Here is a 55104-nt window from a genome sequence, read left to right as displayed (position 1 = left end):
TGGCAGCTGACCGGCACACCGCCACCGACCTCGGGGTTGTTCTGAATTGGGCAGCGTGCAGGCGCCTTTGCTGAGCCTCAGCACCTGGCAATCACGGCGAGTACCGATAATCATCGGCTGTGCGCTGCTGATGGAGCTGATCGACTCCACCGTGGTGATGACCGCCTTGCCGCAGATGGCCAGCGAATTCGGCGCGCCGAGCGTGCGCATGAACCTGGTGGTGTCGCTGTACCTGCTCGCCGCCGCCTTGGCCGTGCCGGTCAGCGGCTGGGCGGCGGACCGCTATGGGCCACGGCGGCTGTTCGTCCTGGCCATCGTTCTGTTCACCCTGTCGTCGCTGGCCTGCGCCCTGGCCGGTTCGTTGCTGCAGCTATGCCTGGCACGCCTGTGCCAGGGCGCGGCGGGGGCGATGATGGTGCCGGTGGGGTTGATGATCCTGCTGCGCTGGTCGCCGCGCGAGCAACTGCTGGGCAATATGTCCTACCTGACCATCCCACCGCTGGTGGGGCCGATGCTCGGGCCGCCCCTGGGCGGTTTGCTGGTGACCCTGCTGTCGTGGCAATGGATCTTTCTGGTCAACCTGCCCATCGGCGTGCTCGGGGTTTACCTGGTGCTGCGGCATATTCCCGATTACCCCGGCGACAGCCGGCAACGCCTGGACCTGCGTGGCTTGCTGCTGGCCAGTGTGGCCCTGGCGTCACTGGTGTTCGGCTTCGAAGCCTTGGGCCATGGCTTGCTGGCGCGGCATTGGGTGCTGCTGCTGTTGCTGCTCGGGCTGTTGGCGGCGCTGCTGTATGTGCGCCATGCGCGCCACTGCGCCCAGCCGCTGCTGGACTTTGCGCCGTTGCGCGTGCGCAGCTTTGCCTTGAGTTTCTGGGGCGGCAACCTGTTTCGCCTGGGCACGGCGGCGCAGCCGTTCTTGATGGTGCTGTTGTTCCAGCTGTGTTTTGGCCTGAGCCCCTTGCATGCCGGCTTGCTGACCTTTACCGGTGGCGTCGGCGCCTTTGTGGTCAAGCTGCTGGCGGTGCGCATCGTGCGCCGCTTTGGCTTTCGCCGTACCTTGAGCGTCAATGCGTTGTTTACCGGCGTGAGCCTGGGCGCCTGCGCCAGTTTCAACCTCGACACGCCGTACTGGCTGGTGGTCTTGATCCTGTTCGCCAGCGGCCTGATCCGCTCCTTGCAGTTCAGCGCCATGGGCGGCTTGACCTATGCCGATGTCCCTGCCGAGCTGCACAGCCGGGCCAGCAGTTTGTCGGCGGCGACGGTGCAGTTGGCCATGAGCGTGTCGGTAGGCGTGGCGGCCTCGCTGCTGAGCGTGCTGATGAGCGTGAAGGGCGAGCAGTAGGTGGCGGTGGCGGATATTGCCCTGGTGATTGGCGTGTGTGCGCTGGCGTGCATGGCCTCGGCGCTGGTGTTTCGCAAACTGGCGCCGGATGCGGGAAGTGAGATCTACCGCTGACCTTTTTTCGCCTGGACTGCGACCGCTGCGCGCTCGATCGCCGGCAAGCCCGGCTCCCACAGGATTGGCTGTGGTCATGAAATAGGTGCAGTACCTGTGGGAGCTGGCTTGCCAGCGATGGGGCCAGTCCAGCCAGCACATCATGCGGCGTCTGGATTACGACCGCTGCGCGCTCGATCGCCGGCAAGCCCGGCTCCCACAGGATTGGCTGTGGTCATGAAATAGGTGCAGTACCTGTGGGAGCTGGCTTGCCAGCGATGGGGCCAGTCCAGCCAATACATCAGGTGGTGTCTGGATTGCGAGCGCTTCGCACTCGATCGCGGGTCGAGCCCGCTCCCACAGGATTGGTGCAGGACCCGCGATGAGGCCATTAGATGGACAGGTTCAGTACCCGCTCGCCCTGGGTACTCCCCGCAGGCTGCCTGCGGTTCACCGCCAGCTCGCCCATCTTGATCAGGCGCGTGCGGGTGACATTGCGGCTCAAACCCAACAAGTTCGCCGTATGCACCTGGTTGTAATGACTGAACCGATACGCCGCGCGCAACAGCGCATCCTCGACCTTCTCGTGCAAGGCACCCGCGGGCTGCTCGAACAGCTTCTGGAACGCCCGCTGCAGCAGCCCTTCAGCCGAATCATCGGGGCCAGGGCTGTCGTCGGCGCGCTCGATGCGCATGTTCGACAGGCGCAGGTCGTCCTGGCGGATCACCCCGTCGCGGCAGATCAGCAAGGTGTGATGGATGACGTTTTCCAGTTCGCGGATATTGCCCGGCCAACCGTAACTGCACAGCTTGGCTTCGGCCTCGCTGCTAAGGCTGACGTCGCCATAGCCCAGGCGCTGGCTGTAGGCCTGGATGAAGTGGCGGGTCAGCGGCAGGATGTCACCCGGGCGCTCGCGCAGTGGCACCAGTTCCAGGCTGACCACGTCGAGGCGGTAGTACAGGTCTTCGCGAAAGTGCCCGGCGTTGATGGCTTTTTCCAACTGCACGTTGGTTGCCGCCAGCACCCGTACATCGATGGGAATGCTCTTGCGCGAGCCCAGGCGCACCACTTCACGTTCCTGCAACACGCGCAGCAGCTTGACCTGGATCGGCATCGGCAAGTCGCCGATCTCATCCAGGAACAAGGTGCCGCCATTGGCCTCTTCGAACCAGCCGGCCTTGGAACCGAGGGCGCCGGTGAACGCGCCTTTTTCGTGGCCGAACAGCTCGGCCTCGACCAGCGATTCGGAAAACGCCCCGCAGTTGACCGCGACGAAAGGCTTGTCGCGCCGCCCGCTCAAGTTGTGGATGTGCCGGGCCACCAGCTCTTTGCCGGTGCCGGTCTCGCCGATGATCAGCACGCTGGCTTCACTTGGCGCGACCCGTTGCAGGTGCGCCAGCAAGGCCCGCGACTTGGGGTCTTCGAACACCTGCGCCGTGGCGCGGATCGAGGTGGCCAGGGCCGGGGAGGGCGGTAGGGTCAACAATTGCATGGCGGTCACACTATGAGTAGAAGGTCGGAGTCGGCAATTGCCCGCGCAGGGCCCATTCACCGAGTTCGTGCAGCTTGTAGTCGAGCGGGTCGTGCAGGCTTTGCGTGCGCAGGTTGCGCCAGTGCCGGTCGAGGCCCACCGAGGCCTGGGTGGCACGGGCGCCGGTAACCTCGAAGACCTTGCTGCAGATCTCCAGGCCATCCCGGCTGGCGGCGACCTTGGCGGTGGCGATGGTCACCGCCAGGCGCCCGCGCTGTTCGGCACTCAGCGCCGCGCCCTTGGCCCAGGCCTGGTCCAGCGCCTGGGCGGCCTGCTCGACCAACAGGCGTGCACCCTGCAGGCGCACCCAGAAGTCACCGAAATGGTTGAGTACATAAGGGTCGGCGCTGCTCTGTTCGGCCGCTGACTTGAACCACGGCCGCGATTCGCGCAGGGCGTAATGCCGGGCCTCCTCGAAGGCGCCTTCGGCGATGCCGAGGAAGATCGTGGCGAAATGCAGTTGGGCAATCAGCGGCCGCAGGCAGGCGAACGGTGTGCTCAAGGGGCCGGGGTTGAGCAGCAGGTCGCTTTCTTCCACCCGTACCCGTTCGAAGGTGGCGCTGCCGCTGTCGGTCTGGCGCTGGCCCATGTTGTGCCAGTCGTTGTGCAAGGTGATGCCGGTGCGGCCACTGGGAATCGCGGCGATCAACAGCTTGCCGCCGGCGTTCTCGTCGATTGCCGAGGCGATGAGCATCTCTGAATCGCTGGCGCCGGAGCAGAAGCTTTTTTTGCCGGAGAATTCACGAAAACTACCGCGGTCCTTGACCACCGTGCGGGTGTCCAGGGGGTTGAGGGCATTGCCCCAGAACCAGCTTTTGCGCGCGGTCAGTTCGAACCAGGGCTGCCACTGCGCCGGGGTGGCGAACAGGCGCACGGTGGCGAGCATCAGGTGATGAAAGCCGAACACATGGGCCAGCGAGCTGTCGACCCGGGCGAACTCACGTACCACCTCGAAGGTTTGCGACCAACTGGCGCCCAGGCCGCCGAAGTCGCGGGGGATACTCAAGGCCAGCAGGCCGCTGCTGCGGATGGCATCGCGTTCGGCCTTGGGCGTACCGCCCAGGCGGTCGCGCTCGACCGCGGTGCGGGCGAACTCATTGGTCAGTTCCCGCGCGATTTGCAGAGGGGTCGATGGCGTGCTGTGCAAAGGTTGCGCTCACTTGCTCTATGAGGGTGGCACTGATGCTAAGGGATCTAAAAAACTGAAAATAAATAACTTATAGGACTTTCGATATGTCGATTTACATATCTCTTTTAGTTCTATATTTGTACTTATTTATTCTTTTTAATTTTATCTGCTCGGGCGCACTCTGTACCTCAAGCACTGCGCGGCAGTGCACCCCAGGACGAGGAAGCAGCGCATGACCATCAAGGCGATCAACGTACGCAATCAGTTCAAAGGCACGGTCAAGGAGATCATCGAAGGCCCGGTGGTATCGGAAATCGATGTGCAGACCTCCGCAGGCATCGTCACCTCGGTGATCACCACCCGCTCGGTGCACGAGCTGGAACTGCGGGTCGGCAGCGAAGTGATTGCCTTCGTCAAATCCACCGAGGTGTCGATCGCCAAGCTATGAGGCCTTGCCCGCCAGCTGAAAGCGACACACCTGACCACCACGCAGCATGCATTCCAGGTGCTGCACATCCCCGCCACCCAGGCTGCCGATCAGCGCCAGGTCGAGCTCACAGACTTCAGGGTGAGCCTCGGCCAGCTGATGGAACACGCAGTTGTGGGCGATGATCTGCGCCGGGCCCCCGGAGCGGAAAAATACCTGGGATTCGTAGCCGACTTCCTTCATCTCATCGATGCTCATGTCCGTAGCCCGATAGAGCAGGGCGGTGAGCAACGCCTGTTGGGTGTGGCCAAGGCCTTCGAACATCAGTCGACCTCGCTCAGAACTTGTCCGGGAACTGCTTGACCAGCGCCGCCGTCAAGGCATCGGCAAGGCTGAGGATATGCTCGCGCATGTGCTGCCAGCAGGGTATTGAGTGTCGCTTCTGGCAGGTAGGGGTTGGCACTGGCAAGGAACTTGGCCAGGGCCTTGGCGTTGTTGCTCAGATCGGTTACAGCATACAAATATGTTGTTATTGCCCGGGCTGCCAAATGGTCGCTGCCCGCCGACGGGCGGTGGGCAGCGGTTTCGGCCGGCTCAGCTTTTGGCCGCTTCCGGCAGGATCATGTGGCTAGGCGCTTGCGCCGCCTTGCCGCGTGCCACGCAGTAATACAGCACGCTCGGCACCACCAGGCCGATGATCCACGACAGGTCGACACCGCCCAGGTGGGCAACCATCGGGCCGGTGTAGAGCTTGGTGGAAATAAACGGCATCTGCACCAGCACGCCGACGGTGTAGACGATGATGCCCGGCAGGTTCCAGCGCCCGTAGCGGCCGTTGGGGTCGGCCAGCGCCGGCACGTCGTAGCGTTCCTTGGTGATGAAGTAGTAGTCCACCAGGTTGACCGCGCTCCAGGGGACGAAGAAGGTCAGCAGGAACAGGATGAACGACTTGAACGCCGCCAGGAACGAATGCTGGCCGAGCAGGGCGATCAGGGTCGAGGCCCCGACGATGGCCAGGACAAAGAACAGGCGCTGGCGGCGCGTCACTTCGATGTGCCCGCGAAAGCCACTGATGATGGTGGCGATGCACATGAAGCTGCCGTAGGAGTTGAGGGTGGAGATGGTCACCTTGCCGAAGGCGATGCTGAAGTACAGCAGCGCGGCGGTCGCGCCGGTACCGCCCAGGCCGACGATGTAGGCCACTTCACGGCCGGAGAACTGGCCGTTGGCAATGGCCGCAGCGAACACCCCGAGCACCATCGATGCCTGGGCGCCGACCACCGAACCCAGGCCTGCGGCGAGGAAGGTCTTGAACGATGAGGTGTTGCTCGGCAGGTAGCGCGAGTAGTCGGCGACATACGGGCCGAAGGAGATCTGCCAGGACGCCGACAGCGACACCGCGAGCAGGAACGAGGCCCAGGTGAAGTGGCGGTTTTCCAGGAGCTGGCCGATGTCGCTGATGACCATGATGCGGCTGAACAGGTAGACGAAGGCGATGATCCCCAACACGCTGGCGACCCGGCCGATCCAGTGGATCATACGGTAGCCGAACACCGTGGCGAGGACGATGACCCCGGCGAAGATCAGGATGCCGGCACTGTCGCTGACGCTGAGCAACTGGCCGATGGCCTGGCCCGAGAGCACGGTGCCGGTGGCGGTGAAGCCCAGGTACATCAGGCACACCAGGGCAATCGGGATGGCCGCGCCATACACGCCGAACTGCACGCGGCTGGAGATCATCTGCGGCAGGCCGAGTTTCGGCCCCTGGGCGGCGTGCAGGGCCATGACCGCGCCGCCGACCAGTTGGCCGAGCAGCAGGCCGATCAGCGACCAGAACACATCGCCGCCGAGCACCACGGCCAGGGCCCCGGTGACGATTGCGGTGATCTGCAGGTTGGCGCCCAGCCACAGGGTGAACTGGCTGTACAGGCGTCCGTGTCGTTCGTTTTCCGGGATGTAGTCGATCGAGCGGCGCTCGATCAGGGGCTTGCTGCGCGAGGCATTGGCCTGGGTCATTGCTCGGGATCTCCGCCTATTGTTGTGTTGTCGCGGTCGGGTCGCCAGTCGATCGCAAGTGGGCGACTGAAACAGATATGAGCATGTATATACAAATACGGTCAAGTGAAGGTGTCGGCTTTGATGCACCCATCCGTCGCGATAGGTGGGTGCGATGATTTCGGGCATAAGGTTATGCTGTTGCGAAATATTACAAAGCCGGTGAGGGAACAATGCCATTAAAGGACTTGCTGTTGGCGCTGGTGGTGATCGTCGCCTGGGGCGTCAACTTCGTGGTCATCAAGGTTGGCCTCGATGGCCTGCCGCCGATGTTGCTGGGGGCCTTGCGCTTTGCCCTGGTGGCGTTTCCGGCGGTGCTGCTGGTCAAGCGCCCGCAATTGCCCTGGCGCTGGCTGATCGCCTATGGCGCGACCATTTCCCTGGGCCAGTTCGCCTTTCTGTTCGAGGCCATGGGTAACGGCATGCCGCCGGGCCTGGCGTCGCTGGTGCTGCAATCCCAGGCGTTCTTCACCCTGTTTTTTGCCGCGATCTTTCTCGGCGAGCGGCTGCGCGCGGCCAGCGTGCTGGGCTTGCTGGTGGCCGCCGGCGGCCTGACCCTGATCGGCAGCGAGAACGGCGCCAGCGTACCGTTTTTCGCCTTGCTGCTGACCCTGTGCGCCGCGTCGATGTGGGCCATGGGCAATATCATCACCCGGCGTTTCGGCAACATCGACCTGGTGGCTCTGGTGATTTGGGGTGGGCTGGTGCCGCCGCTGCCGTTCCTGGCACTGTCCTGGTGGCTGGAAGGTCCCGAGCTGATTGAACGCTCGCTGCGCGGCATTGGCTGGAGCTCGATTTTGTCGCTGGCGTACCTGGCTTTTGTAGCCACCATGCTGGGCTACAGCCTGTGGAGCCACCTGCTGTCGCGTTACCCGGCGGGCAAGGTGGCGCCGTTCTCGCTGCTGGTGCCGGTGGTGGGCCTGAGTTCCTCGGCGCTGCTGCTGGATGAGCGCCTGACACCGCTGCAAGGCTGGGGTGCGTTACTGGTGATGGCCGGGCTGTTGGTCAACGTTTTCGGCCCGCGCTTGCGCCAGCGAATGCTGGCCCGGTTGGCCGATTAGGGCAAAGCATGACCGCCGACAATGTTTGCTCGGCGCAGGGTGGTTAGCGTCTTGTGGGTTGTGCATTGGAAGGCACGGCTCTAATATCCAAGTGTTTTCTTGTGTTATTGCGCTCAACCACCACGGACGTACAAATGGATTTGCATACTTCCCTCTGGCTGTTCCAGGCCGTTCAGGCCATTGGCCTGAGCCTCTGGCTCTGCATCGCGGTACTCAACAACCTGCAGGCGTTTCGCGCCTCTCTCGGTGCGGTCGGCGCGACCATGGCGATGGCGCCGCTGCGCCAGGCACCGACCATCGACTTCCCGCTGTTGTCCCGGGCCCTGCATTCCACGGCTGCACATCGAATCGCCCTGGTGGTCGTGCTGGTGCTACAGGTCGCGGCGGCAGCCACTGCCCTGATCGGCAGCTACGCCCTGCTGATCGGCGCGGGGCTTGAGGCGGCGCGGCCCTGGCTGAACCTGGCGCTGAGCGCGTTTCTCGGTTTTACCTTCGCCATGCTGCTAGGCGGCCTGTGGTTCGGTTACTGGATTCGCCAGGAGGGGTTGCAACTGACCCATCTGGTACTGGTGCTCTGGGCCTTGCTGGCCTTCGTGGTGTTCAACGTGCAGTGGGCCTGAGGCCAGCCTCACAGGGAGTGGTGGATGAACAGCAAGAATCTCGCGCTTGGTACGCTGCTGGCGGGTGCCGCCCTGGCGGTGCTGGTGGTCTGGCAACAGGCGCACACCGCACAGGCCTCGGCACCGGCGCCGCGGACGCTGGTCAAGGTGGCACTGGGCACCGTGCAGCGCGGTCCGGCCAATGGTTTTTTCGCCGGGGTCGGCGAGCTTGAGGCGGCGCGCCAGGTGCTGGTCTCGGCCGAAATCGGCGGGCGGGTGACACGCATCAACTTCGTCTCCGGGCAGAAGGTGCGCCGTGGCGACGTACTGCTGACCCTCAACGATGCCCCCGAGCAGGCCGAGCGCATTCGCCTGCAGGCGCAACTGCACAACGCCCGGATCAACCACCGCCGGGTGCGCGACCTGGTCGCGGAAAACGCCGCCACCCAGGAGCAGCTCGACAACGCCCTGGCCGCACGCGACATGGCCAGCGGCGAGCTGGCGCACACCGAGGCGGTGATCGCGCAGAAGACCATCCGCGCGCCATTCGACGGCGTGCTGGGCATTCGCAAGGTCAACCAGGGGCAGTACCTGAATGTCGGCGATGCGATCGTCAGCCTGATCGACACCCGCACCCTGTATGTGAACTTCTCCCTCGACGAGCAACTGAGTATCCACCTCGCACCCGGGCAGCCGGTCGACGTGCTGCTCGATGCCTATCCCGAGCGCAGCTTCCAGGCGCGCATCAGTGCCATCGACCCACTGATCGACCGTTCGCGCACGGTACAGGTGCAGGCGACCCTGGATAACGCCGATGCGCTGCTCAAGGCCGGCATGTATGCCAGCGTCAAGGTTGCCGACCCGCAGGTGGCCGAGGTGCTCAGCCTGCCGGAAACCGCGGTGACCTATACCGCCTACGGCGACACGGTGTTTCTTGCCCGCCATGACGAGCAGCAGCAGGCGCTGGTGGTGCAGCGGGTGCCGGTGAAGATCGGCGAACGCCAGGATGGCCGGGTGATCATCCTTGAAGGGCTGCGGGAGGCCGACCAGGTGGTGACCTCCGGGCAGCTCAAGCTCAGTGACGGGGTCGCGGTCGAAGCCACCGAAGACACCCTGCAAGCCCCGGCGCTGTCCGGCTCCTGACCGATTGCCCAGAGACCCTTAGATGAAATTCACCGATCTGTTCGTGCGTCGGCCGGTGCTGGCGCTGGTGGTCAGCATCCTCATCCTGCTACTGGGCATCCTCTCCCTGCGCCAGCTACCGATCCGCCAGTACCCGATGCTGGAGAGCTCGACCATCACCGTCACCACCGAATACCCCGGCGCCTCGGCCGAGCTGATGCAGGGCTTCGTCACCCAGCCGATTGCCCAGGCGGTGTCGTCGGTCGAGGGCATCGATTACCTGTCGTCGTCCTCGGTGCAGGGCCGCAGCCTGGTCACTGTGCGCATGGAGCTCAACCGCGACTCCACCCAGGCGCTGACCGAGGTCATGGCCAAGGTCAACCAGGTGCGTTTTCGCCTGCCCGAGCAAGCCTATGACCCGGTGATCGAACGCTCGTCCGGCGAGTCGACGGCGGTGGCCTATATCGGCTTTGCCAGCAACAGCCTGTCGACCCCGGCGATGACTGACTACCTGGCGCGGGTGGTCGAGCCGATCCTGACCACCATCGACGGTGTGGCCAAGGTCCAGGTATTTGGCGGCCAGACCCTGTCGATGCGCCTGTGGATCGACCCGGCGCGCCTGGCCGCGCGCGGCCTGACTGCCGCGGATGTGGCCGAGGCGGTCAGGCGCAACAACTACCAGGCGGCGCCCGGCAAGGTCAAAGGCCAGTTCGTGGTCTCCAATATCCGCGTCAATACCGACTTGACCAGCGTCGGCGAATTTCGCGAGCTGGTGATCCGCAACGACGGCAATGGCCTGGTGCGCATCAAGGATGTCGGCACTGTCGAGCTGGGCGCCGCCTCGGTGGAAACCAGCGCCTCCATGGACGGCGTGCGCGCCGTGCACCTGGGCCTGTTCCCGACCCCCGGCGGCAACCCGCTGGTGATCGTCGACGGCATCCGCAAGGTGCTGCCGGACATCCGCAAGACGCTGCCGCCGGACGTCAAGGCCGAGCTTGCGTTCGAGACCGCGCGCTTCATCCAGGCCTCCATCGACGAAGTGAGCAAGACCTTGCTCGAAGCGCTGCTGATCGTGGTCATCGTCATCTACCTGTGCCTGGGGTCGCTGCGCACTGTGCTGATCCCGGTGGTAACCATTCCGTTGTCGATGCTCGGTGCGGCGGCGCTGATGCTGATGTTCGGCTTCAGCCTCAACCTGTTGACCTTGCTGGCCATGGTCCTCGCCGTCGGCCTGGTGGTGGACGATGCCATCGTCGTGGTCGAGAACGTCCACCGTCATATCGAAGAGGGCAAGACCCCGGTGGCCGCGGCCCTGGTGGGGGCGCGGGAAGTGGCCGGGCCGGTGATCGCCATGACCATCACCCTGGCTGCGGTGTATGCACCGATCGGCATGATGGGCGGCTTGACCGGTGCGTTGTTTCGCGAGTTCGCCCTGACCCTGGCCGGAGCGGTGGTGGTGTCCGGTGTGGTGGCCTTGACCCTGTCGCCGGTGATGAGCTCGTTCCTGTTGCAGGCCAAGCAATCCGAAGGGCGCATGGCCCATGCCGCCAACCGTTTTTTCGACGCCCTGGCCAGACGCTACAGCCGGGCGCTGGAATTCTCCCTGGCGCGGCGCTGGCTGAGCGCCGGGTTTGCCTTGCTGGTGCTGCTCAGTTTGCCCTGGCTGTACGGCCTGCCTCAGCGCGAGCTGGCGCCGACCGAAGACCAGGCCGGGCTGCTGACCGCGATCAAGGCACCGCAGCACGCCAACCTCGAATACGTCGAGCGCTTCGCCGACAAGCTCGACCAGGTCTACAAGCGTCTGCCAGAAACGGTCAGCACCTGGATCATCAACGGCAGCGACGGCCTCGCCTCGGGCATCGGCGGTATCAACCTGTCGCTGTGGGACGAGCGCGAGCGTACCGCCTCGCAGATTCAGGTCGACCTGCAGGCGGCGGTCAACGATGTCGAAGGCACCAGCATCTTCGCCTTCCAGTTGCCGGCCTTGCCGGGTTCCACCGGCGGCTTGCCGGTGCAACTGGTGCTGCGCAGCTCCCAGGACTACCAGGTGCTGTACCAGACCATGCAGGAGATCAAGCAAAAGGCCCGGGACAGCGGCTTGTTCGCCGTAGTCGACAGCGACCTGGACTACAACAACCCGGTGGTTCAGGTGCGCGTCGATCGGGCCAAGGCCAACAGCCTGGGCATTCGCATGCAGGACATCGGCGAGTCGTTGGCGGTGCTGGTGGGCGAGAACTACTTGAACCGCTTCGGCCTCGAAGGGCGTTCCTACGATGTCATCGCCCAGAGCCCGCGTAGCCAGCGCCTGACCGCGCAAACCCTGACCCGCCAGTACGTGCGCAGCGAAGACGGCACGTTGGTGCCATTGTCGACCGTGGTGCAGGTGTCCGAGCAGGTCGAGCCGAACAAGCTGACCCAGTTCAACCAGCAGAACGCCGCCACCTTCCAGGGCATCCCGGCGGCCGGAGTGACCCTGGGTGATGCGGTGGCATTTCTCGATCAGGTGGCAGCGTCGCTGCCGGCCGGCTTCAGCTACGACTGGCAATCGGATGCACGCCAGTACACCCAGGAGGGCAGTGCGCTGATGCTGGCGTTCCTGGCCGCGGTGATCGTCATCTACCTGGTGCTGGCGGCGCAGTATGAGAGCCTGGTCGACCCGCTGATCATTCTGATCACCGTGCCACTGTCGATCAGTGGTGCGTTGATCCCGCTGGCGCTGGGCTACGCGACGGTGAACATCTACACCCAGATCGGCCTGGTGACCTTGATCGGCCTGATCAGCAAGCACGGTATCCTCATGGTCGAATTCGCCAACACCCTGCAGGAACACGAGCAGCTCGACCGCGCGGCGGCGATCAGCAAGGCGGCGCAGATTCGCCTGCGGCCGATCCTGATGACCACCGCGGCCATGGTGGTCGGCCTGATCCCTTTGCTGTTCGCCTCCGGTGCCGGTGCCAACAGCCGCTTTGGCCTGGGGTTGGTGATTGTCTGCGGGATGTTGATCGGCACCTTGTTCACCCTGTTCGTGCTGCCCACGGTGTACAGCCTGCTGGCGCGCAAACACGCAATCGCCGCGAGTACACCGCGTGCGGTGTCCCTGGCTGATGCGCTGAGGAGCGAAGGATGAACAGAGTGAACCTGGCCCTGGCCTGTGTGATTTCGAGCCTGGCCCTGGCGGGCTGCAAGGTCGGCCCCGACTATGCAAAGGCAACCCCTGCGCCCATCCCCTTGAGCACGCCGCAACAGCAGCAGTTCGCCCAGCAGGCGCAACTGCCGGCGCAGTGGTGGTCGTTCTTTGAGGACCCGCAGCTGAACCGCCTGGTCGACACCGCGCTCCAGCACAACCACGATATCCGCCAGGCCCAGGCCAACCTGCTGGCGGCGCGGGCGCTGTTCGATGACCGGCGCCTGGACCAGTACCCGGGCGTTACCGCACGCAGCGGCTTCAGCCAGAGCCTTGAGCAGCAGCAACCGGCCGATGGCAGCGACCCGCAGCGCATGTTCTCGCGCAGTTATCGCGCAGGGTTTGACGTGCAGTGGGAGATCGACCTGTTCGGCCGCTTGCAACGCCTGACCGCCGCTGCCGAGGCGCGCTCGGAGGCGGCGCGCGCCGACCTTGAACAGATGCGCCTGAGCATCGCCGCCGAAGTCGCCCGTGCCTACTACCAGCAACAGGGTTTGCACCGCAGCCTGGAAGTGGCGCAGGCCCAGGTCGAGGCCTGGCGCGAAACCCTGAAACTCACCAGTGCCCAGGTGCGTGCCGGCAGCGGTCAGTACGAGGACGAGCAGAACGCCCATGCCAATCTGCTGCTCAGCGAAGCGGCGGTGCCGCCATTGCAGGCATCGATCCAGGAGGCAGGGTACCGCCTCGATGTGCTCACCGGGCGCGCGCCGGGCCTTGCCGAGGCGTCAGGGCAAGCACGCTTTCTGCCACCGCTGGCGCGACAACTGCCCTTGGGCGATGTCAACGCGCTGATCAACAACCGCCCGGATGTTGCCAGTGCCGAGCGGCAACTGGCAGCCAGCAGCGAAGACGTTGGCGTGGCCACCGCCGAGCTGTACCCGCGCCTGGACCTGGGCGGGTTTATCGGCTTCTTCGCCTTGCGCAGTGGCGACCTGGGCAGTGCCGCGCGCGCTTATGAGCTGGCGCCGACAGTCACCTGGCCGGCGTTGCGCCTGGGTAACGCCAAGGCTCGCTTGCGTGCTGCGCAGGCGCAGGCGCAAGGGGCGCAGGCGCGCTATGAGCAGTCACTGTTGCTGGCCCGCGAAGAAGTGGAAAACGCCGTCACGCGCCTGGCGCGCAACCAGACCCGCCTTGGTGCGTTGATGCAATCGGCGGCGCATGGCGCCGATGCCATCGACATCGCCTCCAAGCGCTATCGGCGAGGGGCGGGTACCTACATGGCGGTGCTGGAAAACCAGCGCGCGTTCTTCTTGATCAAGCGTGAAGTGGCAGAGGCAGAGACCGCTTCGTACCTGAATGCGATTGCGCTGTACAAGGCGCTGGGCTGGGGGAGTGGCGCGGTGCAGTGATCGGCTCATCGCGGGTCCGGCGTACAGCGATCGATTGTGGGAGCTGGCTTGCCAGCGATGAGGCCGGTCCAGTCAGCACATCAGTGATGCCTGACTTGCGACCGCTGCGCGCTCGATCGCCGGCAAGACCGGCTCCCACAGGTTCGGTGTACAGAGATCGATTGTGGGAGCTGGCTTGCCAGCGATGAGGCCGGTCCAGTCAGTACTTCAGTGTTGCCTGACTTGCGACCGCTTCGCGCTCGATCGCCGGCAAGTCCGGCTCCCACAGGTTTGGCGTACAGCGATCCATTGTGGGAGCTGGCTTGCCAGCGATGAGGCCGGTCCAGCCAGCACATCAGTGTTGCCTGACTTGCGACCGCTGCGCGCTCGATCGCCGGCAAGTCCGGCTCCCACAGGTTCGGCGTACAGAGATCGATTGTGGGAGCTGGCTTGCCAGCGATGAGGCCGGTCCAGCCAGCACAACAGTGTTGCCTGAATTGCGACCGCTTCGCGCTCGATCGCCGGCAAGTCCGGGTCCCACAGGTTTGGCGTACAGCGATCCATTGTGGGAGCTGGCTTGCCAGCGATGAGGCCGGTCCAGCCAGCACAACAGTGTTGCCTGAATTGCGACCGCTTCGCGCTCGATCGCCGGCAAGTCCGGGTCCCACAGGTTTGGCGTACAGCGATCCATTGTGGGAGCTGGCTTGCCAGCGATGAGGCCGGTCCAGTCAGTACTTCAGTGTTGCCTGACTTGCGACCGCTTCGCGCTCGATCGCCGGCAAGTCCGGCTCCCACAGGTTTGGCGTACAGCGATCCATTGTGGGAGCTGGCTTGCCAGCGATGAGGCCGGTCCAGCCAGCACATCAGTGTTGCCTGACTTGCGACCGCTGCGCGCTCGATCACCGGCAAGGCCGGCTCCCACGGGTTCGGTGTACAGAGACCGATTGTGGGAGCTGGCTTGCCAGCGATGAGGCCGGTCCAGTCAGTACTTCAGTGTTGCCTGACTTGCGACCGCTTCGCGCTCGATCGCCGGCAAGTCCGGCTCCCACGGGTTCGGCGTACAGCGATCCATTGTGGGAGCTGGCTTGCCAGCGATGAGGCCGGTCCAGTCAGTACTTCAGTGTTGCCTGACTTGCGACCGCTGCGCGCTCGATCGCCGGCAAGTCCGGCTCCCACGGGTTCGGTGTACAGAGATCGATTGTGGGAGCTGGCTTGCCAGCGATGAGGCCGGTCCAGCCAGCACATCAGTGTTGCCTGAATTGCGACCGCTGCGCGCTCGATCGCCGGCAAGTCCGGCTCCCACGGGTTTGGCGTACAGCGATCCATTGTGGGAGCTGGCTTGCCAGCGATGAGGCCGGTCCAGCCAGCACATCAGTGTTGCCTGACTTGCGACCGCTGCGCGCTCGATCGCCGGCAAGTCCGGCTCCCACAGGTCCGGGGTAAAGAGGTTCTTTGTGGGAGCGGGCTTGACCCGCGATGGGGTCGTTCAGTCTGCCGCCAACCCATTGGCCAGCAACTGCGCCTTGAGCTGCGGCCGGTAATTGCGCGCATAACAGCGGCCGATAGTGCTCGACCAGTTCTGCCCTTCGACTCGCCCGGCGAGCTGCCAGTGTTCCATCAGGGCCGCATCGTAAGCCTCGATTGCCGCCGGCAATGCCTGGGCGTCATAGCGCTCGTCATGACGAAACGAAGCCAACGGCAAGCGCGGTTTTTGCAGCGCCGGCTGCTGCACGTAACCCAGCGCAACCCCGCACAGGGCAAAGGATTTTTCCGGCAGGCCAAGCAGCTCGATCATGCCGCTGGCATTGGCGCGAATGCCGCCCACCGGCACCACGCCCAAGCCCAGTGAACGCGCAGCCGTCATCAGCGTCGAGAGGATGATGCCGCCATCGGTGCAAGCGGCAACCATGCCTTCCAGGTGCTGGTGAATGCACTGCTGGTCACCGCTCAGGCGCGCCGCCAGTGCGGTCTTGTAGAAGTCCACCACCAGGGTGATGAACACCGGTGCCGCGGCAATCCACGGTTGCCCGCCGGCGAGCTCGGCGATCTGGCGGCGGCGCTCGGCATCGCGCACCACCACGGTGGAAATGTGCTGGGCGTTGAACGAGCTCGGTGCCTGGTGGGCGGCCTGGAGGATGGCGTCGAGCAGGCTGTCGCTGATCGGCCGGTCCTGGAAACTGCGCTCGCTGCGATGGCTGGCAAGCAGCTCGATGGTCGGGTTCATGCTGGCCTCATTCCTTAAGGACTTATGAATTCACTGCGCGGGCGCCGTCCTCGGCAAGACCCGGTACACGCAGCGTCGGTCACCTGATATCAGATGTTCACAGCGCTCGACAAGCGCCTGTTCACCCAGCACCGACTGGAAGATCTGCAGCTCCGAGCGGCAAAACCCCTGGCATCGTGACGCCGCGGCACAGATCGGGCAGTGGTTTTCGATGATCAGCCAGCCGTTGTCGCTTGCGACCATTTCCGCCATGTAGCCAGCCCGTTCGCGCAGCTGCACCAGGGTCCGCACCTTGTCTTCGAGTGTTTCGGCCGGGCTGCAGGCCTGCAGGTATTCGCTGCGGTTGGCGTTTTCCATGCGGGTGATGAGTTGATCGACCCCCTCATGGCCGAACACCTGCTCGACCGTCTCGATCAGCTGCAGGGTCAGCACGCTGTGGGCGTCGGGGAAGCGCCGCTGTGCAGCGTCGGTCAGGGTCCACTTCTGCGAAGGGCGGCCAGCGCCTTTGGCCGGGGCGCTGATGCCGACGATCAGCTCGGCGGCCTGCAGCTTCTGGATCTGCTGGCGCGCGGCTTCGAAGGTGATCTCCAGCAGGCTGGCAAGGTCGGTGGTTTTCAGCGCGCCACGGGTCTTGAGTAAAAACAGGATACGGTCGGCGGTGGAGTTGGCGTCGGCGGCAGGTGCAATCATCGTGTGCAGATAACCATGCGAATAGGCGTTAACGGTCGACCTGTGGCGCCATCCATTGCGCAGGTAACGAGCTCGAGCATAGCCCGTTTTAGCACTGCACCGATTATTTGTAAAAGGTATTAGCTACAAAGTTTAAAGCTCAAAAAAATATAAAAGTTCGAATTTGTGTTTTCCCCGGCAGCGACTAGCCTGAGATCTTAGTCTGCGTCCGTGGCAGCAGTGAGCACCGCCAATGGCCAGAACTTGCCGTGCAGGCAGGCCGTGGGCTTGGAGCATTTAGGGAATGAAACTCAACAGGGAAGTGAGTGTATGAATGCGCAAAAACCGGTGACCATCTATGAGCACGCCGAAGAGGCCAATACCCTCGACGGTGTGTTCGACCTAGTGAAACTCTCCGACCAGTATCGCCAGTCGGCCATCCTCCACGCGGCAGTCGCGCACAAGGTCTTCGACCATACCCGCCAGCCGGTCAAGGCCGAGGTGGTCAGCCTGGCGCTGGGCTGGGTGGCCAACAAAGGCAAGATCTTCCTCAATGCCCTGGTTGCCATGGGCCTGCTGCAAAAAACCGACAAAGGCTTTGTCAACCAGCCGTTGAGCGAGCGCTTCCTGGTCAGCAGCAGCGGCGAATTCATCGGCCCGATCATTGCCCACCAGCGCCTGCAATGGCAGAACTGGCCGCGCCTGGGGGAAATTCTCAGCACCACCCAATCGCTGGATTTCCAGCAGGAAAACCGCTTCAAGCATGACCTCGCTGCCCGTGATGCCTTCAACGATGCCATGGTCCGCTTCAGTCAGCCAATGGTCGATGTGCTGCGTGAGCTGTCAGTCTTTGACCAGGCGAACAAGGTCATCGACCTGGCCGGCGGCCATGGCACCTACATCGCCGAGATCGCCCGTCGCCACCCGCAGGTCAGCGGTGAGATCTGGGACCTGGACGCCACCCGCCAGGCCGCCCAGAGCACCATCGGCAAGTACCGGCTCGAGCAGCGCCTGAGCTTCAAGGAGCGCAACCTGCTCGACCTTGCGCGTTATCAGGACGCGCGCGCCGATGTGGTGATGCTCAACGACTGCCTGCATTACTTCACCCGCGAGCAGACCACTGCGCTGATCAAGGGTGCCAGTCAGTTGCTGGAAAACAACGGCGCCTTGCTGATCCTCAGCATGACCCTGGACGAAGACGAGATCCACCCGGCGCTGTCGGCGGATTTCTCCCTGCACATGATGGTCAACACGGTGAATGGCGAACTGCATCCGACCCGCTGGCTGGCAAAACAGATGCAGGACCAGGGCCTGAGCGTCGACCAGGAGCCGATTGGCCGCTATACCCTGCTGGTCGGACGGAGGGCCAACTGATGCTCAAGTTCATCGTTCTGCACTCGGCCAACCCGGACGGCCGTACCTTGACCCTGATCGGTGAGCTGGGCCAGGTGGCCAGCGCCGCCGGTTTCGAACTGCACGCCACGGCGCAACTGGCTCGCCAAGGCGAGGCCGATGGCCTGATCGTGCTGCTGGCTGGCGAACAGGAGGCGGCATTGGGCGCACAGCTCAAGGCGGCCGAGGCCCTCTACCGCAATACGGCGGTGACCCTGGTACGCCTGGCCGACGGCCAGGGCAGGGTGCCTGGCGCAGACGCCATCAATCACCAGTTGTTGCAGGCTGCGGTGTGCTTCGTCTATCCCTATGGCCTGACCCAACTGGATAAGCCGCTGGCCAGCGAAGCGTTGAAAAGCTGGCTTGCGGGGTATGCCAAGTTCACCGCCGCGGTAAAGATGTGGCGTGCCCTGGAAGGGGTATCGCTCGATGCTGCGGCGCTGGCCCGCCAGCAGCCGCAGCTCAATCACATCAACATCCTGGCTCGCGACCTGCAGGTGTCTCAGGCCTTCTACCGCGACATCTTCGGCGCACACTACTGCTACAACCTTGGCCCGCGCAAAGTGGTGATGGAACTCAACGGCTTTGACTTCTTCATCGAGCAGAGCGCCGAGTTCAACTACCCGCCGGGTTATCACATCGGCATTCGCGCCTTGCCCGAAGACGTCAAGCGCATCGCCGAGCGGGTCACGGCCAATGGTTCGATCAAGCTGGTCAAAGGCAATGGCCCGGCGCCGGGCTATCACCATGGCCCGGACAACGTACGCAGCGCCGTGTACTTCAAAGACCCCGATGGCCTGGTGGTCGAAGTCTATAGCGCCGAAATCGAGATGATCGAAACCAACCGCCGACTGCTGCTCGACCAGCTCTGAGGCTAGCCCTGGGTACTGCGTTGTGGGCCGAACCAGGTTCGGCCCCGGCGTGGGCGTCGTTACTCAATACAAGGTGCAAGGATGAATAGTCTCAAGGATCGGCATTGGCCGCGGCTTCCCAGCCCGCTGCCCAAAGATGTCACTGACCGGGTGCTGATGGGCTACCCCGAGCATTACCGTGAATACCCGCTGGTGGAACAGGTGGGCATGGCCATCCGGGCGCTGCTCGATAGCCCGGTCGAGCAGTTGCTGGCCCAGCTGCAAAGCGCAGATACGCCGTTGTACCAGCGCATTGGTGCAGGTGAAGTGCTGGGGTTGCGCGGTGACCCGCGCATTGATGTATTCAACCCGCAGATGATCGATATTCCGGGCGCTACCGTGCATATCGGCCTTGCGCCAGAGCGGGTGGGTGAAGTCCTCGATGCGTTCGACGGGCTAGGCCTGGACCGCAGCTGGATCGAGAAGGAAACCCCGCTGCACAGCGTTCAGCTGGACCGCTATCGCATCGCCCGCTTTGCCGTGACCAACAGCGAGTACCGGGCGTTTTTGCTCGACACCGGCCACCCCTCGCTGCCCAGTAGCTGGGCCTTTGGCCGCTACCCGCAGCAGCGCGCCAACCACCCGGTGTACAGCGTCAGCGACAGCGACGCCGATGCCTATGCGCAGTGGTTGAGCCAGCGCACCGGCCGGCGCTTCAGCCTGCCGACCGAAGCCCAGTGGGAGCATGCCGCAGCCGGGCCCCAGCGCCTGCAGTTTCCCTGGGGCGAACACTTTCACGCCGAATATGCCAACACCATCGAACTGGGTTACCTGGACAGCACCCCGGTGGGGGTGTTCCCCGAGGGCGCCTCGGTGTTCGGCGTGCTGGACATGGCCGGCAATGTCGAGGAGTACGTCGCCGATGACTATCGGCCTTACCCCGGCGGCCCGCAGATCAACGACGACCTGGTGCTGGATGTCGGTCGTCACCGAATCGCCCGTGGTGGCAGCTTCACGCGCTTTCGCGACCTGGCGCGCAACCCTCGGCGACATGGGCGCTACCCACGACCGATCTATGTCATGGGCTTTCGCCTGGTAGAAAACAACAACTGAGTTATCTGTCAATCGTGCGAGGTTTGATCATGAACAACGACGTTTCGCTGCACACCAAGGTGCCGATCTCGATCCTCGGTGGTTCGGTCGACGCTCATTTCTTCGGCTTCAAGGGCTTCGACAAGCACAACGAACATTTTGCCGTCGGCATCAACCTGGACAAGGCCCAGGTGCCGCTGGTGCGGGTGCATTCCGAATGCATCACCGGCGATGTGTTCGGCTCCCAGCGCTGCGATTGCGGCCCGCAATTGCAGGAGGCGCTGAACACCTTGAACGTGCAGGGCGGTTACCTGATCTACCTGCGCCAGGAGGGGCGCGGCATCGGCCTGTATTCCAAGTTCGAGACCTACCTGCTGCAGGACCGCGGCCTGGACACCTACGAAGCCAACCTTGAGCTCAACCATCCCGCCGATTCGCGCAGCTTCGCCCCAGCGGCGCAGATGCTCAAGGCGTTGAATGTGCACCGCTGCCGGCTGCTGACCAACAATCCGGACAAGGTCCAGCAGTTGCGCGAAGGTGGCATCGAGGTCATCGACCAGGTGCCGACCGGGGTGTTCCTGACCCGGCACAACCGTAACTACCTGCTGTCGAAAGTGGCCAAGTCCAGCCACTCGATCAAGCTCTGATTGTTCTCTGAAGAAAAAAGGATTTTTCGATGAAACACATTGGCCCCATCAGCGGCATCGCCGCCCATGCAGCAGAGTTCGTCGCCACCGCAGGCTACGACAACCAGGTCATTTTGTGGAATGCCCGCACCGGTTTGCCCATTCACCGTGTGCACCACGATCATCTGGCCAATCAATGCGCTTTCAGTGCCGACGGCAAGCACCTGGTCAGCGCCAGCAGCGATTACACCGCGCGTATCTGGGAAGTCCCGAGCATGCGCCTCAAGGCGGTGCTGTCCGGCCACCAGGACGACGTCGAGATGGCGGTGTTCTCGCCCGACGGCACGTTGGTCGCCACCTGCTCGCGTGACCACGTGCTGCGCATTTTCGATGTGCACGGCAACCTCAAGGGCAGTTTCCACGGCCACCAGGCCGACGTGATTTCGGTGGTCTGGTCGCCGGACGGCAAACGCCTGATTTCCAGCAGCGACGACGGCACCGTGCGCCAATGGGACACCGCCAGCTTCAGCCAGTGCGATGAAGTGGACATCGGCGGCGTCGAGACCGACACCATCGCCATCACCCGTTCCGGTGTGGTGTTCGCCGGCGACGATGAAGGGCGCATCTCGATCATCGGCCAGGGCCAGGTGCGCAGCGTTGCCGCCCACGACGCCGGGATCAAGCGCATTGTCTGGAACGACGACAAGCAACTGCTGGTGACCCTCAGCTACGACCGCTCGGCGATCCTCTGGCGCTTCGATGCCCAGCACAACCTCAGCAAGCTGCGCAGCACTGCATTGCCGAGTATCATCTGGCCGCGCAGCTGCGCCTTTGTCGGTGAAGAAGAACTGGTGTTCGCCACCTTCGGCTCGCGCTATGCCACCTGGAACTACGAGCGCGACCAGTGGAGTGTCGAGGGTATCCAACCCGCGGTCAGCATCAACGCCGTGGTCAGTGCCCAGGGCCAGCAGTACAGCATCGGCGATGCCGGCTTGCTGTTTCGCGACAACAAACCGGTGACCGGGGTCGGCAGCCTGTGCAACTTCCTCCAGCCGTTCGGGCCGTTGCTGCTGACCGGCGGGCAGATGGGCCAGGTGTTCGATGCGCTTACCGGGCACCTGCTGTACCAGCACCGCTCACCGTTGAACTGCGGCACCACCTTTACCAAGGACGGCGTGCTTCACGCCCTGATCGGCACCTACACCGGCGAAGGCCTGGTGTTCATCCTTGACGGTCGTGACGGCATTAAGCTAGTGGCCTCGATCGCCATGCACGAAAACGCCATCAAAGGCGTTGCCGCCAACGACCGCTACCTGTTCAGCGTTTGTGCCTCGGCCGATGCCGCGCTGCACCGTATCGACGATTTCAGCTGCGCCCGCCATATCGACAACGCCCATTCGCGCATCTCCAATGGTTGCTGCCAGATCGCGGGCGGCTTCGCCAGTATCGGCCGCGACCTCAAGTTGCGCCTGTGGCTGGAGAGCGGTGACGAGGTGTACGACTCGCCGCACCAGCATTCGATCAAGTGCATCGGCGCTTCGGCCGACGGCGCGATCATCGCCACCGCCGCCTACAACGGCACGGTGGCCCTGTTCGACCTGGCCACACGCAGCTGGCAGCCGCTGCAACGGCCCACCGCCAGCGGCATTTCCTGCATCACCCACAGCGGTCAGCAGCATGATTTTCTGGCCAGCTCCTATGACGGCAACATCTATGGCATCGCCGCCCGGCGTGCTTCCTGAGTGCGAGGAGATCGGTCAATGAGCAAGCAGGCAGTGGATTTCATGGAGCTTTCGGCGTACCGCAAGGCCCTCGATACCTCGTTTGTGCACCGCTATAGCCATGGTGAAGACGAGTGGTCGTGGGACATCGGCATGGCCCGGGCGGCGCGGATATTCCTCGCGGCGCTGGGTGACAGGCCCGACCAGCGCATCCTCGATGTCGGCGTCGGGCGAGGCCGCGATGCGTCGGAGTTGATTCAGGCCGGGCACCGGGTTACCGGCCTGGACATCGTCGAGAACTCCAGCTGGCCGCTGTTGCGCAAGCGTTGGGGCGAACGCCTGGAGTTGCTCAACAGCGCCCTGCAGGACTGGCAGCCGGTGGACGGCCGGCAGTTCGACGCGGTGCTCGACAACGGTTGCTTCCACCATCAGCACCCCGATGAGTGGGATGCGTACCTGGCGCACATGCGCAGCCACGTGCGCCAGGGCGGCCTGATTGCGCTCAATGTGTTTGGCGTGGACAGCAGCAACCCGGTACCGGGCTGGCGCGAGATGGACAACCAGCGCCAGGGTTACTTCTTCACCGAGCAGGGTATTCGCGACACCCTTGAAAGCTACGGCTTGACCTGGCAGGAGCTGGTGGTGATCGAACGCCAGCATGGCGACGCCATGTACCTGCTGGCGCTGGTACGCAACTGAGTGGGAGCACGGCCGGGGCCTGAGGGTTTCAGGTCCCGGCCGTTTTACTTACTTCCTGCAGATCAGACCGATCTGCAGGCTGTTGCTTTCGAACGCGTCCCAGTAGCCCGGCTCCCGGGCCGCCCGGCGTTGCTTGCTGATCAACGGCGCAATCCACAGGCAGTCGCGCAAGCCTGCGGCTTTTGCCGCGTCTTCATACACCTCTTTACGCCAACGGTAGTAAGTGAAGTCGGCCGGCGGCGTGGACATGAACTGGGCTTTGCAGCGATAGCCGCCGTTGACGGCGCTTTCTTCCAGTACGCTGATGCCGTAGCGGGTGAAGTTGCCCTTGGCCAGGTCAAAGGCCGGGTTGGCGGTGTAGGCCACCAACTGGCCGCCGGGCTTGAGGTTCTGCGCCGCGGTGCTGAACATCCGCCCCAGTTCCTCGACGCTGCTGGCGTAGTTGAACAACCAGGCCGCGGTGACCTTGTCGTAGCTGCCGATGCGCCCCATTTGCGCCACGTCCCGTACTTCATAGGCGATACCGTCGTTGGCCTGGCGGGCCTGGTAGATCATGCTCGGCGAAATATCCACGCCGCGCACCTGAGCCGCGCCCCAGTCCTTGAGCTGGCGGCTGAAAAAACCGTGGCCACAGGCCAGGTCGAGAATCTCCAGGCGCTGCACGTTGCCGACCATGTAGCGGAAGGTATCGACTTCGACACCGCGCTGGCTGGCATGGCTGGTGAAGTCCTCGAACTGTTCACTGATGCGCTCGTACACCTGTTTGGCTTCTTTCATCGCTGCTCCTTGCATGGCAGGGGGACTCAACTCTTCAGGCCAGGGCCCGGGCCGGGCTACGGGTAAGGCGCCAGGTCAGCCGCAGGGCCAGCACCGGCGCCAGGGCAAACACGCCGAACAGCCAGGCCGAGGCCTGCTGCGCACCGGCGACGCCACCGGGCTCGACCAGCCCGGCGCTGTTGCTGACCAGCCCGGCCAGTGCGGCGGCCAGGGCAGTGGCGTACAGCTGTACGGTGGTGATCGAGGCCGAGGCGAGGTTCTCTTCGCCCGGGCGGGCGGCGCTGAGTATCCGGGTCAACAGGTGTGGCCAGCCCAGGCCGATCCCCAGGCCAACCCCGGCCAGGGCCAGGCAATACACAACCAGGCCCTGGGTCTGCGCCAGCCACCGCTGTTGCGGGGTCATCAGCGCCAGTGCCAGCAGGGCAACGAGAATAACCGCCGGGCCGAAGCGGATCATGCGTTCGGCGCCAGCGCCTGTTCGGCTGGCGCTGAACAACGCGGCAACGGTCCAGCCACCGGCCATGGCGGCGGTCATGTAGCCAGCTGCCAGCGGGCTCAGGCCGTGAATCTGCTGAAGGAAATAAGGAACGAAAATCTCCGTGGTGATCGCCGCGATCAGCAGGCACATGACCGCGTACAACCCACCCAGCGGTGTGCCCAGGGCGTAGGCGCCGGTGGGCAGCAGGCGTCGGCCGGGCTGGTGGTCCAGGCGTGCGATCAGCACGGCGATGGCCAGCCCCGCGCCGATACCGATCAGGTTCCAGAGCAGTTGCGTCGACAGGCTGGCGGCGGAAATCGCCAGCACCGACGCCACCAGGCAGGCGATCAGGCCATAGGGTGGACGGGATTGCGAACGGGCGGCGACCTGGTTGCGCAACTGGCTGATGACGATCAGCGCCAGCAGCGCCGCTACCGGCAACAGCGACCAGAACGCCCAGCGCCAATGACCGCCCTGGGCGAAGATGCCACCGACCGCCGGGCCGCACAGGGTCGCCACGCCCCACATGCCGGACACCAGGGCCATGGCCCGCGGCCACAGGCGTTCATCGAACACCAGGCGGATCAAGGCATAGCTCAGGGCAAACAAGATACCGCCGCCCAGGCCCTGGACACTGCGGCCGATCAGCAGCACCGGCATGCTTGGCGCTGCGGCGCAGATCACCGAGCCCAGGGCGAACACCGCCAACGCCAGGAGAAAGGCGGCGCGCGCACCCAGGCGTTCGATCAATTGCGCCGACAAGGTCGAGCCGATGATCGAGGTGGCGACGAACAGGGTGGTGCTCCAGGCATAAAACGCCAGGCCGCCGATGTCGGCAATCACGGTCGGCAGGATGGTGGTGACGATGTAGACGTTGATCGCGTGCAAGGCCACACCCCCGGCCAGGGCGATCGAGCGCAGGGCATTGCGCCCGTGCAGCAGTTCGGCCCATGAAGCGGGGGCAGGGGTGTGGGCGGTACTCATGTGCGGCTCCTTCGCAGGCGGGGCGTTCAGTGGCTGAAAGTCTAGGTGCAGTCGTTCTATTACACAATTTATAACTTGTATAAATAGCCAGCGCGCCAGGCACCGGTTTTGCTACCATCGCGTTTTTTTACCGCCCGCGCACTGAAGCGCCGGGCGGCTGACAGGCAAGGCCGAAGGAGAGCAGCATGATCATCACCACCACAGGTACCATCGAAGGCCGGGAAATCGCCGCCTATCTGGATGTGGTCAGCGCCGAGTCGGTCCAGGGCATCAACGTGGTTCGCGATATTTTCGCCAGCTTTCGCGACTTTTTCGGTGGCCGTTCGCAAACCCTGGAGAGTGCCCTGAAAGAAGCACGCATCCAGGCCACCGACGAAATCCGCAGCCGCGCGCGCAGCCTGCAGGCCGATGCGGTGGTGGGCCTGGATTACGAAATCAGCATGCCGTCGGCACGCGGTGGCATGGTTGTGGTGTTTGTCACCGGCACCGCCGTAAAGCTCAAGTAAGCCTCTAAGTCACCCGAGGGGTGCGACAAAATAGCCCGGCCATTGGTCGGGCTTTTTTGTCTTCGCCCGTGTGGTCCGTAAATGACCGGCTAGTCTCAGAATCACCAGGGTCAGTGCTTTTCTGGGCAATCATCTGCTTGCCGGTACTGATCCGCTGTCGGAGGGAGACTGGGGCATGGTTGACTTATTCAATGAGGACAACGGCGACGCTTTTCCAATCAACAATCTAATCCGTTGCGGGCAGAGCGGCTATCGGCTGGGCTTTACCAACATGACGCAGGAAGACGCACAGGTGCGCCTGAACACGCTGCCGCGTAGCAAGAAGGGCAAATTCACCCCGCGCTTGCCCGCGAAGAAGTGATCGAATCGACCACCACCCCGCCCAACGGCGGGGTTTTTTTTGCATTGTTTGACCTCGCGCAAAGGTTGTGCGGCTCGTACTCGCCTGATTTCGGGTTGTGTGCCTTACTACTGCCGCCATCAATACAGGAGTCACTCGATGCGTATCAGGGAAGAAACTTACTGGAGCTGGGCCGACGCGCAACTGCATAGCCGCAGCCATGACGAACAGCTCAGTGACGGGACCAGTATCGACGTGCAGGTGAGGTTGTCGCGTACCGGTGCCACGCAATTGTTCCTCGGCATCTATACGTGCCAGGGCAATGCCCTGGTCGAGGAGTATTACGACAACCGTCCCGGCGAAACCATGACCCGCGCCATGGTCTGGGGTGTCGACCGGGCCCGGGCACTGGCTACCGGGGCGTTGCCGCTGGAGACGGTGGCGCTGCGCCTTCAGGCCTGAGGATGGCGGGCGCGGCTGGCCTGGACGATGCGCTGGGCCGGCACGCGCAATTGGCGCAGCAGGTAGTCGGCAAATTCGTCGGGGTAATCCTGCAGTGCAATTGCCTGCGCCATGCAGCTCAACCAGATAGCGCTGTGGTGTTCATCGATCGGCCATTGGGCATGGAAGGCCGGGATGGCGATCGGGCCATAGCGTTCGCTGAACAGCCGCGGGCCACCGAGCCAGCCGCTGAGAAAGCAGGCCAGCTTGTCGCGTGAGGCATCGAGGTTGTCGGGGTGCATCTGGCGCACGGCCAGTGCCTCGGGGTTCTCATCCATCAACCGGTAGAACTCATCGACCAGGCGGCGCAGGCCGTCGATGCCACCGGCGGCTTGGTAGGACGCATCACCGGTGCCGAAAGCGGGGTGGGTCATAAGTGGGCTCTTCAGGTAAAAGCGCCATTCTAGCCAAGTCCCGGGGCGAATAAAAAATGCTGTTCATGGAGTCTTGGGGGCTATGGTCCTTGGGTTGGGTTGGGTTGGGATGTTCAGGTTGCGAGCTTATCCGTTCGCTGTGGCGCCGCTGCTGGCCCCTTCCGCCTTTACGGCGGCCTACTTTTCTCTTGGGAAAAGGTAGGCAAAACCGCTTGCTCCTGCATACGGCCCTACGCTGCGCTTCGGGTCCCCTCGCTACGGCGCCCTCCGGGGCGTCGCGGCCTACGACTTGCTACGCCAAGTCTACGTCTCGCGTCTTCGGCTAACGCCGAAGGTGCTGCGCACTGCCCCTACAGGCACCTTCGCTCGGCCTCCTGAAGTCGCTTTTGGCGGCGCCTGGAATTACGTGCATGAACATCAAAATCAAGACCAAGCAAGTCGGTGCTCGCTTTGCCAGCGAGCTTGCCCCGCTCCGGCGTCAGCCTGGCTGCGCCAACATCTGCTTTCGCAGATACGCCCGTGCAGGCGCCGCCCGTAACTTCGCGACTTCAGGAGGCTGAGCGTAGGTGTCTGGAGGGGGCTGGTGCGCAGCACCCTTCGGCGTCAGCCGAAGTCGCGAGACGTAGACTTGGCGTAGCAAGTCGTAGGCCGCGGAGCCCCTGGAAGACACCGAAGCGAAGGGACCCGAAGCGCAGCGTAGGGCCGTATGCAGGAGCGAGCGGTTTTGCCTACTTTTCCCAAGAGAAAAGTAGGACGCCGTAAAGGCGGAAGGGGCAGGCAGCGGCGCCACAGCGAACGGATAAGCTCGCAGCCTCAACATCCCAAGCCAAGGACCATAGCCCCCGGGACTCCATGAATAACCATAAAAAAAGCCCAATCCGCAGGGATTGGGCTCAAGCGTGGCTGGGGCTGTGCCGCACCCCAGCGACCCTTAGCAGAGGCGGTCGATTACCGCGACGCCCGGTTTGTTCTGCAGCGCAGCCCACTCGCTTTGCAGGGTCTGCAGAACCCGTCCGACGTACTGGGTGTCGGCGGCGGCCTTCTTGCCAACGTAGCCCTGGCCGCGACGGTACATCTTCAGGCGAGCCCGCATGTTCGGGTTGCATTGCTCGAACTGCGCTTCGTCGCTCAGGGTATCCAGGCTGTCCAGGCGAACTTCGCCCGATTCGCAAACCCAGAGGATATGGCTGTCGAGGGTGTCCTTGCGCGCGGCGAACAGCCGGGCCAGTTCTTCAACAGTCGGTTGATTGTTCAGATTCATCATAAAGCCCCCTTGACCATTCGTTGTTTGTTCGCACTTGGCGCATAACATGTAGCGTTAAATGAAAGCTGCTACAGCAGCGTCACAACTGGGGGCTTCTACACGCTGCCTTTTGGGCAGTACCCATCCGCACACAGCTCATGGATCTGTCGAGCTGCCTGGAACACCCTTGCCAGTACCCCCGATCGGGGAGACGGCCTCATCATGCAAGGGGCGATGAACGGCGTCAACAGGTTTTGTAGTGATTTTTTTCATACACTACATATTGTCCGACAATGCCTCGAATTCAGGGCATTGATACGCATCAGTCCGCGTTGAGGTGACTTGCAGGATCATGCCTGGACATGTTTTGCAGGGAGTCACCCATGAATTCAGCGGCCAATGCGCCTGTCTCTCCAACTGCCGGAACCCGCGTGCCTATTGGCCTGTTGGTCGGTATCGCGGCCCTTGCCGGGGTGCTGTTGCTGCCGATGCCCGCCGACTTGCCGGTGGCCGGCCACCGGGTGCTGGCAATCCTGGCCTTTGCCGTGGTGGTGTGGATCAGCGAAGCGGTGTCGTACGAAGCCAGTGCGATCATGATCACCTCGCTGATGGCGTTTTTGCTCGGCACTGCGCCGACGGTCGCCGATCCTTCGGTAATCTACGGCTCCTCGGCGGCAATCACCCTGGCCCTGACCGGGTTCTCCAACAGTGCCCTGGCCCTGGTGGTCGGGGCCTTGTTCATCGCCGCGGCCATGACCCACACCGGCCTTGACCGGCGCATCGCCCTGGTGACGCTCTCGAGCATCGGCGTCAGCACCCGGCGCATCCTCATCGGGGCGGTGGCGGTTACCGTGCTGCTCAGCCTGGTGGTGCCCAGCGCCACGGCGCGCAGTGCCTGCGTGGTGCCGATCATGATGGGGGTGATTGCCGCGTTCGGCGTGGATAAACGCTCCAACATCGCGGCCGGGATCATGATCATCGTCGCCCAGGGCACCAGCATCTGGAACATCGGTATCCAGACCGCTGCGGCGCAGAACCTGCTGACCGTCGGCTTCATGGACAAGATGCTCGGGGCGCGGGTGTCGTGGATCGACTGGCTGATTGCCGGTGCGCCGTGGGCGCTGATCATGTCGGTGGTGCTGATTGTCCTGGTACTGAAAATGCTGCCGCCCGAGAGCGAAGCGATACCCGGCGGCAAGGCGGCGGTGAACAAGACCTTGGCCGAGCTCGGGCCGATGACCGCTGCGCAGAAACGCCTGCTTGGCGTGTCACTGCTGTTGCTGCTGGCCTGGGCCACCGAGGGCAAGCTGCATCACTTCGATACCACCTCGACCACCTATGCCGGGTTGGTGATCCTGCTGCTGCCACGGCTCGGGGTCATGACCTGGAAAGACGTGCAGGCGCGCATTCCCTGGGGCACGGTGATTGTCTTTGGTGTCGGCATCAGCCTGGGCACTACCTTGCTCACCACCCAGGCCGGGCAATGGCTGGGCGCGCAGGTGGTGGCCCATACCGGGCTGGATCAACTGGGGACGCTGGGGGTGTTCTCGATTCTGGCGGCCTTCCTGATTCTGATCCACCTGGGCTTTGCCAGCGCCACCGCGCTGACCTCGGCACTGCTGCCGATCCTGATCGCCGTGCTGCAGACCCTGCCGGGTGACTTCAGCCGCCTGGGCATGACCATGGCCCTGGGCTTTGTGGTCAGCTACGGGTTTATCCTGCCGATCAACGCACCGCAGAACATGGTCTGCCTGGGCACCGAAACTTTCACCGCCAAGCAGTTTGCCCGGGTGGGGATCCTGGTGACCTTGATCGGCTATGGGCTGATGCTGGTGTTTGCCGCTACCTGGTGGCAGTGGTTGGGCTGGATGTAAAGGGCCAAGATTGCGACCGCTTCGCGCTCGATCGCTGGCAAGCCAGCTCCCACAGTTCCGGTGTACACAAATCTACTGTGGGAGCCGGCTTGCCGGCGATGGGTTGGCAGCAGCCCCCGAATCTAGAAATTCGCCGGCGTGTTGGCGCTGATGATCTCGGCCTCGTCCTGGCCGATGTTCTTGAAGCTGTGGGGCAGGGTGGTGGGGAAGTAGTAGCCGTCGCCCGAGTTGAGGATGCTGACCTGGCCATCGACCCGCAACTCGATGGTGCCTCGGGTCACCAGGCCGCATTCTTCGCCTTCGGCATGCACGATCGGCTCACCGGAATCGGCGCCTGGCGCGTACAGCTCGCGCAACATGCGCATCTGCCGGCCCTCGACACTGGCACCCACCAGCAACATGCGCAGGCCGCTGTTGCCCAGGTCTGGCTGCTCGGTGGAGCGGAACACAAAGCGCTCCTCGCGGATCGGCTCGTCGAAACTGAAGAACTCCGCCAACGACATCGGAATGCCTTCAAGCAGCTTTTTCAGGGAACTGACCGACGGGCTGACGCGATTCTGCTCGATCTGCGAGATCGTCGAGTTGGTCAGGCCACTGCGTCGAGCCAGCTCCCGCTGGGAGAGTTTGTTGCGTTCACGCACCAGTTTGAGTCGTGTCCCCGTGTCCATAGCCGCCTTATGTGTCAAAAATTTTGGGCGAGGCATTAAAGCACATTCGGCCAGGCTTTAGCGGCCCACCTGTTAGGCGGGCTTTTTCGGCTGCGGCCACAGGCCTACCAACAACAGTAACGCAGCGACAATCAGGTATGGCAGGCGCGGATCAACGGCATAGATCAGGGTCCCGGCCAGCGGCCCGATGACCACGCCCAGCCCCTGCACCGCGCCGATGGAACCGGCCGTGGCGCCTTGCTCGCTGGCGTCCATGGCATTGGCCGCCAGCGCCGAAAACGCCGGGAACACCCAACCCATGCCACAGGCCGAAACAAAGAAACACGCCCACAGCCCCACGGCACTGCTGGCCAGGGCGCTGGCGGCAAAACCCACGGCGGCGATGCTGGCGCCGACGCGGATCATCCGCAGTGGTGGCCACTCGAGCTTGCGCACCAGGATCTGCGAGAGGATCAGCGCCACGCCGACCATGGTCAGGGCAACCCCGGCGGTTTGCGCGGCATCGGCCGGGGCCATGCCCAGGCGGTCTAGGGCGAAGAAACCGACGGTGATCTGCGCCACCGACACGCTGAGCATTGCCACGAAGGCTACCAGCAAGGGCCGGCGCAGGCGCGGGTCGGCCAGGCGTACCGGGCGTGGCGGTTGCTTGATGTGCAACTCCTGACGCTTGAGCTTGAGCAGCAGCACCAGGAACGCCAGCATCGGTAGCACCGCCATCCCATAGAACGGCAGGCCCAGGCTGTAGCGGGCCAGGACCGCTGCCAGCGCCGGGCCGATCACCAGGCCGAAGGCGTTGGCCGCACCCAGCGAAGCCATTGCCCGAGCGCGGTGCTGAGGTTCGATGTTATCGGCAATCAGCGCTGCGCCAGCAACCGGCAGAGCGGCGTAGAAGGCGCCGATCAAGCCGCGGCCAAGCACCAGCCCGGCAAAGGCCAATGCGGCGCTGGGCAGCAGGTGCAAAGCAGTGTCGATGAACAAACACAACGCCCAGTAGGCGGCGGTGAAGCCTGCGGTGCCGAGCAGCAACACCTTGCGCCGCCCCAGGCGATCACTGGCGCGGCCCCAGGGGCGGGCCAGAAGCATCCAGATCACTCCGGCAACCGTGACTGCGGTACCTGCCTGCCAAGTGGCCAGGCCCAGGGTGCGGGCAATCGGGCCGATCAAGGAAACGAAGGCCATCAACGCCATGGTGCAGGCCATGTTGGCCGCCAGTAGCGGGCGCAGGTCGAAAGAGGAGCGCTCGGCTGAAGCGAGCACGGCAGGGTCCGTTGCAGTGGTCATGGGCTATCCAGGGCAGGTGAGGGCAAGGCGGTCGACGACCGATACAAGATGATAACGATTATCATCGGCTGGCGTCGACCGCAAATCACCGGCGTCAGAAATCGCCTTTGAGGGTCACCATGAAATTGCGCGGCTCACCATAGAAGTTACCCCAGGCCAGGGCGCCGACGCTGGAGTAGTAGTGCTTGTCGAACAGGTTGTTGCCGTTGACGGCAATGCTCCAGTTGTCATCCAGCTGGTAGCCCAGGCGCGCGTTCCAGATCGCGTAGCCGGGCTGTACGGTTTTCGCCGCGCGGTCCTGGTAGTGGTTGTCGCTTTGCGCGTTGACCCCGCCGCCCAGGCTCCAGCGTTGCAGCGGCCCGTCCAGTTGGTAGTCGGCCCAGACCCGCAGCAGATGGCGCGGCACGTAGCTGGCGGTGAAGGTCGCGTCTTGGCTGGTGCTGTTGGTCTTGAGGTACTCAAGCTCGGTGTAGGTGTAACCGGCCAGTACCTGCAGGCGCTCGGCCAGCTCGCCGCTGAGTTCGGCTTCAAAGCCCTGGGCGCGGACCTTGCCCTTGTCGCTGTAGCAGTAACCGTCGGAGGAACCGGCGCACACCGAATCGTAATCGGCTTCGGCGCGGTGCGCCTCGATGGTGCGGAACAGGTTGAACGCCGCGTTCAGGCCGCCATCGAGCCATTCGCCCTTGATCCCCAGCTCATAGTTGGCGCCGGTCTTGGGTTGCAACGGGCTGCCCTGGGTATCGGTGTAGGTGCCCTGGGGCTGGAAGATGTCGGCGTAGCTGCCGTACACCGACCAGGTGTCGTCCAGGTCGTAGATCAGCGCGGCAAACGGCGTGACCTGGCCGTTTTCCTGGCTGCGGTCATGCTGCCAGTAGTCCCAGGCCTGGGTGTAGGAATCGCGCTGGCTGCGGTACCAGCTGACCCGGCTGCCAAGCACCAGGGTCAGGGGCTCGGCCAGTTTCAGGCGCAAGGTGGCATAGGTGCCCATCTGCCGCGTGTCGCTTTCCACCGGCAGCGGGCCGCCGCGGTAGGAGGCGGTCTGGTACAAGCTGTCCGGCGGCTTGGGAATGTCGCGGTTGGGGGCGAAGGGGTCCATGGTCACGCCGAGCAACTGGGTCATGTTGATCAGCGCGTAGCTGTCGCTGCCCTTGGCCCGGCTGGCGTTGGCGCCGATGATCAGTTCATGCTCCAGGCCCCAGGCGTTGAACTTGCCGTCCAGGTAGGCGTCCATGCCGTAGTCGTGCTGGTCGTAGTCGAACACGCCGGAGTACAGCTGGTTGTTGGCCGAGCTGCTACCGACCGGCACGCTGCCCAGGGTCATCGCGTACTGCATGTCCTGGGTGTTGTGGCTGTGCATGGCGGCGACCTTCAACCGCCACTGGTCGTTGAAGTGATGGGTGAGGTCGGCGAACAGGTTGACCCGCTGGCTTTCCCAACTGTTCCAGGTCGCGCCCAGGCAGGTGGAGCGCGACAGCTTCAGGTCCGCACCATTGCTGTAGCGCGGCAGGCCCTGCCAGCAAGGGGTGGCGTTGAGCTTCTCGTAGGCGGCGCCGATACCGAGGGTGGTGGCGTCGTTGAAGTCGTAGTCCAGGGCGCCGTAGACCACCTGGTCGTCGCGCTTGCCCATGTCGTAGAAATACTGGCGGTCCTGCCCGGCAACCACCAGCCGGCCACGCAGGCTGCCGGATTCGTTCAGCGGGCCACCGGTATCGAGCTGGGCACGGTAGTTGTCCCAGGAGCCGGCCGAAAGGCTGACGCTGGTGGCGGCCTTTTCCTGGCCGCGCTTGCGGATGAAGTTGACCCCGCCGGCAGAGCTGCCAGAGCCCTTGAGCATGCCGGCGGCGCCGCGCAGCACTTCGACACGATCGTAATAGGCCATGTCGCTGGCAAAGCTGTTGGCCTGTACGTAGTTGCCACCCAGGTCCAGCGGCACGCCGTCGTACTGGTACTGGCCGGCGAGCATGAAACCGCGCGAGTAGAAGTATTTGCCGCCCATGGGCGAGTCATGCACGGTGATCCCTGGCGTCTTCTCCATCACCTGTTCGAGGGTGGTGAGGTTTTGGTCATCCATCATTTTGCGGGTGATCACCGTCACCGACTGCGGCGTTTCGCGCAGTGAATGCTCGCCCTTGGCAAAGCTGACCTGACGCACGGTGAGGCTGTCGGTGGTTTCCATGTGGGTGTTCAAGGTGCTGGCGCCAATGGTGGTGGCGCCCAGTTCCAGCGCGCCATCACTGGCCGGCAGCGGGCGGATCGAGTAGCTGCCGTCGGCCTGGCGGTAAGCCTGCAGGCCACTGCCAGCGAGGATCCGGCTCAGGCCTTCGAGTACCCCGTAACGCCCCTGCAGGCCCGGGCTCTGCTGGCTGCTGGTCAGTTGCGCGTCGTACGACAGGTTGACCCCGGCCGCCGCCGCAAAGCTGCCCAGCACCTGGCTCAAGGAACCCGCGTCAATGGCAAATACCTGGCCGTTGCTGGCGCTGTCGGTCTCTGCTGCCTGGGCAACGTCGAGGGGCAATAGGGGCATGACCAGAGCGGCGGCAAGCAGGTGTCGGCCAATCAGCTGGGGGAGGAGGGCACGGGGGAAGCGGGGTTGCATGGAAATCCTCTTCGTTCGCAAATGAGATTATTTCCTACAGAGGCGGACGAACGAAAAAAAACAGGCACCCCTTGCTGAAAGAATTTCAACTCAGGCCAACGCTGACCCAGAAGCGGTTGTACCGGCGCACCTGAAGCTTGAACGACGTGGCCAGGGCCGACAGCGCCGCATCGCTGTTGGTGAGGGAGAAGGTCCCTGAGACGCGTAGCCCGTTAAGCTCACTGGCGTAGGACAACAGCCCAGGGCGGTAGCGGCCGAGTTCTTCGAGTACATCGCCCAGGCGCCAGTCCTCGACGATCAGGTGCCCGCTGGTCCAGGCCGCTTCGCTGCTGGCGACGGCCTGCGTGGCGTGGACCGCATGGCTGTCGAACTGGCAACGCTGGCCAGCGTCCAGGCGACGAGCCGGCGCCTGATGCGGGTTGATGCGCACCGCCTGCTCGAACACCTCGACCTGGCTGGCGGCTTCGCGCTGAACGACGCTGAAGCGCGTGCCCAGGGCTTCGACCAGGCCTTGGGCGGTTTCCACGCGCAAGGGGCGTTGCCGGCTGTCCTTGCCGCTAGTCAGAAAAACCCGCCCGTGACGCAGGCGAATCAGTCGTTGCTGAGCATCGAAGCGGATGTCCACGGCGCTGGCGGTATCGAGCACCAACTGGCTGCCGTCGGCGAGGGTCAGGTGACGAATTTCACCGGTGGCACTGTGCACATCCGCCAGCCAGTGCTGCGCCGGCTGGCTGCGATAGCTGGCCCAGCCGCCAAGACCAAGGCCGCTGGCCAGCAGCAGGCCCTTGAGCACGCTGCGCCGGGGCAGGCCTTCGGCTTCGCTACGCTGCAAGGTATCGAAGGCGAGGCCGCCTGGCACACTGGCCAGGCGCCCCTGCAACTGCTCGACCCGCGCCCAGGCCCAGCGATGCTCGGCAGCGCTGGCCAGCCATACCTGCCAGGCCTGGTGCAGTTCGGCCGGGGCATCGCCGGCGGTCAGTTGCACATGCCAGCGGGCGGCGGACTTCAGGGCTTGGCGCTGGCGCTCGCGGTCAGTCATGGCTGAGCATCGTAAGCGAGCAGCAGGCAGCGCTCGGTGGTCTTGATCAGGTACTTTTTCACCGTGGTCAGTGACACACCCAGGGCCTCGGCAATTTCCACGTAGGTCATGCCCAGCCAGTTGGCCATCAGAAACGCCTTGCGTGCCTTGGCGCCGCAGCCCGCCAACAGTTGGTCGATTTCACGCAGGGTCTCCAGAATCAGCACCTGCTCTTCGCTGGAGATCTGTTCGGCTTGCGGTTGCGCTGCCAAGGCTTCCAGGTAAGCGCGCTCCAGTTGCTGACGACGGAAATGATCGATCATCACCCGCCGCGCCACCGTCGCCAGGTAGTTGCGCGGCTCACGCAGCAGGCGCACCAGCTCCAGCGCCTCGGAGGAGGCGAGGATGCGTACGAAGGTGTCCTGCATCAGGTCTGCTGCCCGTTGCGGACAGCTCAGGCGCCGGCGCAGCCAGTGTTGCAACCACAGGTGATGGTGCTGATAGAGCTGGCCGAGTTCGGCATTGGGCGGTGACGGCGGTGCGCTCATCCTGGCTGCATCCCGGAAAAATAATGCAGATGATAAGCATTCCCAAAAAACTAATAAAGCGTTGTTTTCACACGGCCGCCACCTTTGCTTACCAGAGCGCCAGGGTGTAGCCGACAATCAGCCGGTTCTCGTCGATGTCCGTGGTCAGGCCGCCACTGGAACGGAAGGTGGCGTTGCGCAGCCGCACGCTGACATTCTTCAGCGGCCCGCTTTGCACCACGTAGGCAATGTCGGTATCGCGTTCCCATTCCTTACCGCCGCTGACACTGGCGGTTTCGATATGGCTGCCATTCACGTAGCGGGTCATGAAGCTCAAGCCCGGCAGGCCGAGGGCGGCGAAGTTGTAGTCGTAACGCGCCTGCCAGGCATCGGTTTCAGCCTTGGTGAAGACGTTCACGGTGACCAGGTTGACCGAGTAGGGGTCCAGGCCCGGGTAGGCAAAATCGCCATCGCCTGAGAGATTCTGGTAACCGAGGCCGAACTTGTGTGCGCCCACGCCCAGGGTCAGCATGCCGTTGAAGAAGCGGTTGTCGATCTTGCCGCCGTCGACCCGCGAGGCCGCGCGCAGGTTGTGGCTGCCCTGTTCGCGGGTGTCGAAGTAACGCAGGTCGCTGCGCAGGTTGATGCCTTCGGCCAGGGGCAGGTCGTGGACCAGCCCGGCGTAGTGCTGGCGGTAGATATCCTGCATCTGCGCGTAGTAATAGCTGACGGCCAGGCGCGGGTTGATCGCGTAGGTGCCGCCGGCCAGGTCCAGGTGATTGCTCTCGACCCCGGCGTAGCTCATCTCGTCGTTGCTCGAGGAGTCGCGCAGGTTTTGTTTTTCCAGGCGGCCGAGGTTCAGGGTCAGGCCGTCGATGTCCTGGGAGGTCAGCAGGCCGCCGCTGTAGGTCGAAGGCAGCAGGCGCACGTCGTTGATCGCCGCCACCGGCAGCATCGGTTGCAGGGTGCCGAGCTTGAGGGTGGTTTTGCTGACCCGCAGCTTGGCGGTCAGGCCCAGTTCGCTGTAGTCGTCCACCGGCTCCTGGCTGGCGCCGAAGGGCAGCAGGCCGGTACCGCGCCGGTCGCGGCTGGCGTCGAGCTTGACCCCCAGCTCGCCCAGGGCATCGAGGCCAAAGCCTACGGTGCCTTCGGTAAAGCCCGACTCCATTTTCAGGATGAAGCCCTGAGCCCATTCCCGCGCCTGGCTCTGCGGCGCGCCGCTTTGGCGAAAGTCACGGCTGAAGTAGAAGTTGCGCGCCTCAAGGCTGGCCTTGCTGTCCTTGATGAACTCGGCCTGGGCGATGTAGGGGGTGAATGCGGCGCACAGGCCGGCACTCACCGTCAGCGAACGGGGCAGAAGCATTGGGGGCTACCTTTCTTGTTGTTGTGTGTGGCGGGTGCCAGGTGTCTCTGCCTATATTGTTAACATATTATCTTTATTTTTGAATAGACCTCTTACTGGTAGAAATGGCCTGGAATGGAAATTAATTAATATATTAATCCTTTGGCAGTGGCCCCGGCCACATGCTGCGCAGCACGGCGTCACGGCGTACCAGCCCGTGCACCAGCGCCGCACCCAGGTGCACCAGCACGCTGGCAAACAGCACATAGGCCAGCCAGCCGTGGGCCTGGCGCAGCAGGGCATACAGTTGCAGGTCGTGGGGCACCAGCGCCGGCAGTTGCAGCGGCAGTGGATAGCCGCCGGCAGACTGCATGCCCCAGCCCAGCACCGGCATCGCCAGCATCAGCCCGTACAGCAACAGGTGCGAAGCTTTCGCCGCCCAGCGCTGCAGTGGCGGCAAGTCGTCGGGTAGCGGCGGGTGCGGCAGGCTCAGGCGTACGCCAATGCGCACGATCACCAGCAGCAACAGGGCCAGGCCAATGGCCTTGTGCAGGCTGATCAGCCAGGTATGGCGCGGTGACAGGTCGCTGACCATGCTCACGCCAACAAACAGCATGGCCAGGATCAGCAGCGCCATCAGCCAGTGCAGGACGCGGGCCAGGGGGTGGAAGGCAACAGGTTTCATCGGCGAGCTCCCAGCTGCGCGGCTTCACGGCTGCGGCGGTTGAAGGATTCCGAGTAGGCCGCCGAGCGCGCCGCGAGGATCGGGTCGGCCGAAGGCTGGATGCCGCTCGGCAGAATCAGCGGGTCGAAGTTCAGGTCGCGACAGGCGCCTTGTTCCGCGGCATCGACCTGGTCGATCACCAGGGTGCCGGCGTTTACCGTGGGCCGCTGCGCAGGCCAGGGCTGGCTCGGGTCATCGACGGCATCGCCGGCTGCGGCCAGCGTCAATTGCAGGGTCCAGCGCAGCGGGCCCTGGTTCAGGCGCTGGCGTAGGTCGTGTTGCAGGTAGTCGTTGTCGTCGACCTGAGCCGGCAGGGCGGCGAACGGGGTTTGCGGCAACAGGCTCCAGCGCACGTAGCGGGCCTTGCCAGCGGCATCGATCAGGGCAAAAGCGTTGATGCTGTTGTAGCTGGAACTGGCGAAACTGTCCGAGGCTTTGTAGTCCTTGGCCCATTGGCGAAAGGCGGCGCTCTCCGGGTGGGCGGCGAAAAACGCCTGCAGGCGCGCCGGGTCCGGTTTGCCGGAGGCCGGGTCGGGGGTCATGGCCAGCACTTGCTGGTAGAAGGCCTCGGGCGTGCCCACCGCCAGCACCGGCGGCGTGTTCATGCCGGTGCGCCACTGCTGGCCATCGTCGCTGCGCAGTTGTAGCGCCAGGCTGCGGGTCGGCACGCTGGCATCAGGGCTGTGGGGGTTGGCGCCGCCGATGGCGAAGCGGCCGATTACCGGCACCCTGGCCTGGCTGAACACCCGCGCAGTGGACAGCTTCGCCGCAGCGCCGCTGCTCTGAAAGTAGCCACTGACGCACAGGCCCTTGGCGTGATTCTTACGGTAACCGGGGTAGTGCCCGGCCTGGGCTTCGAAGGTGTCGATAATGCGCTTCGGGGTCAGGCGCTCGGCGCCGATCCAGCCGGCGGCATAGGCAAAACCTGCGGCCAGGGCCGTCAGCCCGAAGCCGATGGCAGCCAGGCGCAAGGCGCGCGGGCGACCGTGTAGCGGAGTGCTCATGGCGATGATCCGGGTCAGTGAATGAGCCGGTACGACGCGTGGCGCAGAATTTTATTCCAGCACCAGGGAATAATTCTTCACCGCCAGCGTCTGCTTCGTACACTGATCGCCTACAGGCCAAGACTGCGGCAATGAACGAACTAGACGACGAGCAATTACGCCAGATGCTTGAGCGCCTGCGTCGCTTCGCCCTGTGGCTGACCCGCGAGGCCAGCAGCGCCGACGACCTGGTCCAGGCCACGGTCGAGCGCGCCTTGAGCCGCCGTGGTCAACAACGTGAAGACGCCAGCCTGCGCGCCTGGCTGTTCTCGATCCTGTACCGGCAGTTTATCGACGGCAAACGCCGCGAACGCCGCCAGGCACGTTGGCTGGCCTGGTTCGGCCGCAGCGAGGAGGCGGGCAGCAACACCGAAGATATCGTCGTTGCCCAGTTGGGCCTGGCAGCGTTCGCGCAACTGCCCACCGAGCAGCGTGCCTTGCTGTTGCTGGTCAGCGTTGAAGGCCTGAGCTACAAGGAGGCCGCCCTGGCCCTGGATGTGCCGATTGGCACGGTAATGTCACGCTTGTCGCGCGCCCGCGCGGCCATGCGCGAACTGGCCGAGGGCGACACACCGCCCCCGGCGCTGCGGAGGTTGAAATGAGCTTGATCCCGTCCGAACACGAACTGCACGCTTATGTCGACGAGCGCCTGGACAGCGAGCGGCGGCGGGCGGTGGAGCTGTACCTGGCGGCCAACCCCGAGCAGGCGGCGCGGGTCGAAGCCTGGCGCAACGATGCCCGCCAGCTGCGCGCGGCGCTGTCCGGCTTTGCCGCGCAAGCACCCAACCCGCGCCTGGACCCGGCCAACGTGCGCCGTGAGTTGCGCCGCCGGCGGCAACGGCGCTGGGCCAGTGCTGCGGTACTGCTGCTGACCCTGGGCATCGGCGGCCTGGGCGGCTGGCAGGTGCGCGAGGCGAGCCTGCTGGCCAGCAACCCGCCGATGGCCGATGCCGTGCAGGCCCATCGGCTGTTCGCCGATGCCAAGGCCCTCGACCTCAGCGCCCAGGACCCGGCGCGCCTGCAGGCCTGGCTGGGCCAGCACTTTGCCCATGTCGGCACTTTACCGGACCTCTCGGCCTACGGTTTTACCCCGCTAGGTGCGCGGCTGCTGAGCAACGAGCAGGGGCCGGCGGCGCTGTTGTTGTTTGAAGACGCCCGGGGCCAGCGGGTCAGCCTGTTCCTGCGCTCGCCGGGTGAGCACTATGCGCGCATGCCCAGTGGTGAGCGAACCGACGGCCAGCTGCAGGCCCGCTACTGGTCGCGAGGGGACTACAACTACGCCCTGGTCAGCGCCGCATCCGACCGCCGAGGCGAGCAATTGCGTCAGGCGCTTGGTATCACTTTGTAGCTGAAATGCCATTAGGGGCGTAAGCTCAAAGCCGTTGTTACTGTCGTCATTTAACTTTATTCGAGGTATCCGCCAATGAAGCGCACGCAAGGTTTGGTATTGGCCGCAGTGGTTCTGCTGGCCGGCCAAAGCGCGCTGGCTTCGGCACCAGAGGTAAAGGATGCGCGTCTGGTTGCCCATGAGCAGGCAGTGCAGGCCTATGCAGCAAGAACCGGCAAGACCGTCCCCGCGATCCAGGATTTTGCCTACGGCAAATCTGTGGATGTCGCCCGTCTGATCGAGCAAACACCCATGGCCCGCGGCTGCGAAGCGGCGCCAATGCTGATGACCTTTGAAGACTCCAGCGGCCAGCTGGTTACCCTGCGGTATCGGCTCGAAGGCCAGTGTCCGCGCTTTCAGTCAACGCGATAACGCGCCCCGGCAGCGGCGAGGGATCGTCGCTGCGCCACGCCAGGTGAAGGCCCAACCGCGGACTGGCGTCTTGCAAGCGGCAAAAGCACACACCCACTGCGAGGGGTATCGGCCCCCACAGTGCGGGAGGTGCGCCAGCGCTGGCAGATGATAAAAGCCGTGTAATAGCGCTTGGATTGCGCCAGGGTATTAATTAGAATCAATCTCATTTGAGTCTGATCCATCCAGGTGCGTAGACATGAGCGAAGCGGCGAGCCCAACCGAGCAGACCCTGCATGGCCTCTATCGGGAGCATCGCAGCTGGCTTGAACGCTGGTTGTATCAGCGCTTGGGCAACCGCTGGGATGCCGCCGACCTCAGCCAGGACACCTTCCTGCGGGTGCTGGCCAGCCCCCAGGTGCTTAGCGAACTGCGTGAGCCGCGGGCCTACCTGCTGACCGTCGGCAAGCGCTTGCTGGTCAACTTCCACAAACGCCGCAGCCTGGAACAGGCCTACCTCGAGGCCCTGGCCAACCTGCCCGAAGCGCAGATGCCGTCACCGGAACAACGCTGGTTGCTGCTGGAAACCTTGCAGGCCCTGGACGAACTGCTCGATGGCTTGCCACCAGCAGTGCGTCGGGCGTTTCTCTGGTCGCAGCTCGAAGGCCTGAACTACGCACAGATTGCCGAGCGTCTGGCTGTCAGTGAGCGTACGGTCAAACGCTACATGGCTCAGGCCTATGAGCATTGCCTGTTGGTTGATCTATGAACCGCACCTTCAGCCGCGAATCCCGGCAACTGGCCCGCACGGCGGCGCGCTGGCTGGCCTTGCTCGATTCCGGGCGCGCCAGCGCCGACGACTTGCAGCGCTTGCAGTACTGGCGCGCGGCAAGCCCGCAGCACGAGCAGATCTGGCAGCGTGCCGAAGGCTTGCGCCAACGCTTTCAGGAGGTGCCGCCAAGCTTGGCCATGGCCAGCCTGGATCGCCCCGAACCGAACCGTCGTACCTTGCTCAAGCGCGGCCTGATGGTAGCCGTGTTGCTGCCTGCTGGCTGGCTGCTCAGCCAGCAGACGCCGCTGCAGGCCTTGCGCGCCGACCTGCGTACCGCAGTGGGTGAACGCCGTGGCGTGCGCCTGGCCGATGGCAGCCTGCTGCAATTGAACACCGCCACAGCCGTCGACCTTGACCTTGTTCACCAGCGCTTGACTCTGGTCGAGGGTGAGATCGCCCTGAACGTCAGTCGCGCCCAAGCCCTGCACGTCGAGTTGGGCATGGCCCGGGTGAGCGTTGGCCAGGCCCAGGTGTGCCTGCGCCGCGATGCCGAACAGTGTCGCATCGCCGTGCTGCATGGCTCGGTGCAGGTGCGGCCGCGCCACGGTGCGGCGCTGGCCTTGCAGGCCGGCGATCAACTGACCATCAGCGCCGACGGCAGTGGCGCCATGGACCGTTTCGATCCCCATCAACCGGACTGGCGCGACGGTGTGCTGAGCGTCAACGACCAGCCGCTGGGGCAATTTTTGCGTGAGCTGTCGCGTTATCGGCCGGGTTGGTTGCGCTGGGAGCCGGCGCTGGAGTCGCTCAAGGTTACGGGGACCTTCCGCCTGGATGACACCGACCGGGTGTTGACCTTGCTGGCTGCCAGCCTGCCGCTGGCGGTGCAGGCACGCAGCCGCTACTGGATCACCCTGGTGCCGCGGCAGAAAGCGGCATGAACGGGGCCTGGTATTTTTGCCAGTAGCGCACCCGCTTGCAGAGGGTGATGATGCCGGTTCAAGGGCTGGAGCCATGCGGACATGGACGACGACAACAAAGAGCGTCTTCGCCTGTATCAACCTGGAGACACCGTGGTGCTGTATGGCTGTTTTGCCGCCGAGTACGGGGTCATGGACAGCCAGTCAGGCGAAGTACGCCGCATCGACTGGGGCGCGCACCAATTGCAGCTGTACTTCGCCTGCGATGATGAATGCCGCTGCATTCCATTCGCCAGCATCACTGCGGTGCTGGTACCCGGCCACTGCCGCGCCGCAGTAGCTGATCAAGGCTGAGCGTGGCCGCGCCAGCGGCTTCAGGGCAGTTCGATCTGCGCGCACAGCCCACCGCTGGCCCGGTTGCTCAAGGTCAGGGAGCCGCCGATGGCCTGGGTGAGCTGCGCGGCGATAGCCAGGCCCAGGCCGGTGCCGCCGGTGCTGCGGTTGCGCGAGTTCTCCACGCGATAGAAGGGCTGCAATACCGCGTCGAGCTCTTCGGCGGGAATCCCCGGGCCCTGGTCGAGCACGCGAATCACCGTGCTGTGGTTGGCGCTGCTGTGCACCTCAAGCTGCGCCGCGCCGGCGAACTTCAGGGCGTTGTCGATCAGGTTCACCAGCACCCGGCGCAAGGCTTGCGGGCGGGTCTCGATCAGCGCGCCGTTCTTGCCGTGCAGCTCGACCGGCTGGCCGCTGTCCTGGTAGTCGAACACCAGGCTGTCGAGAAAGGCATCGAGGTTGACCCGGCACGGCACCTCGCTGTTGCCATCGATGCTGCGGGCATAGGCCACGCCTTCGCGCACCAGGTGTTCCATGGCCTCCAGGTCGCTCCAGAATTTGTCTTTGTCGAGGCCATTGTCCATGGCTTCGACCCGCAGCTTCATGCGCGTGATCGGCGTCTGCAGGTCATGGGAGATCGCCGCCAGCAGTTGCATGCGCTCTTTCAGGTAGGCGCCGATGCGCGCCTGCAAGGTATTGAAGGCCACCGCGGCATACACCACTTCCCGTGGGCCACTTTCGTCCAGCTGTGGCCCCGGGGCGTTGGGGTCGAGCTGGTCGACCGCTTCGGCCAGGCGGGTCAGCGGGCGGATCGCGGTTTTCACCGCCAGCCAGGTGCACAGCAACAGCACCGCCAGCTGGATCAGCAGGACCACGGGCAGCCAGCTCGACATCGGCACCGGCGCCGGGGTGACGTCGACAGTCAGCGGCTTGCCATCGGCCAGGCGCAGGCGCACCTGGAAGTGCGGTGTGGGCCCGGGGATGTTCTGGTAGTCCAGCGCGTACTGGCCGCCCAGGGCCTTGCCGATGGACAGCGCGGCCATGGGCGCATCGTCCATGCTCAGGCGCTGGCCGGGCTCGCCGCTATCAAGGCGGTAGCGGTAGGTGCGCCGCTCCAGGCGCGGCAGCCAGGCGGCGCGTTCAGCGGCCGGCAGGCGGTCGAGAATGGCCACGGAGGTGGCGACGTCCTGCTCCAGGTTACCGAGCATCATCGAGCGCGAGCTCTGGTAGCGCTCGTAGAACTGGAAGCTGAACGACAGCCCATAAGCCAGCACCAGGCCGGTGAAGAAGATCAGCGCCAGGCGCGAGGCGAGGGTGCGCGGCCAGCGCAACAGGGTAGTCATGTTCAGGCCTCGACCCGTTGTACCGGCAAGGAGAACACATAGCCCTCGCTGCGTACCGTCTTGATGTAGGCCGGCTCGCGGGCGTCATCCTGCAGGCGCTGGCGCAGGCGGCTGACCAACAGGTCGATGGAGCGGTCGAAGATATCCGCTTCGCGACCTTGCGTGAGGTTGAGCAGTTGCTCGCGGCTGAGCACCCGTTGCGGATGATCGAGGAACACCCGCAGCAGGCGATACTCGGCGCCGCTCAGGGCCACCAGGGTGCCGTCTGTGTCGAGCAGGTGACGCGCCGTGGTGTCCAGGCGCCAGTGGCCGAAACCGATCAGGCGGCTGCTTTCGCTAACGGTCAGGTTCGGTGGCAGCATGCGCGTGCGGCGCAGTACGGCGTTGATTCGGGCCAGCAGTTCGCGAGCCGAAAAGGGTTTGCTCAGGTAATCGTCGGCGCCCATTTCCAGGCCGATGATGCGGTCGGTTTCGTCGTTGCGGGCGGTCAGCATCAGCACGGGCGTGGCCTTGTGCTTGCCGGCGCGCAGTTCGCGGCACAGCTGCAGGCCGTCGTCACCGGGCATCATGATGTCGAGTACGATCAGGTCGACCACATTGGACTCGAGGAAGGCGCGCATCTGCCGGCCATCGGCGGCGATGGTGGTGCGCAGCCCGTTCTTTTTCAGGTAGTTGCCCACCAGCTCCCTGATCTCGCGATCATCGTCGACGATCAGGATGTGATCGACATGCTCCATCGTCCGGCTCCCGTCATGGTGGTGGCGGCAAGTGTACCGAGGCCGGTGTCGCTTGCCTGCCGGGGTTTGTATTGCAGTGTATCTACTGTGGACACAGATACCTGAGGAGGCAAAACGGCGCGATCCGGACACATCGGCGATACCTGGCGGGCCTGAAATAGCCAGCAACGCGGTGGAACCCTTCACCGCCTTGCAACCTGCTTCGGGAGTACCACCATGAACATCAAGCCCCTTGCCACTGCCAGCCTGGTGACCCTGCTGAGCTTCGGCACCATTGCCGCCCAGGCCAACGACAACGTGCCGGTGCAGCCCTATCGCTATGGCCAGCAACTGGATGTGCACAAGGTCCTGGCCTTGCACGAAGACAGCCGCATCGGCTGCGGCGTGGTCAATGCGCAAATGGACTACCTTGATTCCCAGGGCAAGGAGCACCGTCTGCAGTACCAGAAATTTGCCAGCGACTGCCATGAAGGCGGTTAAGCCATCGACCAGGGAGGTTCGTCCATGAACATCAACGTTAACGCTACCCGCCGCCGGGCCTTGGGCCTGGCCGCCTTGCTGGCCGTGCTGCTGGCGGCCGCAGGCCTGGGCAACCGCCTTTTCGCTGGCACGCCTGCAAGCCTTGAAGTACTGGGGCCGATGCCGGAGCTGGCGGGTGCCGTGCAGTGGCTCAACTCGCCGCCACTTGACCGCGAAGCGCTCAAGGGCAAGGTGGTGCTGGTGGACTTCTGGACCTACGAGTGCATCAACTGCCGACGCAGCCTGCCGCACGTCAACACCTGGGCCAAGCGCTACGCTGAGCGGGGCCTGGTGGTGATCGGCGTGCACACCCCGGAGTACGCCGAAGAACGGGTGGTCGACAATGTGCGCGAGCAAGTGGCCAAGCTGGGCATCGATTACCCGGTGGCCATCGACAACGACTATGCGATCTGGAACGCCTTCGGCAACCAGTTCTGGCCGGCGCACTACATCGTCGACGGCAACGGCCAGGTGCGCTATGTGCACTTTGGCGAGGGCGCCTACGACACCCAGGAGCAGGTGATCCAGCAATTGCTCGAGGAGCGACCTGTGGGAGCGGCGGTGCGGCGTCCCGACTAGACCCGCGATCGAGCGCGAAGCGGTCGTAAACCAGGCGCCGCCTGATGTGCTGGTTGTACTGGCCTCATCGCGGGTCAAGCCCGCTCCCACAGATAGTTGCTACCACTATTTGTCACTGACGCGATGGTTGTTTCAGGGCCTTGGCCAGCTGCCGGATCGCCGTTTCGATTTCACTGGCCGTCAGTGATGAATAGCCCAGCAACCAGCCCTGCTGCTTGTGTTCACCGGCATACAAGCGGCTGAGCCCGGGCAGCTGCACACCGGCACGGGCGGCCAGGCGTTGGGTCTGTGGTTCTGACCAGCCCGGCTCGAGCACACAGGGAATCTGCAGGCCACCCGGCGGGCGCATGGCGGTGACGATGCCCGCCAGGTGCTTGCCAATGGCCTCGAGCAGGCACGCCCGGCGTCCGGCGTAGAGCTTGCGCATGGCTCGCACATGGGCGTTGTAGTGGCCGTCGTCCATGAAGCGCGCCAGGGTCAGTTGCAGCACCTGCGGCGTATGCCCGTCGATGATGCTGCGTGCCGCGCTGAAGGGCGCCACCAGCTCCGCCGGCAGCACCATGTAGCCGATGCGCAGGCCGGGGTAGAGGGTCTTGCTGAAGGTGCCGATGTAGAGGGTGCGCTGGTGGCTGTCCAGGCCCTGCACGCAGGTGGTCGGCAGGCCGTCGTAATGGAATTCGCTGTCGTAGTCGTCCTCGATGATCCACGTGCCGTTTTCCGCTGCCCAGTTGATCAGTTCAAGGCGGCGCTCCAGGCTCAGGGTCGCGCCCGTGGGGTACTGATGCGAAGGGGTGAGGTAGACGCAGCGGGCGCCGCTGCGGTCGGCACGCAGCAGGTCGGTACGGATGCCCTGGGCGTCGACGTCGATGGGTACGATCCGCGCTTGCGCCGCTTCAAAGGCTTTTTTCGCGCCAAAGTAGCCGGGGTTCTCCAGCAGGATCGGCTTGCCGGCGTCCACCAGCATCTGTGCGCAAAGGAACAGCGCCTGGCGGGTACTGCTGAGCACCAGCACCTGCTCGGGTGCCACTTTGGCGCCACGCTCCAGATTCAGGTAGGTGGCGATGGCCTTGCGCAGGGCCTCGCAGCCCTGTGGGTCACCATGTAGCAGGACGTTGTCGCGATGGTCTTTCACGGCTTGGCGTTGCAGGCGCTCCCAGACATCCATCGGGAACGAGCGGGTTTCCGGCAGGCCGGTGGCAAAGGCCTTGATTGCCTGTTGATCGCTGACGCCACCGTTGTCGAAGAGGGTTTGGCCACGCTGGCTCAGGCCCTGGCCAGGCAGCCGGTTACTGGTTTTTTGTGCCTGGGCCTTGATGCGCCGTTGCGTGCCGCCGTGCAGTTGCGCGCCGAGGTTGTGCGACACATAGCTCCCCGAACCCTCGCGGCGCAGGATGTAGCCATCGCGCTGCAATTGCACATAGGCGTTCTCGACGGTGTCGCGGGCCACCCCCAGTGACGTGGCCAGGGTCCGCGTCGCCGGCAGTTTCATGCCGCCGGCCAGTGCGCCTTCAAGGATCAGTGCACGCAAGGCGCGCTGGATACGCTGGTGCAGGTCCAGCGGCGCGAACTGCGCGTCGTTGACACGCATCTTCAGGGTTTCAAGCTCGAACGTGGTTGTCATGTGGTCTGCTGTAAGTGAAAAAACTGGCCTGAATGGGCAGGCCAGTCTATTCGTACACTCGGTCGCTCGTCACTGCCTACCTGCAAGGAACCACCTGCTATGCCTGATTCAGCGATACGCGCCAGCGACCTCATCCATCCGATCATTGCCGGCCTTATCTCGGTGATCGTCAACTATGGCGGGACGTTCATCCTGGTGTTCCAGGCGGCCCAGGTTGCCGGTTTGAGCCCCGCACTCACGGCTTCCTGGGTGTGGTCGGTATCCATCGGCGTTGGCGTTACCGGGCTGTTGCTCAGCTGGGTGATGCGTCAGCCGATCATCACCGCCTGGTCCACCCCGGCGGCGGCCTTTCTGGTCGTAGCCTTGGCCAGTACGCCTTATGCCGAGGCGGTAGGTGCTTACCTGGTCTCGGCGGCCGCGTTCGTGCTGCTGGGCTTATCGGGCTGTTTCGACAAGCTCATCCGTCTGATTCCAGCGGGCATTGCGGCGGGGCTGCTGGCCGGGATCCTGCTGCAATTCGGCATCGGTGCCTTTGCCGGGCTGAGCGTCGACCCGCTGCTGGCCGCGCTGCTGATCGTTGCCTATCTGCTCTTCAAGCGCTTCAGTGCGCGCTATGCGGTGGTGGGCATTTTGCTGCTGGGGCTGGGCTTTTTGCTGATGCGCGGGCAACTGGACTTGTCGGGGCTGCGCCTGCAATTGGCGGCGCCGGTCTTTACCACACCTGTGTTTTCGCTCAATGCCGTGCTCAGCGTGGCCCTGCCGTTGTTCCTGATTACCCTGACCGGCCAGTACATGCCCGGCATGCTGGTGCTGCGCAATGACGGCTTCAAGGCCAGTGCCAACCCCATCGTCACCCTTACCGGACTGGGCTCGCTGTTGATGGCGCCGTTCGGCGCCCACGCCTTCAACATCGCTGCAATCACCGCGGCGATCTGCACGGGCAAGGAGGCCCACGAAGAGCCCGGCAAGCGCTGGATCGCCGGGGTGGCAGCAGGCGTGTTGTACCTTGTTGTCGGTGTCTTCGGGGTAACCCTGGCCGCGCTGTTCATGGCCTTTCCGGCCACTTTCATCAGCACCCTGGCGGGGTTGGCGCTGCTGGGCAGCATTGGCGGCAGCCTGGCCAATGCCATGGCCGATGCGCAAACCCGCGAAGCGTCGCTGATCACTTTTCTGGCGGCGGCCGCCAATATCAATGTGCTCGGGATTGGCGGGGCGTTCTGGGGATTGCTGATTGGGCTTGGGGCTTATGCCGTGCTCAATGGCCGCTTGCCGCGCCGGGATGTTCTCCCGCAAAGGGTACTTTAGCCCTGGTATCCACGCTAGGATCAGCAGTCCTGCACTGACAACGAGGTCACCTGTGAAATATGCCATTGCCCTGCTACTGAGCCTGACGCCGCTATTGGCCAGTGCCGCCGACGTCGGCGAGCGCCTGGCGCCGTTTACCTTGCTTGACCAGCACGACCAGGCCTACAGCCTCAACGCGCAGACCCGCGTGCTGCTGGTGGCGCGCAACATGGACGCGGCCAAGCTGGTCAAGGCCGCGCTGGGCGAGCAGCCCAAGGGCTACCTGGAGGCGCGCGATGCGGTGTTCGTCGCCGATATTCAGCGCATGCCGGCGCTGATCAGCAAGCTGTTCGCGATCCCGGCCATGCGCGATTACAACTACCGGGTGGTGCTGGACCGCGACGGCAAGGTCGTCGCGCAGTATCCGGGGGCTGAGGACAAGGTGTTGTGGCTTCAGTTGGAGCAGGGCAAGGTGGTGGCGCAGAAGGAATATGCCAGTGCCGAGGCGTTGGCGGCGGCACTAAAGGCTTTACCGCCGCAATAATGGCGGGGCTGCTTTGCAACCCATCGCCGTCAAGGCCAGCTCCCACAGTGGATGTGCATGCACCGGAACCCTGTGGGCGCTGGCTTGCCAGCGATGAGGCCGGTGCAGGCAGGCGCACAGCCTAGAGCGGCACCTGCAACGTCGTCTTGACCCGGTCCAGCACCACAACGGTCCGAAACCACTTCACGTTGGGGTTATCGTGAAACAGCCGCTGGGCGATGTCCTGGAACACGGTCATGCTCGCCACCGTCAGTACCAGCAAGAAGTCGGCATCGCCAGTGACGTAATAGCACTGCTGAATCTCCGGCCCTGAGAAGGCGCGCTTCATCGCGTCCAGGTCCGCCGACTGGGTGCGGTCGGCATGCACCTCGACCATCAGGGTAATCACCTGGCCGACTTTGTCCGGGTTGATGACCGCAGCGTTGGCCTGAATTACCCCGGACTTTTTCAAACGCTGAATACGCCGCTGCACCGAGGCCGTGGATAAATGCACCTGTTCGGCCAGCTCGCGCAGGGGCTGGCTGTTGTCCCGCTGCAAGGCAGCGAGCAGGGCAAGGTCGAATTCGTCCAGGTCCATGCAAAAATTTCTCATCTTGAGCGGTGAAAACGAGGGCACTTATCAGTGCCTGCGGAATAAATTATCACCCTCTGCTGGCCCTGATTAAGGTATTTGCAATGACCGCGCATAACTCCACATTGGGCGTAGCGCTCAATGTCCTCGCCTCGGTGCTGTTCGCGGTGATGTACGCCTACACCAGCCTGCTCGCGCCCCTGGATGGCGCCGAAATCTATGGCTGGCGGATCTTGCTGACCGTGCCGTGCCTGACCCTGATGGTGGTCGCCAGCGGGCACTGGCCGCAAGTGCGGCGGATTTTTCAGCGGCTGTTCGAGGAGCGCGGGTTCTGGGCGATTCGCCTGGTTTCGGCGGCCTTGCTCGGCGTGCAGCTGTGGCTGTTCATGTGGGCACCGATCAATGGCTATGGCCTGGACGTGTCGCTGGGCTACTTCCTCATGCCGCTGGTCATGGTGATTGTCGGCCGCCTGGCGTTCAAGGATTCGATCAGCCGCCTGCAACTGCTGGCGTGTGCGTTGGCGGCGCTGGGCATCATCAACCAGATCGCCATCGCCAAGGCGATCTCCTGGCCGGTGCTGGTGGTGAGCCTGTGCTACCCGCTGTACTTCTGGCTGCGCCGGGTGACCGACAGCAACAACATGGGCGGGCTATGGTTCGACATGAGCCTGAGCCTGCCGGTGAGCCTGTACTTCGTGCTCAAGGGTGGCGTGGTGCTCGGCCTTGCCGGGCTGGCCTCGAACCTGCCCTGGCTGGTGCTCGGCCTGGGCGCGATCAGTGCGGCGGCGCTGGGCTTGCAGGCGCTGTCGGCGCCGCGCCTGAACCTGACCCTGTTCGGCCTGCTGATCTATGTCGAGCCGGTGTTGCTGGTGGTCGCCGCGGTGCTGTTGGGCGACAGCATCGCCCCGGCGCAGTGGCCGACCTACCTGGCGATCTGGTTGGCGGTGCTGGTGCTGGTGGTGGAGGGCGGCTTGAGCCTGGGCGGCAACCGCCGCACTTACTCGCCGAGGCGCTGCTCGCGTGAAGGCGGGTAGCCAAAATAGGCGCAGTAGCACTTGCTGAAGTGCGAGACTGAAACAAAGCCGCAGGCAATCGCTACGTCCATCAGCGGCAGGTCGGAATACTGCAGCAGGCGCCGGCTCTTGGTGATGCGCAGTTCCATGTAGTAGCGGCTTGGCGAGGTGCCGAGCTGGGCCTGGAACAGGCGGTCGATTTGCCGGCGCGAACGGCCGCTGTAGGCGGCCAGCTGATCGAGGCTGAGGGTTTCTTCCAGGTTGCTTTCCATCAGCTCGACGATGGTGCGCAGGGGTGCGCTCATGGTTTTTTTCTGGCTGTTGTCGACCCGGCGAAAGCGCGCACTGGAAAACGCCAGGATCTCCTCGACACCCTCGGCCAGCGCTTCACCGTGTTGCCACTTGAGCAACGCCAGCATCATCTCCAGAGCGCCGTTGGGGCTGGCGGCGGTCAGGCGCTCGCGGTCGAGCACAAAGCTTGCCGGGGTGATGGTGCACTGCGGGCTGCGCTCGGCCAGGCTCGCCCGTTGTTCGGGGTGGATGGTGCAGTTGTAGCCTTCGAGCACGCCGGCGCGGCCAAGAAACCAGGCACCGTTCCACAACCCGCCGAGGGCCAGGTGGTGAGCGGCGGCATCGGCCAGCAGCCTGTCCAGCTGTGGGTACTTGAGCGGGGTACGCAAGCCGCCGCAGACGATCAGCATATCGAGGTTGTCCAGGGCCGCGCGGTCGAGGTGCGCGGCATAGATCTCCAGGCCCAGGTCACTGGTCACCCGTTCGCTGTCCAGGGAAAACGGCGTGCTCAAATACAGATGGCTCTTGAGCAGGTTGGCCGTCACCAGCACATCCATGGCCACGGTAAAGCTGGCCATGGAGAAGTTCTCCAGCAGCAGGAAGCCCACCTGATAGGCCGGAGTAGAGGCCGCCTCGGGGTGTTTGAGATTGAGCATGTTGCTGGTGCTGGATTTCTTGCTGAACTGGCGTGGGGTGGGCAAGGTCGACTCCGCGAGGCATGGCGTGGCGTGGCCGAGTGTGCGTTCACAGGTTGCGAAACACAATATGGTGCGCACAGGGCGCTACTCGTGCGGTGGTAGCGGTACCTGGGAGAATGGCTCGGGTATGACCGGTGTGTAGTGAGGCAGCTGCTTGAGCAGCCCCTTGTAGCCTTGCAAGGGGATGGTCCGTGCTGGTTTTTTCGGGTCGCTGGCGAAGAAGTTTTCCCAATGCCCCAGCACCAGGGTACGCGGCTGGGTGATGCGCAGCAGGGCGGCAGGGTAGTTGTGCACCTGGTCCCAACTGGCGGCGCAGAGAATCTCGACATCGATGCGTTTGCCGTCGGCGATCAGCGGCGGGAAGCCCAGAGGCGGGGTGGCGGCGCTGTCCTGGTAATGGATGCGATACACCGGCTTGCCGTTTTCGTCGAGCAGGTCGATCAGCCAGGCCAGGGTTACCTCGCCGAGCCGCCAGCCAAACAGGCTTTGGGGGAGCGTGCCGAGAGGGTGATCGTATTGTCCCTGAATGAAGTTGATGCCAAAGGCATGCCCGGCATGTTCGCTGTGGATCGGCATGGCGCGAATCATCCCGGGCGTTGGCCCTTGGGGCCGGGTGCCATCCTTGGCTGACTGGCCGTTGGAGTAGAACCAGGTGCCGCGACGGCTGGGCTGGTAGGGGTTGGCAATCTCGTCTGCTACCAGCACCTTGATTCGGCGGGCATCAACCTTGCCGGCATGAAGGATATGACCGACGGTTTGCGAGCCGTAGACCGTCGCCTTGGGGGTATGGATGTGCATGACCCTGGGGACATCGAGCAAATGGTCGTAGTGGGCATGCCCGACCAGGAGCATTTTCACGTCGCGGGCGCTTGGCATCAACGCGTCGATGCGCTGCGGGTTGGCCTTGACCCGTAACGGCGGCAGGCCACGGATGCCCAGGCCGCCGGGGTTGGAAAACGACGGCGCGAGCAACAGGCCTTCGCCTTTCCAGTGGACCAGCCAGCCACCGACGCCCAGGTAGTGCAGCGTGGGTTCAGGTAGCGATTGCTGGTTGCTCACGATCAAATGCCGGGAGCCTGGCAGGTAAGTGCAGGCCGAGATCATCAGGGGCAGGGCGAGCAGCAGCCAGCGCATGAGGTCACCTCGCAAGCGTGATGAAGGGCACACCCACAGTTCAGTCGAGCACTTGGCAAATTGCCATTGCCGGGTGATGTGGCGGATGAACGGCAGGGTGGGTACATTTGATGTTTTATCGGCAGCAAGCGCCGGGCGGTTCGCAACCCCGCGCTTGCTTGCCCGCGAACTTTCTCGTCAGGACCTGTCGGCCCTGACTGCCATCCTCAGTGACCCCGAAGTCATGGGTGGAGCAGGCCAGCCTGGGTTATCGTCTGGCCACGCGCTTTTGGCGTCAGGGGCTTGCTAGCGAAGCGGTGCGGGGCGTGCTGGAGTATGTATTCAGCCAGCAACAGCAGCCTGCCGTCATTGCAATCATCGAGTCTGCAAACGTCGCCTCCTTGCGTGTGGCGCAAAAAGCCGGTTTCAATACCTTCGATACCGTGCAGTTCCACGGGCGGCCCGTACGTGTGTACCGGCTGACGCATCAGGACTGGAAGGCGCCATGACCAGCAGACACCTCGACCCGTTGCGCCAGGCCATCCGCCAACGGCCGGTCTCGCCACCTCCAGCACCCTGGAAGCGGACAGGCCAGTTCACCGTCGCCGGCCTGCTGGAAATCGGTTTTGACCGAGACAGCGAGCGGCTGTTGGTGGCTTCAAGCTCCGGCCGCAGTGTGATCGACTGTCGCACCGGCGAGAAAATCGCTCGCGACCGTACCGACAACCTGGGCAGCGACCATTACCTGGAAACCCGCGGCATCGGCCCGCTGCACGACCGGGTGATCCGCATGGCCGGTATTCAGGGCGGCGGCTTGCCGATCAGCACCAGCGATGGCTGGGTGGTGGAGAACATCACCCTGGCCTGGCCCGAGCAGCACCTGCTGCTGGTTGAACCGGGTTCCTGGCTGCATGGCGCGCGTTACAACCGGCCCTGGCAGTTTCATACCCTGGCGATCGAGACCGACGTACGCGCGTTCGGGTTCTCCTATACCGGCATGAGCCTGGTGCTTGCCACCAGTGGCGAGCTGGTGATTTATGGGCGCTCCGCAACCCTTCGCGGATAAATCCGCACACAAGCTTGGCGCAGAACCTGTAGACGCGGGCTTGACCCTCGATACAGGTGTTGCCTGGATTGCGACCGCTACGCGCTCGATCGCGGGCAAGACCCGCTCCCACAAGTCCGGCGTACACAGATCCACTGTGGGAGCTGGCCTTGCCAGCGATGGGGCCGGTACAGCCAGCACATCAGGTGGTGCCTGGATTACGACTGCTGCGCGCTCGATCGCGGGCAAGGCCAGCTCCCACAAGTCCGGCGTACACAGATCCACTGTGGGAGCTGGCTTGCCAGCGATGAGGCCCGGTACAGCCAGCACATCAGGTGGTGTCTGGATTGCGACCGCTGCGCGCTCGATCGCTGGCAAGGCCAGCTCCCACAAGTCCGGCGTACACAGATCCACTGTGGGAGCTGGCTTGCCAGCGATGGGGCCAGTACAGCCAGCTCATCAGGTGGTGCCTGGATTGCGACCGCTGCGCGCTCGATCGCTGGCAAGGCCAGCTCCCACAAGTCCGGCGTACACAGATCCACTGTGGGAGCTGGTTTGC

55 protein-coding genes and 2 pseudogenes (1 of these 57 only partly in view) are annotated in these 55104 nt (G+C 64.0%); 32 read left to right on the top strand and 25 right to left on the bottom strand.

The window, feature by feature from the left end; genetic code table 11:
- Together KHO53_RS00280 and KHO53_RS00275 are read left to right on the top strand one after the other, a co-directional pair.
- On the top strand, positions 1 to 45 hold the final stretch of the coding sequence (locus KHO53_RS00280; protein ID WP_213569795.1) for an acyl-CoA dehydrogenase family protein. Its footprint begins 1164 nt before the window's first position; 45 of the gene's 1209 nt are visible here — the last part of the coding sequence; the start codon falls outside the window, past its left edge; the stop codon is at positions 43 to 45.
- 10 nt (positions 46 to 55) lie between these two features.
- Positions 56 to 1345: an MFS transporter gene (locus KHO53_RS00275; protein WP_502937669.1), complete on the top strand. Its 1290-nt coding sequence runs from the start codon at positions 56 to 58 to the stop codon at positions 1343 to 1345.
- Positions 1346 to 1829: 484 nt separating this feature from the next.
- Here KHO53_RS00275 and KHO53_RS00270 read toward each other — a convergent pair whose 3' ends face one another.
- Positions 1830 to 2930: a sigma-54 interaction domain-containing protein gene (locus KHO53_RS00270; protein ID WP_010227094.1), complete on the bottom strand. Its 1101-nt coding sequence runs from the start codon at positions 2928 to 2930 to the stop codon at positions 1830 to 1832.
- A gap of 10 nt (positions 2931 to 2940) precedes the next feature.
- A complete protein-coding gene (locus tag KHO53_RS00265) occupies positions 2941 to 4116 on the bottom strand; it encodes an acyl-CoA dehydrogenase family protein (protein ID WP_010227093.1) in 1176 nt (391 codons plus the stop codon).
- A 214-nt stretch (positions 4117 to 4330) separates the two neighbouring features.
- Between KHO53_RS00265 and KHO53_RS00260 the strand changes: the two genes are divergently transcribed.
- The gene (locus tag KHO53_RS00260) at positions 4331 to 4546 is read left to right on the top strand and encodes a TOBE domain-containing protein (RefSeq protein WP_010227092.1); all 216 of its coding nucleotides are present in this window, start codon (positions 4331 to 4333) and stop codon (positions 4544 to 4546) included.
- Here KHO53_RS00260 and KHO53_RS00255 read toward each other — a convergent pair.
- The 3 genes and pseudogenes from KHO53_RS00255 to KHO53_RS00250 form a co-directional block, all read right to left on the bottom strand.
- Positions 4541 to 4762 (bottom strand): annotated as a pseudogene (locus tag KHO53_RS00255) (helix-turn-helix transcriptional regulator); the annotation flags it as partial. The gene KHO53_RS00260 and the pseudogene KHO53_RS00255 overlap by 6 nt on opposite strands.
- Before the next feature lie 100 nt (positions 4763 to 4862).
- Positions 4863 to 4988: a hypothetical protein gene (locus KHO53_RS25755; RefSeq protein ID WP_257792416.1), complete on the bottom strand. Its 126-nt coding sequence runs from the start codon at positions 4986 to 4988 to the stop codon at positions 4863 to 4865.
- A gap of 131 nt (positions 4989 to 5119) precedes the next feature.
- Positions 5120 to 6541, bottom strand: coding sequence for a purine-cytosine permease family protein (locus tag KHO53_RS00250; RefSeq protein ID WP_010227090.1), 1422 nt, complete (start codon positions 6539 to 6541; stop codon positions 5120 to 5122).
- 212 nt (positions 6542 to 6753) lie between these two features.
- On the opposite strand from KHO53_RS00250, the gene KHO53_RS00245 reads away from it, so the two are divergent.
- The 5 genes from KHO53_RS00245 to KHO53_RS00225 all read left to right on the top strand — a co-directional run bounded on the left by KHO53_RS00245 (position 6754) and on the right by KHO53_RS00225 (position 13895).
- Positions 6754 to 7641 (top strand): EamA family transporter, encoded by an 888-nt coding sequence (locus KHO53_RS00245; protein WP_036996208.1) that lies wholly within the window; start codon positions 6754 to 6756, stop codon positions 7639 to 7641.
- A gap of 134 nt (positions 7642 to 7775) precedes the next feature.
- Positions 7776 to 8261, top strand: coding sequence for a DUF2165 family protein (locus KHO53_RS00240; RefSeq protein WP_036996206.1), 486 nt, complete (start codon positions 7776 to 7778; stop codon positions 8259 to 8261).
- Between the two features lie 24 nt (positions 8262 to 8285).
- Positions 8286 to 9383, top strand: coding sequence for an efflux RND transporter periplasmic adaptor subunit (locus tag KHO53_RS00235; RefSeq protein ID WP_100782457.1), 1098 nt, complete (start codon positions 8286 to 8288; stop codon positions 9381 to 9383).
- A gap of 22 nt (positions 9384 to 9405) precedes the next feature.
- Positions 9406 to 12489, top strand: a complete 3084-nt coding sequence (locus KHO53_RS00230) for a MexW/MexI family multidrug efflux RND transporter permease subunit (protein WP_010227082.1) — start codon at positions 9406 to 9408, stop codon at positions 12487 to 12489.
- Complete coding sequence (locus tag KHO53_RS00225; protein ID WP_010227081.1) at positions 12486 to 13895, top strand: efflux transporter outer membrane subunit; 1410 nt, start codon at positions 12486 to 12488, stop codon at positions 13893 to 13895. The genes KHO53_RS00230 and KHO53_RS00225 overlap by 4 nt, the downstream gene beginning before the upstream one ends.
- Positions 13896 to 15360: 1465 nt before the next feature.
- Here the strand turns inward: KHO53_RS00225 and KHO53_RS00220 are convergent.
- Entirely contained in the window at positions 15361 to 16098 is a 738-nt protein-coding gene (locus KHO53_RS00220) for a nitroreductase family protein (RefSeq protein WP_010226769.1), read from the bottom strand.
- A gap of 30 nt (positions 16099 to 16128) precedes the next feature.
- Positions 16129 to 16788, bottom strand: coding sequence for a helix-turn-helix transcriptional regulator (locus KHO53_RS00215; RefSeq protein WP_010226771.1), 660 nt, complete (start codon positions 16786 to 16788; stop codon positions 16129 to 16131).
- 309 nt (positions 16789 to 17097) lie between these two features.
- On the opposite strand from KHO53_RS00215, the gene KHO53_RS00210 reads away from it, so the two are divergent.
- The 6 genes from KHO53_RS00210 (at position 17098) to KHO53_RS00185 (ending at position 23148) form a co-directional block, all read left to right on the top strand.
- The gene (locus KHO53_RS00210) at positions 17098 to 18141 is read left to right on the top strand and encodes a methyltransferase (RefSeq protein WP_213569794.1); all 1044 of its coding nucleotides are present in this window, start codon (positions 17098 to 17100) and stop codon (positions 18139 to 18141) included.
- Entirely contained in the window at positions 18141 to 19031 is an 891-nt protein-coding gene (locus KHO53_RS00205) for a VOC family protein (RefSeq protein ID WP_213569793.1), read from the top strand. Before KHO53_RS00210 ends, KHO53_RS00205 begins: the two co-directional genes overlap by 1 nt.
- An 81-nt stretch (positions 19032 to 19112) precedes the next feature.
- Entirely contained in the window at positions 19113 to 20123 is a 1011-nt protein-coding gene (locus KHO53_RS00200; protein ID WP_213569792.1) for a formylglycine-generating enzyme family protein, read from the top strand.
- Positions 20124 to 20152: 29 nt separating this feature from the next.
- Positions 20153 to 20749, top strand: a complete 597-nt coding sequence (ribA, locus tag KHO53_RS00195; RefSeq protein ID WP_010226778.1) for a GTP cyclohydrolase II RibA — start codon at positions 20153 to 20155, stop codon at positions 20747 to 20749.
- A gap of 29 nt (positions 20750 to 20778) precedes the next feature.
- On the top strand, positions 20779 to 22470 hold the full coding sequence (locus KHO53_RS00190; RefSeq protein ID WP_036996197.1) for a WD40 repeat domain-containing protein: 1692 nt from the start codon (positions 20779 to 20781) through the stop codon (positions 22468 to 22470).
- An 18-nt stretch (positions 22471 to 22488) separates the two neighbouring features.
- The gene (locus KHO53_RS00185; protein WP_010226782.1) at positions 22489 to 23148 is read left to right on the top strand and encodes an SAM-dependent methyltransferase; all 660 of its coding nucleotides are present in this window, start codon (positions 22489 to 22491) and stop codon (positions 23146 to 23148) included.
- Positions 23149 to 23196: 48 nt separating this feature from the next.
- Here the strand turns inward: KHO53_RS00185 and KHO53_RS00180 are convergent, their stop codons facing one another.
- Complete coding sequence (locus tag KHO53_RS00180) at positions 23197 to 23925, bottom strand: class I SAM-dependent methyltransferase (RefSeq protein ID WP_036996196.1); 729 nt, start codon at positions 23923 to 23925, stop codon at positions 23197 to 23199.
- Positions 23926 to 23959: 34 nt separating this feature from the next.
- Complete coding sequence (locus KHO53_RS00175; RefSeq protein WP_213569791.1) at positions 23960 to 25387, bottom strand: MFS transporter; 1428 nt, start codon at positions 25385 to 25387, stop codon at positions 23960 to 23962.
- Between the two features lie 185 nt (positions 25388 to 25572).
- On the opposite strand from KHO53_RS00175, the gene KHO53_RS00170 reads away from it, so the two are divergent.
- The 3 genes from KHO53_RS00170 (at position 25573) to KHO53_RS00160 (ending at position 26695) form a co-directional block, all read left to right on the top strand.
- Complete coding sequence (locus tag KHO53_RS00170) at positions 25573 to 25893, top strand: YbjQ family protein (protein WP_010226788.1); 321 nt, start codon at positions 25573 to 25575, stop codon at positions 25891 to 25893.
- A gap of 175 nt (positions 25894 to 26068) precedes the next feature.
- Entirely contained in the window at positions 26069 to 26254 is a 186-nt protein-coding gene (locus KHO53_RS00165; RefSeq protein WP_010226790.1) for a hypothetical protein, read from the top strand.
- A gap of 138 nt (positions 26255 to 26392) precedes the next feature.
- A complete protein-coding gene (locus tag KHO53_RS00160; protein WP_010226792.1) occupies positions 26393 to 26695 on the top strand; it encodes a hypothetical protein in 303 nt (100 codons plus the stop codon).
- Here the strand turns inward: KHO53_RS00160 and KHO53_RS00155 are convergent.
- On the bottom strand, positions 26686 to 27108 hold the full coding sequence (locus KHO53_RS00155) for a group II truncated hemoglobin (RefSeq protein ID WP_213569790.1): 423 nt from the start codon (positions 27106 to 27108) through the stop codon (positions 26686 to 26688). The genes KHO53_RS00160 and KHO53_RS00155 overlap by 10 nt on opposite strands.
- Positions 27109 to 27518: 410 nt before the next feature.
- On the opposite strand from KHO53_RS00155, the gene KHO53_RS00150 reads away from it, so the two are divergent.
- Positions 27519 to 27668, top strand: a complete 150-nt coding sequence (locus KHO53_RS00150) for a hypothetical protein (protein WP_213569789.1) — start codon at positions 27519 to 27521, stop codon at positions 27666 to 27668.
- Positions 27669 to 28039: 371 nt separating this feature from the next.
- Here the strand turns inward: KHO53_RS00150 and KHO53_RS00145 are convergent, their stop codons facing one another.
- Complete coding sequence (locus KHO53_RS00145) at positions 28040 to 28372, bottom strand: hypothetical protein (RefSeq protein WP_010226796.1); 333 nt, start codon at positions 28370 to 28372, stop codon at positions 28040 to 28042.
- 362 nt (positions 28373 to 28734) lie between these two features.
- On the opposite strand from KHO53_RS00145, the gene KHO53_RS00140 reads away from it, so the two are divergent.
- The gene (locus KHO53_RS00140; RefSeq protein ID WP_026001537.1) at positions 28735 to 30225 is read left to right on the top strand and encodes a DASS family sodium-coupled anion symporter; all 1491 of its coding nucleotides are present in this window, start codon (positions 28735 to 28737) and stop codon (positions 30223 to 30225) included.
- A 122-nt stretch (positions 30226 to 30347) separates the two neighbouring features.
- On the opposite strand, the gene KHO53_RS00135 is transcribed toward KHO53_RS00140, so the two are convergent.
- From KHO53_RS00135 to KHO53_RS00100, 8 genes are all read right to left on the bottom strand, one after another.
- Positions 30348 to 30893, bottom strand: coding sequence for a cupin domain-containing protein (locus tag KHO53_RS00135; RefSeq protein WP_010226800.1), 546 nt, complete (start codon positions 30891 to 30893; stop codon positions 30348 to 30350).
- Between the two features lie 72 nt (positions 30894 to 30965).
- A complete protein-coding gene (locus KHO53_RS00130; RefSeq protein WP_213569788.1) occupies positions 30966 to 32174 on the bottom strand; it encodes an MFS transporter in 1209 nt (402 codons plus the stop codon).
- Positions 32175 to 32268: 94 nt separating this feature from the next.
- On the bottom strand, positions 32269 to 34770 hold the full coding sequence (locus tag KHO53_RS00125; protein ID WP_159388868.1) for a TonB-dependent siderophore receptor: 2502 nt from the start codon (positions 34768 to 34770) through the stop codon (positions 32269 to 32271).
- 85 nt (positions 34771 to 34855) lie between these two features.
- Complete coding sequence (locus KHO53_RS00120; protein WP_010226804.1) at positions 34856 to 35809, bottom strand: FecR domain-containing protein; 954 nt, start codon at positions 35807 to 35809, stop codon at positions 34856 to 34858.
- Positions 35806 to 36336 (bottom strand): sigma-70 family RNA polymerase sigma factor, encoded by a 531-nt coding sequence (locus KHO53_RS00115; RefSeq protein WP_010226805.1) that lies wholly within the window; start codon positions 36334 to 36336, stop codon positions 35806 to 35808. The genes KHO53_RS00120 and KHO53_RS00115 overlap by 4 nt, the downstream gene beginning before the upstream one ends.
- A gap of 88 nt (positions 36337 to 36424) precedes the next feature.
- Complete coding sequence (locus KHO53_RS00110) at positions 36425 to 37678, bottom strand: OprD family porin (protein WP_010226806.1); 1254 nt, start codon at positions 37676 to 37678, stop codon at positions 36425 to 36427.
- 133 nt (positions 37679 to 37811) lie between these two features.
- A complete protein-coding gene (locus KHO53_RS00105; RefSeq protein WP_159388866.1) occupies positions 37812 to 38342 on the bottom strand; it encodes a cytochrome b in 531 nt (176 codons plus the stop codon).
- Positions 38339 to 39391 carry a catalase family peroxidase gene (locus tag KHO53_RS00100; RefSeq protein WP_026001541.1) on the bottom strand — a complete coding sequence of 351 codons (1053 nt, stop codon included), beginning with the start codon at positions 39389 to 39391 and terminating at the stop codon, positions 38339 to 38341. Before KHO53_RS00100 ends, KHO53_RS00105 begins: the two co-directional genes overlap by 4 nt.
- A 125-nt stretch (positions 39392 to 39516) precedes the next feature.
- Between KHO53_RS00100 and KHO53_RS00095 the strand changes: the two genes are divergently transcribed.
- The 6 genes from KHO53_RS00095 to KHO53_RS00070 all read left to right on the top strand — a co-directional run bounded on the left by KHO53_RS00095 (position 39517) and on the right by KHO53_RS00070 (position 43208).
- On the top strand, positions 39517 to 40026 hold the full coding sequence (locus tag KHO53_RS00095) for a sigma-70 family RNA polymerase sigma factor (RefSeq protein ID WP_036996182.1): 510 nt from the start codon (positions 39517 to 39519) through the stop codon (positions 40024 to 40026).
- Complete coding sequence (locus KHO53_RS00090; protein WP_010226811.1) at positions 40023 to 40772, top strand: anti-sigma factor family protein; 750 nt, start codon at positions 40023 to 40025, stop codon at positions 40770 to 40772. Before KHO53_RS00095 ends, KHO53_RS00090 begins: the two co-directional genes overlap by 4 nt.
- A 75-nt stretch (positions 40773 to 40847) precedes the next feature.
- On the top strand, positions 40848 to 41183 hold the full coding sequence (locus KHO53_RS00085; RefSeq protein ID WP_036996181.1) for a DUF2790 domain-containing protein: 336 nt from the start codon (positions 40848 to 40850) through the stop codon (positions 41181 to 41183).
- A 238-nt stretch (positions 41184 to 41421) separates the two neighbouring features.
- Positions 41422 to 41931, top strand: a complete 510-nt coding sequence (locus tag KHO53_RS00080; RefSeq protein ID WP_010226815.1) for a sigma-70 family RNA polymerase sigma factor — start codon at positions 41422 to 41424, stop codon at positions 41929 to 41931.
- Complete coding sequence (locus KHO53_RS00075) at positions 41928 to 42875, top strand: FecR domain-containing protein (protein ID WP_036996180.1); 948 nt, start codon at positions 41928 to 41930, stop codon at positions 42873 to 42875. Before KHO53_RS00080 ends, KHO53_RS00075 begins: the two co-directional genes overlap by 4 nt.
- Positions 42876 to 42956: 81 nt before the next feature.
- Positions 42957 to 43208, top strand: coding sequence for a hypothetical protein (locus KHO53_RS00070; RefSeq protein WP_010226819.1), 252 nt, complete (start codon positions 42957 to 42959; stop codon positions 43206 to 43208).
- 20 nt (positions 43209 to 43228) lie between these two features.
- Here the strand turns inward: KHO53_RS00070 and KHO53_RS00065 are convergent, their stop codons facing one another.
- Together KHO53_RS00065 and KHO53_RS00060 are read right to left on the bottom strand one after the other, a co-directional pair.
- Entirely contained in the window at positions 43229 to 44518 is a 1290-nt protein-coding gene (locus KHO53_RS00065) for a sensor histidine kinase (RefSeq protein ID WP_213570590.1), read from the bottom strand.
- A gap of 14 nt (positions 44519 to 44532) precedes the next feature.
- Entirely contained in the window at positions 44533 to 45267 is a 735-nt protein-coding gene (locus KHO53_RS00060) for a response regulator (RefSeq protein WP_010226824.1), read from the bottom strand.
- A 216-nt stretch (positions 45268 to 45483) separates the two neighbouring features.
- Here KHO53_RS00060 and KHO53_RS00055 point away from each other — a divergent pair, with 216 nt between their 5' ends.
- Positions 45484 to 45747: a DUF2790 domain-containing protein gene (locus tag KHO53_RS00055; protein ID WP_010226826.1), complete on the top strand. Its 264-nt coding sequence runs from the start codon at positions 45484 to 45486 to the stop codon at positions 45745 to 45747.
- Between the two features lie 153 nt (positions 45748 to 45900).
- Positions 45901 to 46365: pseudogene (locus tag KHO53_RS00050) on the top strand (thioredoxin family protein); the annotation flags it as partial.
- A gap of 112 nt (positions 46366 to 46477) precedes the next feature.
- Here the strand turns inward: KHO53_RS00050 and pdxR are convergent.
- Positions 46478 to 47986, bottom strand: a complete 1509-nt coding sequence (gene pdxR, locus KHO53_RS00045; RefSeq protein ID WP_213569787.1) for a MocR-like pyridoxine biosynthesis transcription factor PdxR — start codon at positions 47984 to 47986, stop codon at positions 46478 to 46480.
- Positions 47987 to 48085: 99 nt separating this feature from the next.
- Between pdxR and KHO53_RS00040 the strand changes: the two genes are divergently transcribed.
- Complete coding sequence (locus tag KHO53_RS00040; RefSeq protein ID WP_213569786.1) at positions 48086 to 49291, top strand: benzoate/H(+) symporter BenE family transporter; 1206 nt, start codon at positions 48086 to 48088, stop codon at positions 49289 to 49291.
- A gap of 52 nt (positions 49292 to 49343) precedes the next feature.
- Positions 49344 to 49814 carry a hypothetical protein gene (locus tag KHO53_RS00035; protein ID WP_036996175.1) on the top strand — a complete coding sequence of 157 codons (471 nt, stop codon included), beginning with the start codon at positions 49344 to 49346 and terminating at the stop codon, positions 49812 to 49814.
- 121 nt (positions 49815 to 49935) lie between these two features.
- Here the strand turns inward: KHO53_RS00035 and KHO53_RS00030 are convergent, their stop codons facing one another.
- The gene (locus KHO53_RS00030; RefSeq protein ID WP_036996173.1) at positions 49936 to 50391 is read right to left on the bottom strand and encodes an Lrp/AsnC family transcriptional regulator; all 456 of its coding nucleotides are present in this window, start codon (positions 50389 to 50391) and stop codon (positions 49936 to 49938) included.
- Positions 50392 to 50489: 98 nt separating this feature from the next.
- Between KHO53_RS00030 and rarD the strand changes: the two genes are divergently transcribed.
- On the top strand, positions 50490 to 51419 hold the full coding sequence (gene rarD, locus KHO53_RS00025; RefSeq protein ID WP_036996172.1) for an EamA family transporter RarD: 930 nt from the start codon (positions 50490 to 50492) through the stop codon (positions 51417 to 51419).
- Here the strand turns inward: rarD and KHO53_RS00020 are convergent.
- Positions 51383 to 52390 (bottom strand): GlxA family transcriptional regulator, encoded by a 1008-nt coding sequence (locus KHO53_RS00020; RefSeq protein ID WP_213569785.1) that lies wholly within the window; start codon positions 52388 to 52390, stop codon positions 51383 to 51385. The genes rarD and KHO53_RS00020 overlap by 37 nt on opposite strands.
- Positions 52391 to 52471: 81 nt before the next feature.
- Entirely contained in the window at positions 52472 to 53521 is a 1050-nt protein-coding gene (locus KHO53_RS00015; protein ID WP_100782471.1) for an MBL fold metallo-hydrolase, read from the bottom strand.
- A 227-nt stretch (positions 53522 to 53748) separates the two neighbouring features.
- Between KHO53_RS00015 and KHO53_RS00010 the strand changes: the two genes are divergently transcribed.
- Entirely contained in the window at positions 53749 to 54009 is a 261-nt protein-coding gene (locus KHO53_RS00010) for a GNAT family N-acetyltransferase (protein ID WP_010226842.1), read from the top strand.
- A complete protein-coding gene (locus KHO53_RS00005) occupies positions 54006 to 54566 on the top strand; it encodes a hypothetical protein (RefSeq protein WP_010226843.1) in 561 nt (186 codons plus the stop codon). Before KHO53_RS00010 ends, KHO53_RS00005 begins: the two co-directional genes overlap by 4 nt.
- Positions 54567 to 55104: the final 538 nt, after the last annotated feature.

The sequence above is a fragment of the Pseudomonas sp. RC2C2 genome (assembly GCF_018390435.1).
Lineage (GTDB): Bacteria > Pseudomonadota > Gammaproteobacteria > Pseudomonadales > Pseudomonadaceae > Aquipseudomonas > Aquipseudomonas donghuensis.
The sequence above is the reverse complement of the archived record's forward strand: the minus strand, read 5'-3'. Positions and strand labels throughout refer to the sequence as shown.

Coding starts and splice junctions, on each gene's coding strand:
- rarD (WP_036996172.1), top strand. CDS start 50,490: ATGACCGCGCATAACTCCACATTGGGCGTAGCGCTCAATGTCCTCGCC.
- KHO53_RS00250 (WP_010227090.1), bottom strand. CDS start 6,541: ATGACCCAGGCCAATGCCTCGCGCAGCAAGCCCCTGATCGAGCGCCGC.
- KHO53_RS00075 (WP_036996180.1), top strand. CDS start 41,928: ATGAACCGCACCTTCAGCCGCGAATCCCGGCAACTGGCCCGCACGGCG.
- KHO53_RS00085 (WP_036996181.1), top strand. CDS start 40,848: ATGAAGCGCACGCAAGGTTTGGTATTGGCCGCAGTGGTTCTGCTGGCC.
- KHO53_RS00240 (WP_036996206.1), top strand. CDS start 7,776: ATGGATTTGCATACTTCCCTCTGGCTGTTCCAGGCCGTTCAGGCCATT.
- KHO53_RS00175 (WP_213569791.1), bottom strand. CDS start 25,387: ATGAGTACCGCCCACACCCCTGCCCCCGCTTCATGGGCCGAACTGCTG.
- KHO53_RS00225 (WP_010227081.1), top strand. CDS start 12,486: ATGAACAGAGTGAACCTGGCCCTGGCCTGTGTGATTTCGAGCCTGGCC.
- KHO53_RS00130 (WP_213569788.1), bottom strand. CDS start 32,174: ATGACCACTGCAACGGACCCTGCCGTGCTCGCTTCAGCCGAGCGCTCC.
- KHO53_RS00200 (WP_213569792.1), top strand. CDS start 19,113: ATGAATAGTCTCAAGGATCGGCATTGGCCGCGGCTTCCCAGCCCGCTG.
- KHO53_RS00210 (WP_213569794.1), top strand. CDS start 17,098: ATGAATGCGCAAAAACCGGTGACCATCTATGAGCACGCCGAAGAGGCC.
- KHO53_RS00235 (WP_100782457.1), top strand. CDS start 8,286: ATGAACAGCAAGAATCTCGCGCTTGGTACGCTGCTGGCGGGTGCCGCC.
- KHO53_RS00150 (WP_213569789.1), top strand. CDS start 27,519: ATGAACATCAAAATCAAGACCAAGCAAGTCGGTGCTCGCTTTGCCAGC.
- KHO53_RS00110 (WP_010226806.1), bottom strand. CDS start 37,678: ATGCTTCTGCCCCGTTCGCTGACGGTGAGTGCCGGCCTGTGCGCCGCA.
- KHO53_RS00060 (WP_010226824.1), bottom strand. CDS start 45,267: ATGGAGCATGTCGATCACATCCTGATCGTCGACGATGATCGCGAGATC.
- KHO53_RS00070 (WP_010226819.1), top strand. CDS start 42,957: ATGGACGACGACAACAAAGAGCGTCTTCGCCTGTATCAACCTGGAGAC.
- KHO53_RS00055 (WP_010226826.1), top strand. CDS start 45,484: ATGAACATCAAGCCCCTTGCCACTGCCAGCCTGGTGACCCTGCTGAGC.
- KHO53_RS00170 (WP_010226788.1), top strand. CDS start 25,573: ATGATCATCACCACCACAGGTACCATCGAAGGCCGGGAAATCGCCGCC.
- KHO53_RS00220 (WP_010226769.1), bottom strand. CDS start 16,098: ATGAACCCGACCATCGAGCTGCTTGCCAGCCATCGCAGCGAGCGCAGT.
- KHO53_RS00080 (WP_010226815.1), top strand. CDS start 41,422: ATGAGCGAAGCGGCGAGCCCAACCGAGCAGACCCTGCATGGCCTCTAT.
- KHO53_RS00135 (WP_010226800.1), bottom strand. CDS start 30,893: ATGGACACGGGGACACGACTCAAACTGGTGCGTGAACGCAACAAACTC.
- KHO53_RS00260 (WP_010227092.1), top strand. CDS start 4,331: ATGACCATCAAGGCGATCAACGTACGCAATCAGTTCAAAGGCACGGTC.
- KHO53_RS00180 (WP_036996196.1), bottom strand. CDS start 23,925: ATGAAAGAAGCCAAACAGGTGTACGAGCGCATCAGTGAACAGTTCGAG.
- KHO53_RS00155 (WP_213569790.1), bottom strand. CDS start 27,108: ATGACCCACCCCGCTTTCGGCACCGGTGATGCGTCCTACCAAGCCGCC.
- KHO53_RS00125 (WP_159388868.1), bottom strand. CDS start 34,770: ATGCAACCCCGCTTCCCCCGTGCCCTCCTCCCCCAGCTGATTGGCCGA.
- KHO53_RS00030 (WP_036996173.1), bottom strand. CDS start 50,391: ATGGACCTGGACGAATTCGACCTTGCCCTGCTCGCTGCCTTGCAGCGG.
- KHO53_RS00165 (WP_010226790.1), top strand. CDS start 26,069: ATGGTTGACTTATTCAATGAGGACAACGGCGACGCTTTTCCAATCAAC.
- KHO53_RS00095 (WP_036996182.1), top strand. CDS start 39,517: ATGAACGAACTAGACGACGAGCAATTACGCCAGATGCTTGAGCGCCTG.
- KHO53_RS00270 (WP_010227094.1), bottom strand. CDS start 2,930: ATGCAATTGTTGACCCTACCGCCCTCCCCGGCCCTGGCCACCTCGATC.
- KHO53_RS00140 (WP_026001537.1), top strand. CDS start 28,735: ATGAATTCAGCGGCCAATGCGCCTGTCTCTCCAACTGCCGGAACCCGC.
- KHO53_RS00120 (WP_010226804.1), bottom strand. CDS start 35,809: ATGACTGACCGCGAGCGCCAGCGCCAAGCCCTGAAGTCCGCCGCCCGC.
- KHO53_RS00230 (WP_010227082.1), top strand. CDS start 9,406: ATGAAATTCACCGATCTGTTCGTGCGTCGGCCGGTGCTGGCGCTGGTG.
- KHO53_RS00115 (WP_010226805.1), bottom strand. CDS start 36,336: ATGAGCGCACCGCCGTCACCGCCCAATGCCGAACTCGGCCAGCTCTAT.
- KHO53_RS00145 (WP_010226796.1), bottom strand. CDS start 28,372: ATGATGAATCTGAACAATCAACCGACTGTTGAAGAACTGGCCCGGCTG.
- KHO53_RS00005 (WP_010226843.1), top strand. CDS start 54,006: ATGACCAGCAGACACCTCGACCCGTTGCGCCAGGCCATCCGCCAACGG.
- KHO53_RS00105 (WP_159388866.1), bottom strand. CDS start 38,342: ATGAAACCTGTTGCCTTCCACCCCCTGGCCCGCGTCCTGCACTGGCTG.
- KHO53_RS00205 (WP_213569793.1), top strand. CDS start 18,141: ATGCTCAAGTTCATCGTTCTGCACTCGGCCAACCCGGACGGCCGTACC.
- KHO53_RS00215 (WP_010226771.1), bottom strand. CDS start 16,788: ATGATTGCACCTGCCGCCGACGCCAACTCCACCGCCGACCGTATCCTG.
- KHO53_RS00015 (WP_100782471.1), bottom strand. CDS start 53,521: ATGCGCTGGCTGCTGCTCGCCCTGCCCCTGATGATCTCGGCCTGCACT.
- ribA (WP_010226778.1), top strand. CDS start 20,153: ATGAACAACGACGTTTCGCTGCACACCAAGGTGCCGATCTCGATCCTC.
- KHO53_RS00160 (WP_010226792.1), top strand. CDS start 26,393: ATGCGTATCAGGGAAGAAACTTACTGGAGCTGGGCCGACGCGCAACTG.
- KHO53_RS00040 (WP_213569786.1), top strand. CDS start 48,086: ATGCCTGATTCAGCGATACGCGCCAGCGACCTCATCCATCCGATCATT.
- pdxR (WP_213569787.1), bottom strand. CDS start 47,986: ATGACAACCACGTTCGAGCTTGAAACCCTGAAGATGCGTGTCAACGAC.
- KHO53_RS00090 (WP_010226811.1), top strand. CDS start 40,023: ATGAGCTTGATCCCGTCCGAACACGAACTGCACGCTTATGTCGACGAG.
- KHO53_RS00185 (WP_010226782.1), top strand. CDS start 22,489: ATGAGCAAGCAGGCAGTGGATTTCATGGAGCTTTCGGCGTACCGCAAG.
- KHO53_RS00190 (WP_036996197.1), top strand. CDS start 20,779: ATGAAACACATTGGCCCCATCAGCGGCATCGCCGCCCATGCAGCAGAG.
- KHO53_RS00245 (WP_036996208.1), top strand. CDS start 6,754: ATGCCATTAAAGGACTTGCTGTTGGCGCTGGTGGTGATCGTCGCCTGG.